Here is a 57,671-nt window from a genome sequence, read left to right as displayed (position 1 = left end):
CTTTGCAGTTTCCTAAGAAGGAATATAGCCAAAAAGAAAGCCTGAATTATTGCTAAGGATTTATAGAAAAATTGAACATCTATAAAATTGGTCAGTTGTAAAATCAAATTAGTCAGCTGCCAATTAGATTGGAGGAATAAAACACCATTCTGTGTGTCATTAAAGCGTCGGATTTTATAATGGCTCACCCGCCAGCCTAGCACAAAACATCGGACTTTTAAACATTTGCATGCCTTTCAGTGGGGACAAATTCAAATGTTTCATTCAGGGACATCGATCTTGAGATTGCCTGTAAAATTGATTGTATCCACCAACACTTTTTTAAAGTAGTTAATGGCAAATTGTCCTAACTTTAGTCAGATCGTCAAAGTGAAAGATTATTCGCCAAAATTTTATTAATAGATACAATTGTGTTGCTGTCGTCTATTCAATTATTGGTAAAATAGAAAGGGGATGAAAGTACAAAAAGGTTCGATTCCCCAAAGACAGGACTGAGCTTTTTTTAGCTGTCCGGTAAGGGAGGCGCTTCTGATTCCCAAAATTTATATGAAGAAAGATGTATTGACTGCGGCTATGGAGAGATTCAACGTAATTTTCTCCAACTTTTCTCATTTTTATCTCTGCATCTCCGGAGGAAAAGATTCATCTGTGATGCTGCAACTTTGCGCGAAAATTGCACGCAGGCGAAAGCGGAAATTCAGCGTCATGTTCATCGACTTAGAGAGCCAGTATCAAGCGACGATCCACCAGGTTAGACAGTTGCGGAAGATGACGAACGACGTGGTGGATCGTTTCTATTGGTGCTGCATGCCCCTCTCGTTACGTAACGCAGTTTCAGTTATCCAGCCGACTTGGATCTGTTGGGATGAAAATGATCAGGACAAATGGGTCCGTTCTATGCCCGCCTATGACTGCGTGATCAATGAACACAATTACCCAAAGGAATGGACATGGTTTCACAAAGGGATGGAATTCGAGGAATTTGACTACAAATTTTGCCAGTGGTTTCAAAGAAAAGCGGGCGTTCCAGTGGCGGTCGGCATCGCCATCCGAAGTGATGAAAGTCTCAATCGTTTCAACACGATCATTAATACAACCAAAAAAACGTTCAAAGGTTATAACTGGACGACGAAGGTACATACCTCGGAGCCAGATTGCAACGTGTACAATTTTTATCCCTTATACGATTGGCGGACTGAGGACATATGGGGAGCCGTGAGTAAATTTGATTTTGCGTTTAACGAAATTTATGAATTGATGTATAAAAACGGCGTGAAAATTTCTCAGCAGCGACTTTGTCAGCCCTATGGGGACGATCAGCGCAAGGGCCTCGATCAGTTCCGTGCACTGGAACCTGAAACGTGGGAAAAAGTGATTCACCGCGTTCACGGCGTCAATTTTGGAAACATTTACGCCAGAACTTCCCTGCTCGGCAACATGAAGTCGGAAAAGCCCTCCGGGATGAACTGGCAGCAGTATGCCGTCTTTCTTCTAGAGAGCTTAGGGCTTTATTCCCCAGAACTTCGCGATCATTACTATCTGAAAATCAAGACCTTTTTCCGATGGTGGGAACGGCACTACGGAATCCGTATCGAAGAAGTTCCGGATGAAGCAGACCGGAAACTGGAGAGCCATGGAAAGGTGCCGAGCTGGCGGAGAGTAGCTCGTGCTGTCGAAAAAAATGATTTCTGGATGCGGCGACTGGGCTTTGCCCAGACCAAGACTGACGTGCAACTTCTTCTGCGTCTGCGGAGAAAATACCGAAGTTTGCTCCGGGTGGAAGATATCAAGGATAAAAAACTGAGGGAGGCCCTACGGGAGGATGAATATGGACAACATTCAGTGTTACGAGGGAAATTATGATCGGTCCCTTTTCTACTCCAAAATGGGACGCTTTTTTGCTGAGGAAAAATATATCCGGCGGATACCCTATCTACGAAACAAGCGAGAAAAGGTCTGGTTCACCATGGAACGAGACAGGCAGGTTATTGCCTTCTCCTCTCTGGAGTTTCCAGGGGAATACGTTCTTTTTACTACAGAATGGGTCGAACCGCGTTATCGGAGAAAAGGACTTTTTAAAGCACTGACGGACATTCGTTTCGAATATTGCCGCGAACTTGGCTGGCCGATTAAGACCTCGACCAATCTTGCGTTTATCAAGAATTATTACATCAAACAAGGATTCAGGATTTATCGGACAACCAAAAATTATTGGTTTCTGTGTGCGAATAAGGAGGTACTCCATGAACGTCCATCACAATACCTGCAGAAAGCTCAATCCGGATCTTGAAAATTGCCTTGGCCAGCTCAAACGGATTTTGGCGCCCATGGGGTTGCATGAGAAAGTACAGGCCCTGAACCGCGTACGAAGAGTTGTGAACGAACTCTCTCCCTTCTCCGAACCGGTCGACTTGGTACAATGGATCCCTGCTGGAAACGTACATGCAAACGATTATAATCCAAACAAAGTTGCATCTGCTGAAATGAATTTGCTGTACACTTCTATCCGGTTAGACGGCTTTACACAGCCGATCGTGTCTTATTATCTCGGTGACGGCCAATATGAAGTCACCGATGGCTTTCACCGCGACCGGATTGGAACGAATTATCCGGATATCGCCAAAAGGATGTTCGGCTATCTTCCCCTTTCCGTCATATCCAAACCACTGGACGAGCGCATCGGTTCGACCATCCGGCATAATCGGGCGAGAGGGACGCACCAAATCCGCTCCATGAGCAACATCGTGATCACTCTCAGTAAAATGGGTTGGAGCGATGAAAAAATCAGTCGGAATTTGGGAATGGAGCTTGACGAGATCATCCGTCTGAAGCAAATTAGCGGGCTGAAGGAAGCGTTCCAGAATCACAAATTCTCCAAATCCTGGACCGAATTTGAACATAAGTATTATAAATAATGTCAGTCAGATACAAGCTGAATCGTTCTTAATACCGATGATTGAAAAAGCAATTCCCCGAAAGGTATCTTTATTTTATGAATACAATAAATCCTATTGGGGAAAAGCATACGGATTAGCCTTTACTCAACATCTTTAGACTCACCCATGAACGTTAATCACGTAGAAAAATCATAAAAATAATTTGTAAAAATACACAAAAAAGGCCCCTACAGGGCAGCCTTAAATGAAGAGTTAAGAGAAACGAAGTGTAGTTTTATAATAGATTCCAATTTTTAAAAATTCTATTATGTTTGTCACACTACTTTATCTAAGCCGTAATTAAACCGCCAATTTTTAAGCAGTTAATAGGCAACTCATGCAATAATTTTAACAATGCCAAGATTTCATAAGGATTATCCAACAGTTCAATTTTCCAAAATCTCATTTTCTTAACGCCTTCAAAAGGTGATGGGAAATACTCTATCACTGCATGCAAAATGAATTTCTCTTGATGTTCGATGCAGTGAAAGTTTCCTAGGCTACTCCACTAAGAGGATGGAAGTCAAAAGTTTCCTCCTGCGCAATCAAAATACGAAAATAGAAAACCATGCAATTTTTTTATGCAAAAATATTTCTATACTGCAACATGAAAAGATGCCGCTTTAAATAAATAATGATCCCCATGCTGAGGCACGGGGATCATACGAGGGGATAAAGAATAGGTTGGGCAATTATAGTATAAGCATGTCCAGCGATTAAGATACCCTTTATTCGCCATCTTGTACAATGACATAGTATTCAAAGAAGAATGATCAATGAAGCGAAAAGAAATGATTGTTCAACGCTTTTTTATGGTTGTTCAATTAAAAATTTACCTTATCCGAATTTCAGCACGGTTACTTGTGGATCCTTGTCATTCAGAACACTCTAGAACAAAATTAGTAAACTCCCATGCAATTCTTCTTTTGAGGAGTAAATTAGTCAATGCAGCTTGAAACATGGATAGGCGCTTGACGATTTATGTTCGACTCCCACCGTCTCAGCAGGCTCATTGGCCCGTAAGCAGAGATACCCCCGGCTGAATTAAGCTTGGAGAGTGAAGTATCTGGCGGCTATTTGTATGGGCCGATCGCATGAATGCCGATATTAATGCCGCATTAACAAAATTTTTAGCAGAGACGGAAACTCGTTTAAAAAATTAATTTGCTGATTGACTTTCTAAATTCAGGTAGTACGTCATGCTGTCACGGCTCGTGGAATTTATCTTAGCCAGAGAACGAAACTATTTAAATTTTAAAAGAGAGGCCGCTTTTGAGCAGTCTCTCTGAATTGTTTTCACATTTTATTTGATATGCAGCGTGACAAGGTCATGTGCGTCGAGCTCTTGCAGAAACTTGAGCAGTCGCGGAACGACAGGTTCGGCTGCTTCGCCGAATGTCTCAGTTAGCTTAGCAGAGATTTCGGACACACGGTAGTTTCCGTCACAGTGCTTCAGTACACATTCTCCGAGAGCATCCAGACGGTAGTGATGTTCCTTAGCTTGTTTAAACCATTTTATCGCAATGCGCTCCAATAGGCTTGTCCGCGGAATGGCAAGGTTTGCCGCTCCATTTTCATGAACAACACGGCATCCGTCCCTCAGAACGGGCACCATTTCGAGAAAATTTATCTGCTTATTCAAATGACGGGCCATGAATCATACCCCCTTTTTGGGACCTCTTGCTACATACCAAAGAATGAGGCAAAGAACAGCAAAAACGATTAAGGTGACCAGGTCGCTTGAGAAGAACGGTGTGGCCGGTGCCGTAATATTTAAAACAGTAAAGACAGCGATAACGACACCAATTAATGATTCGCCGGCAATGAGCCCGGATGCCATTAAAGTGCCGCGTTCCTGCCGGTTTTTCCGGATTTGATCATCTTTACTGAAACGATCGATAAAGTAGCGAACAATACCTCCGCACATGATTGGCGTACTGATGTGAATCGGCAGATAAAGGCCGACGGCAAAGACGAGCGAATTGATACCCATGAATTCCACGCAGACAGCAATAGCGGCGCCAATGAAAATCAGTTCCCATGGCATCTGCTGCTGCATCAGACCTTGGGCGATCAGTTTCATTAAAACGGCTTTGGGTGCCGGGAGTGCGTGCGAACCGAAATGATAGGCACTATTCAAGAGAAACAAGACGGCACCAATGGTAATCGATGAGAAAACGACGCCGATCATCATCGCCACTTGTTGTTTCCAAGGTGTCGCCCCGACGAGAAAACCGGTTTTTAAGTCCTGTGAAATGTCGTTGGAAACAGCTAATGCCGTGCAGATAATCGCGACGGTGCCAATGGAGATAAAAATGCCGGCTGTTCCGGAATACCCGATAAATTTATAGATGATGGTGACGATTAACAGTGTTGCGATGGTCATACCGGACACCGGTGATGACGAACTGCCGACAATTCCAACAATACGCGAGGAGACAGTGACAAAGAGAAAGCCGCAGACAGCAACCAGAACGGCGCCCATCCAGCCGACTTTCACGAATGGATTAAGGGCAACCAAAAGCAACAAAAAAAGAGAACCCAGAATTACCCATCTCATTGATAGATCGCGATCGGTTCTAGCAATAAGATCGTCGGCGTGCTTGTCGGTTGTTTTGAACAGTCCGCTAAGTGTATCACTCAAGCTTCGATATAGCGTGGGCAGGGTTTTGATTAATGTTATAATCCCACCGGCCGCGACGGCACCGGCTCCGATATAACGAATGTAATTATCCCAGATAGCAGCCGTATCCATTGCTTTTAGAGCCGTGACCGCCGGGAAGATGGCGTGGAGGCTGTCTGCGCCAAAGAAGCCGATTAGTGGGGCAAGGACAATCCAGGCAAATAGTCCACCGGCAAGCATTTGTCCGGAAATGCTCGGTCCAATGATGAAGCCGACGCCCAGCAGTGACGGGTAAGCATCCAGCCCGACAACAGCGTATTTAAAATGGGAGATTCCAGTTTGAATTTCATATTTGAAAATGTTAAAACCATCTTCCAATACTTTCACGAGACCGCCGGTGATCAGGCCAAAAAGAACAAGCAGTGCTTTCTTGCCGCCCTCTTCTCCCGTTTTTAGTACTTCGGCGCAGGCGGTACCTTCCGGATAAGGAAGCACGCCGTGTTCCTGCACGATCAGTAACCGTCGAAGCGGTACCATCATCAAGATACCGAGAAAGCCGCCAAGCAGAACGATAGAAAAAATCATAATGTAGCTGATTTTGATATGCAGTAAAAAGAGTGCAGGAAGTGTAAAGACTGCGCCGACACCGATTGCTTCACCTGATGTCGTCATCGTCTGAACAATATTATTCTCCAAAATTGAATCTCTTCGGAATATGCCCCGCAAGATCCCCATCGAAATAACAGAAGCAGGAATTGAGGCAGAGATCGTCATTCCGATAAGCAGGCCTAGGTATGCGTTAGCCGCCCCGAAAATGACAGCAAGAATAATTCCCAGAAGAATCGCCGTAATTGTGAGTTCGGGAAGCGATTTCGAAGCGGGAATATAGGGTATGAATTTTGTCGATTGTTCTGAATTATTTTTCAAAAATGGCACCACCTTGTCTATTTCGACATAAATTGATACAAAGGCTATCTTATCATACTTGAGCACGCAAGTTGCTAGATTAAGAATTGCAATATAAAATGCAATATTTAGACGAGATAAGTGAATTCAGACCTGGCAATTGATTGAGGGTTTGGCATGAGAAATAAGGCCCCCCTTCCAGTTTTTTTACAGGAGGACATACAAAAATAAATTTTGACTTAATTTTTCGTACCGTTGGCAATCGCCCGAGCCAATCTCCGCGGTTTTTCCCAAGCCATGGAGTGTCCGGCGTTTTTAATAAGGGTCTAAATCCACTGGCTTTAAGCCAATTTGCTGATGCTGTTTTCGATATTTAAGGGGTGTTTTTTCATATTTGCTTCTGAATTGTTTCATAAAGTATGAAGAACTAGTATAACCGAGCCTTTCACCAATCTCGTTGACAGATAAATTTGTGCTGGTAATTAGTTCTTTAGCTTTTTCAAGTTTTATTTCTCGATGAATTTGCCCGGGGGTTTGTCCATATCGCTTGGGATCATGGGAGAAGCGCATCTGCAGCTTCGTCTATAATTTTCTCGATATTGGGAAACTGTTTCAAAGAGATAGGTTAAATAGTGGAACGGATCACCCGTTTTCTTTAGCTGTTTCAATCACACTGTAAGTCAAGGACGACATATTCAAGATTGACGACTGAGTTCAGTCAGCATTCAGTGTGCTATGAGCATAAGGTCTTTCAGAAGACTTCAGTCTTGAACGGCGACTTTAAGTCGCAGACATTGATGTCTGAACCCACCTGCTAAAGCAGGTAGTCGTTTAGTCTCAAAAAGTTAAAAACTAGGACCCATACTGTTAAAGAGTAAAAGGCAGCCCATTGAAACAAAAATGGAAGGGTATCTATAATTTGGCAGATGAAACAGCATCATAAAAAATTTTAATAGGTAAATACCCCTGTTTATTGCAATAATCATAAAGACAGTGCTATTGATTTTTAAATCATTAGCTATAAGAGCGCTCAGGTTATGGTTTAAAAGTAAACAGCAGACGGGTACTGCGCAACCGTCGATCGGATTTAGGAGGCTGCACCCAATCAAAAAAGGTAGAGTCGGAACTGAGAAAAACTATCAGTCGCACCGAATCGGGTTTGAGTCGCACCGAAATGTGAGAAAGCCGCACCGAATGCAGCTGAACTTGCACCGAAAAAGAGCGGTTGCTCCGAATTAGGCCTGACTCGCACCGAATCGAGTTTGAGTCGCACCGAAATGTGAGAAAGCCGCACCGAATGCAGCTGAAGTTGCACTGAAAAGAGCGGTTGCTCCGAATTAGGCCTGAGTCGCACCGAAATGTGAGAAAGTCGCACCGAATGCAGCTGAACTTGCACCGAAACGTTAAACAGCCTGTTTCAGGAATGTGTATCGGTCAACATACCCGGTTTATCGGTCGGCGCAGTAACTTTATCGGTCGACATATCCCGTTTATCGGTCTTTACGGCAATTTTATCGGTCAACATACCTCGTTTATCGGTCGGCGTGTCCAAATGGCGCCGGACTCACCCTGAACCCGGCTTAATCAGTCTTCGGTTTTGACTCTTTGTCGAGCATATTAAGCAGCTCCGCTGTCGTCACTAGTTCACCGAGTGTTCCAAGTTCGTTCAACGCCTCGTTATATTCGACCTCAGAACGAGCGTTAGTTGCATCTGTTACGGTGATGACATTAATCTCGTTCTCTGCCAGATTCCGCGCCGTTTTTAGCACACCATTATTGGTGGAAACCCCGGTTAATAAAACCGTTCTAATCTGTTTTTCTTTCAAAAAATCTCGAAATGCGGTAATTGAATAGGCACTGGGCTGATGTTTCTCAAAAATCTTCACATTCGGATTTTCTAAAATTTGAGGATTGATACTAAGCTTTGAAAAGCTTTTGGTAAGGACACTGAGGAAACTGGGGGCAGTTACGTGAACCACAGCCACGGGCCTATTTTTACCGAGAACTGCACGGATTAACTGTTCATTACGTGCAAGTACGTCATGATTATCAAGAAGCGCACCCTTTGATGGCAGACCGAATAGAATCCCGTTTTGCAGATCAATCGTTACTAATGCCGCATTTCCTAAATCCATTTCATCAATCCTCCTCGGATTATAAGTTTTGATGTAAATAGTCATCCTATTCAGCTAGGGTACTTGTAGTAAAAGTATAGAAGTCATGAATTTTGTCCAAACTGTTAATGTATCCCTCTGTTCCGAACTCTCCATTATGGAGAGTTTTTTTTATCGTTCGGAAAGAGATCCGATTTTAGTAACTTGGAAGTTGGATCTTCAACGTTGTGAAGATATGGCATTAGATTTTTGTTTGTGCGATCAGTTCTTCATGTGTCTTGATGTGCTGTAAATTGTCTTTATCCCCCGATAGCAATAACAGGAACAAGGCCTCAATTGCCGCCATTGCGGCAACCCGTGAGAAGTAGTACTCAGATTCAAAGATTTGTTGTCGAATTGCGGTTAATATATGCAAATCGGCATTCAAACCAATAGGCGAATCCGCACGGTTGGTAATCGCAATGACCAGAATCCCGCGACTTTTGGCAACTTCAATCTGGGTGAGTAAATTTCGCGTTTCGCCGGAATTGGAAATAACCAGCAGCACCGCACCTGTCGGCAGATTCATAGTTTGTCCGATCGAGGTCTCCCACAGTTCGTCAGTGACTGCTAAAAGTCCAAGTTGATTGAATTTATAAACAGCATCTGCAGCAACGGGGAAAGTCCCCCCCGATGCTGCAACTTGGATAAGACTTGCTCCTTTTAATGCATTCAATACCTGTCGGATAGTTGCTGTAGAGGCGGAGGTGAGTGTATTGACGATTTCTGCCACCTTATTGTCGCTGATATTTTTCAAAGCTTGGAGAAGGTCGTCAGGGTTCACCTTTTGATAGTAGCTATATCTATCCTCCGCAACTTTTGCTAATTCAATTTTCAACTGATGGAATCCATCAAGATCAAGGTTTTTACAAAAACGTGAAACTGAAGCCTCACTGACACTGGCTTTTCGGGCAAGTGCCGAGATGGTCATATTAACAATACTGGCTGGATCTGCGAGTACAACTTCTGCAATTTTATGATCTGTATCGGACATTTTTGGAAGACTGCCGTATAGCAAGTTTATGATATTTGATCGATTTTCCAACTAATCACCTTCAAATGAATTTCAAAAAAAATAAGTCAATGAAATCCTCTATCACTGAATTCTAACGCGTAATATCCGGTAAAGCAAGAACAACTGACTTGCATTGACAAAAATTAATTTCAGTAATAATATAATCTTGAAATTAATTTTCCAAAACGTGAAAGGAGGTGTCTGGCATGGAAAACCAGCTAACGCTTGCATTAGATTTGATGCATTCTGGTATGACAGTCAGTCTCGGCGGGGGACACCACATGCAATTACTTGCCGAGGCAATCAAGAAAGATAATCTGAGCGACATCCGTATCTGTAGCCCTTCTGAACGATCGCTTTCATATTGCCGAAAATTGGGATTAGATGTCATAGAATCTCCAGAAGCATTGGATATCGCTTTTGATGGCTGTGATAGTCTCGACCAAAACCTGAACCTCTTGAAGAGTAACGGTGGCATTCATACCTTGGAAAAAGTAAACGCGCAGGCAGCCGGTGCGTATGTTATTTTGACAGATGAGTCAAAAATCGGCCAGCAACTTGACCCCTCAGTACCCCTGGCTGTTGAAGTCATTGATGAAGCTATTCCGCAGTTCTTAAGATTAGCGAAAGAACTCGGCTTGCAACCCTGTCGTCGTATTTCAACTTCATACATGGGTTATATCCGTACACGAAATGGTAACCAATTGGTCGACTGTTATACGGATAACTGGGCTCAAATCGACTATATTAACCGTACTGTGTTACTAGTGAACGGTGTTGTTGGAACTTCTTACTTTAAGGGACTCGCATCAACTGTTCTTGCAGAAACCGAAAATGGTTCTGTTCGAACTTTAAGGAAGGATGAATGACATGAAAAAATATAATTGGGGTATGATTGGAACAGGGTGGATTGCACATGAAATGGCAGATGCCTTGAACAGTGTGAATGGGTCCATTTACGCTGTTGCCGACATCAATCCGGATAGGCTCAAAAAGTTTGCGGCTGAAAAGAACATTGCACATACGTATAATAATGCCGATGAAATGATTAACGATCCTAATGTTGATATTATTTATATTGCAACGCCGCATACATTTCACTATTCATACATTAAAAAGGCTCTGAACGCCGGAAAGCATGTTTTTGCAGAAAAGGCGATCACAGTCAATGCGAAGCAATTTGATGAGGTTCAGCAATTAGCGCACGACAAGGGTCTGATTTTGACCGAAGGACTGACACTGCTCCACATGCCAATTTACCAAAAGGTCAAAGACTTAATTGAGCGGAGAAAACTTGGTGACATTCATCTGGTTCAGGTTAATTTTGGTAGCTTAAAGAATTATGACCCGAAAAATCGCTTCTTCAATAAGAGTCTTGCGGGCGGCGCCCTGCTTGATATTGGTGGCTATGCGACCGTATTTGCACGTTCGTTTCTAGCGTCGCAGCCTAACGTAACGTTGACCACTGTAAAATTCTTTGAAACTGGAGTCGATGAACAATCGGGTATTATCCTTAAGAATGCACAGGAACAGTTGGCTGTAATGGCACTCTCTCTGCGGGCTAGGCAGCCAAAGCGCGGCGTTATTTCTGGCACAAAGGGTTATGTGGAAATTGACAATTATCCGCGTGCAACCGAAGCAAAGGTTACCTATACTGAAGATGCCCATCAGTCCGCATCGGAAACAATTACTGTGGGCAATTCTGATGAAGCATTAATATATGAAGTGAGAGATATGCAACGTTACATTGAGGAAGGCCACGATGACGGTCAATTGGAATTATCTCACGACGTCAGCCATATCATGGACGGTGTCCGTAATGCCTGGGGAATGAAGTTCCCATTTGAGTAATGGTATTAAAGTGCCGAAAATTGGTTTGATACATTTCGCCTGAATGGTGAAGCGGGCGTACAAACGATTACATCTGCGATCGAAAGCGGCTACTGGCGGGGTTAATGGACTCGTGTGTGATTGACAATGTTTTGCTGTTTGCTAAAAGCGCGCAGCGATTGGTTACCCAGTCTGTATCGGTTTTTGATATCGAATGTCTCTGCTGCTGAATATCTTGGTAATACTCTCAAAATCCCCCCGTAGACGACAGAAGAATTTTTGATAGTTCATCTGTCAGCCAAAGGGGGATTATTGCAAAACGATTGTGGGGTATTTCTATTGTGTCACGGCAGCTCAAGCTGGAATGGAAATAGTAATTGACAGCTGACAAAATTACGTTTTTATCTAATGGGGGTCCCTTAAAGCGGCCCAGATGGCGTCTCCTATCGTACAATCGGGTTCATTTATATTAAAATGCAATTCACTGAGAGTTTTTGCACCCGGCCTAGATGTACCGAGAAAAATCACTTTGACAAATAAAGATTCAGCTGTGCCGTTATCCGCGCAATTTCTCCGAGTGTTTTATTCAACGTTGTCACCTCAGTCTGCAATTTTGTATGTTATTTTCAGCTTCTCGTTTAAATTCCTTTCTTTTTCTCTAGCGATTGTTATGATCTCTGCGTCGCTCAGCAGTTAAAAATTTACATGATCATAAATAAGATTGAAATATCTGATAAAAATCGCTTGACCAGTCAGCTGGAGACCGCTGGATGATAATTTAGGCCGTTCCGTTTCTTTTTTTCTGTTGGGAATTTTTGATTTCATTGATATATATTATTCCATGGGAAAAATTCATTTTATCTGAATTCCAGCACAGTGAGCAGCGGATCCTTATCATTCAGACTACAAATTAAACAAAGTATTTGAGCAAGATAACACTGAGACTAATCGTTGGCTATCGAAAAATACTTGGATACATGATATAGTTATTTCCAATGATAAAACTGCAAGGGAGGCATAACCCATGATTTATGCACCGGCAACCGAATGTGATGTTCCGGTTCTCCGTTAATTTAGCGGAGAGCCGCTCTCCGTTAAATTCGTAACCATGCATTTATAAATTACGAATACGGAGATAAGAAAAATGAAAAAAAATAAGATTTTTGGTGCGTTATTATTAAGCACTGCCGCCGGCATCTGGGGCGGTATGTTTGTCGTGGTCAAAGTTGTGGTGGAATTTATTCCCCCCATTGAATTAGTCTGGCTACGCTATTTAATCGCAATCGTCGCTTTGTTTATCATTGGTTTCCTGCAACGTGTCGACTGGCGTGTGAAACGAAAAGATTTACCTTTAATCATTCTAATTGGTGTAATTGGTAATGCGCTTTCTATTGTGACGCAGGAAACCGGCACCTGGCTGTCCTCCGCTCAATTAGGGGCCGTCATTACAGCGGCGACCCCGACATTCATGGTTTTATTTGCGTGGTGGCTATTAAAAGAGCGTCTAACTTGGGTTAAAATCGGTTCGGTCGCTCTGGCGACGATTGGGGTACTGATGATTGTCGGTGTTCACGCCATTGGCATAGAAAAATTACTGGGTGCAGTCTCCTTAGTGATTGCCGCGCTGACGTGGGCGTTAATGTCAGTGCTGATTAAATTAGTTCCCGGCAAATATGCACCTGTACAGGTGACAACCCTGGCAACGGCAACCGCTATCGTTTGCCTGTCGCCAATTGTTTTCATTCAACGGTCTGCAGTACATTGGCATTATCTCATGCAACCGGCTGTCATCTTTTGCCTTTTATATTTAGGTGTGATTTCAACGGCAGTTGCTTTTGTGATGTGGAATCGAGGTTTACAATTAATGAATGCCGCCAGCTCGGGATTATTTTTCGTGTTCCAGCCTTTAGTGGGGACGCTGCTGGGCTGGTTGATTTTAGGAGAAGCCATCGGTCTGGGATTCTGGGTAGGTGTGTGCCTGATCTCGGCAAGTATTTGGATAAATATTAGATACTCCGATTGATTTTAACTGTCTGATAACCAGTGGGAAATAATAGTTTGAGCGAAAATATATTTTTATCAAACTATTATTTTTTTGCGTGCGATTTTAAAAGGGAGAATACGAATGAAAAAATATTTGGGTGATGGCATGATGCTCGTCACGGCAAGTATTTGGGGAAGCGGGTTCGTAGTGACGGATATTGCGCTGAAGTTTTTCAATCCCTATCAAACGATGGCCGGAAGATTCGTTTTAGCAACTTTTCTCATCATCATCGCATTTTATCGCAAGGTAAAAAAAATAAGTCGCTCGGTGCTGTGGAAGGGCGCTCTCTTAGGAACCTGCGTCTACACGGGTTTTATTTTGCAAACAGTCGGTCTGCAATATACGACTCCTTCGAAAAATGCTTTTCTAACCGCCGTGAATGTCGTCATTGTTCCCATTATTGCATTTTTGATTTACCGGCGCAGAATCGATCGCTATGAGATGCTCGGCTCGATGATGGCGCTTGTCGGGATTGGCTTTATGTCTCTGCAGAATTCGCTGACAGTGAATATCGGTGATGTGCTGTCGCTTGCCTGTGCAGCAGCCTTTGCTTTTGAAATCTTTTTCACCAATATCTTTGTGCATGAGGAAGATTCAATTACGCTAACCATTGTACAGTTTGTAACAGCTTCTCTGCTCAGTGTTCTGACCATGTTCCTTACAGGAGGCACCCCGACTGTACTTGAGAAAACAGGAATGTTATCCATTTTTTATTTGGCAGTCTTTTCAACGGCCATCGCTTATCTCCTGCAAAACATTGCACAGAGCTACACAACATCGACCAGAGCGGCGATTATTTTATCAATGGAGTCCTTTTTCGGGATGCTGTTTTCGATAATATTTTTGCACGAGTTAGTAACGGCTCGCATGATTCTGGGAGCTGTACTCATTTTGGTATCTGTTTTGCTTTCCGAGATAAAACCGTCTTTTAAGAAAAAAGAGACTTTTAAAAGGGCAGATGACGACATAAGGTAAGCTATCAAATAGCGCTCCCTTTAAAGGTGGGGCCGATACGCTTTATTGATAAAGCAGACCGCTCTTTAAATGCAACAACTGTTCGTTCTATGAAAGTGCGTGACGCTGTTGACACATATAAAAGGCAAATACGCTCGCTACCTGTCTATCTTTACAAAAGTTCCCGGTTTTTTTGCACATCTGAGAGATTTAATCAGCCACGCATACGTATATTCCAGACCGGATAATTTTGACATTGATTCGGGTCAAAAATTTGCAGGTACGTTTCCATTGTTTTTACAAGACTGCTACTTTTCACTTTATCTACCAAATGAACAAGAATGCAGCTCTATGTTCTGCAACAGAGAAGAGCTCTCAACGAAATAGAAAAAGATATTTCCATATTTTTCAACCCTAATCAATATAATTGGGTAGTTGATGAAAATGGGGAAGTAACCGTAACAATTTTTTCTGCTTTTGGGTTGGATCTGTTGGCCAATCTTTTGAAGCCGGATCGAACAATCTCTCCTCAAATCGAGCAATACCAATGGCCTCTACTGATAAAATATGGAAAAACTATTTTTCTTATACGTGGGCTCTTGTCAATCAGAAAGCGGCGCGCAAAAATATCAATAAATGGGCAGAAGAACTCCCCGATAAAGAGAAATAAATGAATTCAGCTATGTTTATGAGTTGATCACATTTTGCGTTACGTGTTCTAAAGGCTTAGGCGATTCGATAAAAAAGCATAAGTACAGTGGTAAAGGTCGGCACGGATATTAAATGATATCCCTTGTTGTGTTCTATTAGCTGGGCTATTTAATACCCCCAATACCCCATCAAAGAATCATTTTCAGACCCGGTCAGGGTCTATTTTTTTTACTTATTCTTCGAGACGGGGAAGCGGAAAAGTATATTGGATAAGCAGCGAGTACAACAATTGGATGAATCAGGATGACTTCGAACAATGCATGACTGATATGTTCATGAGATCAAAGAAAGCATATCCGAGAAAGTTGAAAGTAATGTCAGCGTCAAAACTATACAGAAAAAAAGCACCATCCTTTCACTCCATGTGAAAAATGATGTGCTATATTTTTAAAGGACTTTTTCAGTGGCCCCGTTCCGTACGGAAGTTATCTTTTCAATACAGTGTAAGCCTTTTTTTATCATTGGGGAGGAAAGCCGCGGATTAATACAGAGGAGCTTAAAAGTGAGAATATAGCCGTTCAATCAACATTGTTCATGCCCCGGGATTTGTATGGATCCTGCCGTCTTCCAGCTGAATCACATGATCGCAAAAGTCGAGCATCCGCGAGTCATGAGTGACCATCAGTGCCCCCTTCTCTTGATCTTTAACTTCACGGCTCAGCCAATGAATCACCGCTTTCGCTCGTTTATAATCAAGACTGGCTGTTGGCTCATCGGCGAGAATCAGATCGGGCTGATTAATCATCGCCCGGGCAATGGCTACCCGTTGCTTTTCACCGCCGGAAAGTTGTTCTGGAAAATGGCGTACACGGTCGGCAAGTCCCATTTTTTCTAGCAGTTCATTCGCCAGGCGGACCGACTGATTTTTCGAATTGCCCTGAAGTCTGGAAATGAAGATCAACTGTTCCTGGACGTTAAGATAAGGGACCAGATGGGCGCTCTGGAAGATAAAACCAATTGATTTCAGGCGCAGTGCGGTCCGTTCTTTCGCCTTCATTGAAGCGATCGCCTTCCCGTTAAGAAGAATCTGTCCGCGCGAAGGAGCAATCAGTGCCCCGGCAAGAGACAGAAGAGTACTTTTACCGGCGCCTGAGGGACCGACCAATCCAACAAACTCGCCTTTTTTTATTTCAAGACTGATATCTTTCAGAACATCAAGTGTCGTGTCGCCATCCTTGTAAACCTTGTCTACATGATTAAATGACAGAATGGTCTCCATACACTGATTACCTCCCCTCAATAGCCTTAAGGGCATTGACTTTTATGACTTGCCGGATGGATAATAGGATACTCACAATGCTGATGCCGATAAATCCGGCCAGTCGACCGGTAATGGTGCCGGGGGCAAGTGAGAAGGGCATTCCGGACGGGAGAATGATTGTTGTCAGATAGGTCAGCAGCAGACTGACAGCCAGACTGATCAATAGCATCATCAGTGTTTGAAAAATCAGGCTGCGTACGAGATAGCCCGTATCCGTACCGATCGCTTTCAAAATACCGAACTGAATATCTTTCTGTGCCGTAATAATATAAAAGAAAACGCCGAGAATAAAAACAGAAATGATAAACAGAAAGCTGATCATCATATCCAGTGACCCTTGTTCCTCTGAGTATCCGGGTAAAGATTCAACGACATGCGCTAAAGATACACTTGTGACAGTCTGTTCCAAGTCGATATGATGAATCAGCCGATTTGTTTTCTGAACGGAAAAGGGTGTCATCACGGCGGAATGGACGGCCTGGTCAGCAGAAAAACCATCTTTGTTCATGAGCAATGCCCATTGGTTTTGATTCAGATAGGCGACCGGCATATGCGAAAAAGTCGCATTTTTTGTGAATCCGACGACTTTGAAAGTGAGACCGCTTTGCTGGTCTTTGATGGTATCGTGAAGATGAATGCCGCTTCGCTCAATGGACTGATCTATGATAAGATCAACAGTAGAATGATTTGCCGGATACTTGCCGGCAGTCAGCGATGGCCGGAATGATCGGCCGGCGTCGAGGCTGAATAGCGTCAGATCGATTTTCTCTTGCTTTCCGCTTCGATTGACCGTCGTGTTCAGGATATTCAGGATCGTTGCGTTGCCGCTGCCGAGCTTATCTCTCAGCCGGTCCACTGTGTCTGTTGAAAGTGCGGAACGGCTGATCCTTTGATCGGCGTCTTTTTGCAAGATAAACGTCTCATTGCTGTATTTTTCAATAGCCGAAGCGTTATCTTTTGAGAGACCATTGGCCAATCCGGAGACGAAAAAGACAAGATAAGCGAGCAGTGCAATAATAACCATCATAAAGAAGAACCGGCCCTTGCTGCGCCGGATTTCTTTCCAGGCCAAATACATGAATAAACCACCTCCCCCAACAAAGTTTAAAAGTGACATATATTTTCAATTTATATTTTATGTCACTTTTAAATCTTATCATGAAACAGTAAAGGCGGCAATATATATGTATCATCAACAAATGAGCCAAAGTGACAAACTAATCATGAAACCGATAAAAGACAGAGTTTACTGGTCAATAAAAGCAAATAAACTATTTAAAGAAACGCATCAAAGAATTGGCAGTCTTGAAGAAAATCGGATGCTTTTTTACTTGATTAAATATTGCACCGTTCAAACGGATCATCCTTATGTCCGATTTCAGCCGAAGAGTGTTTCGTTGAAATCGTCCGATCTGCCTGATGACCCTGATCTTCTGAAAGACATCCTGCGGAAGATCAGTAATCATTCATTTTGGATACGGCAGGTAGAGGGGGAGAGCCGGGAATTACTGACAAGCTGGATCGATGACGCAATTTATGATCAGAAAACTGCCGAGTTTGTTGTCATACTGAGCCCGGTGCTTTATCCTTACATCACGAGTCTGCACGATCGATTTCAGACCTCTGACTATGAGAGAGCACAGGGCGATGTGCATCTGAAGAGCAAATACAGTTCACGGCTGTATGAGGTCTTACGAATCCACGAGAAGTTTCATGAGCTGCCGCTGACATTGGAACAGTTGCGCTATCTAATGGATGTGGGTGATGGAAAGCTGGAACGCTGGGTTGACTTAAAGCGCCGTGTCATCGATCCGGCAGTTGATGAGATCAACGAGACCGGTCATTTCAAAATTTCGTATGCACCGGTGAAATCCGGCAGATCCGTCGCAACGGTACGCTTCACAATCGAACAAGCCGTCCGAAAAGGCGGTTAAAAATACAAAATGATTAGCCGCAATACTCGGTATGAGCAATGTGCCATGTCCTGCGATGCTCTTGCAGGACATCGAAGCACCCCAGAAAAACCAAAAATTGTGGTATTGCATGGCTGCCGAAACAAAGACAATGGCACCCATTGAATCATGGGCAAAGTGAAGATGTGCATCCAAATGGGATGCACTTTTTTCTCTAATTAAGTTAGAAGCCAGATAATTGATGCATATTCACTATTTTGGGTATTCTTTACGCTGTTCGATCATCGAATAATCTGCTTTTTATATTTCTATCCCAATTGTGCGTCACGGTGAAATTGACGAAGTGCACGCCCACAAGCCATCAGTTTTAGTCAAAGATGGTGCCGTGCATACTTTTATCGTGCAGTTAGACATCATCATGCTGGCGATTAGTCCGTCAATATCGATCCAACAAAAATTGATCTGGATCCGGAAGAACTTATGAAAACATCCGAATTTAGATCGATATCCGTTGCATCCTCCGAAAAAATTTTTAAATAATTTATAATCTGATAACAGAAATCAATTCATATGATCCTTTTTTGTATTTCTAACTTTTATTTTGGATAAAGAAGTGACTGATAAAAATATCAGGGTATGCCATATTCATTTATTTTTGAATCTTATTTTTCATGTAGTCGATTAATGACTTCTCAATGTATTTTAATCCGTCTTCAGGTAACAGTTTAATCTGCCCTATTAGCCATTCCTTTAGTGTCTTTTCCTGTCTGCACATACCATTTCCTCTTTTCATAATCTAATTCAGTCTAATTTTACCAATTGTGTATTACTTCATTATTACAATATAAATAAAATTATAAAGAAATAAGGTCTTCACAGTATTGACACGCAGATCCTTTTTTGGCGCTGGAAGGGCCTTCGATCTGCTAGGCATCAGTAGTTTTCAATTGTTGTCGTTTTTTAAAATAAATGGTGACTAGAAATAATTTCCAGCTTCAAGGCTTTTGGAGAACTCTGATTTGTCGGGATATCGATTCGGAAGTTCTTTCATGTGAGTGTGATACACTGACATAAAAATGCCTGCCGTTAAAGGATAGGCAGGCAAGATGAGCATTTTATGATTTTAATTTCGTCAAAGGCATGGTCAGATGATTTGGCTGTCCTCTCATCGGCATTTTCCAAAAGCTGTCCGTATAAGTTCTTCAGATGGCTTTTCCGCCGATTTTTTAATATCAGCGTTATCTGAGTCTGAGCCGGTATTTCTTTAGCTTTCGATACAGAGTGGAGCGAGCGATGTTCATTTTTTTAGCGACCGCCGATATGTTCCAGCCGCTCTCTTCTAAAAGCTGAAGCAGTATTTTTTTCTCTTCCGCATCTAACGGAGGCATATTCGCCGCTGCATCGTCCGCAGATAAATGATTCCCGCATTCTATTAAATAACTGGGCAAATGCTCCATTTCTATGAAAGAAGATTCGCTGAAAATAACAGCGTGTTCCAGAACATTTTGCAGCTCTCTAATGTTGCCCGGCCATGAGTAATCTAAAAAAAATGACAACGCATGATCCGAAAGTGACAGGCTGGTTCGTTCATATTTTTCAACGAATTGTTTTAAAAAATAATTTGTGATCGGTAAAATATCATCTTTTCGTTCACGGAGAGGCGGAATGGTTACCGACACGACATTAAGACGATAAAATAAATCTTTACGAAACTCGCCCTTTTTACAAAGGGCGAGCAAGTTTTTGTTCGTTGCGGCGATGATCCTGACATCTACTGGGATAGGTTGAGAAGATCCTAGTCTGGTGACTTCTCTCTCTTGAAGAACTCTGAGCAGGTGAATTTGTGAGTCAAGCGGCATTTCGCCGATTTCATCCAAAAAGAGAGTGCCTCCGTTTGCTTCTTCGAAGATCCCCTTTTTCCCTCCTGCCATGCCGCCGGTGAATGTCCCCCGTTCATACCCGAACAGTTCACTGCTTACTAACTCTTTTGGGATCGCACCGCAGTTAATAGCCAAAAACGGTTTACGGTTTTTGTTGCTTGATCGGTGAATGGTCCGTGCGATTTTTTCCTTCCCGGTGCCGCTTTCGCCTAATACAATAATCGGCACATTCGATGAAGCGGTCTTGCGGCATTTATTTATTGCCGCCGCAAAAGATTTTGAATGCCCAATCACCTCAGCCCAAGGTCCGGCCTGCGCGGGGATTTCTGATGGAGATTCAGATGTTCTTCCGATATCAGCGTCTTTTAATACAATCAAATAACCGGCAAGAACCTTATGAAAATAAATGGGTTCAATATCGACGACCAGAAAATTTTGAATTAAGCATGCATTCGCGACAAGATTTGAGCTGGAATCCGGTGCACGTATATAGTCCTTGATTAAGGACTGAAAATCAGGATGGTTAGATAACTTTGAGGCGGGGGATAGTTTGAAAAAGTGAGCCAGCTTTTCACTGCTTTTAACAACAAAAAAGTCGTGGTTAAGCACTAAAACATGATCGGTTTTCCATTTATCAGCTGAGCGGAAAAAAGTTTCTACAAGATGACAGGTTTTTTCCAGGTAGCTTTCCGCCAGCTTTGTTTCGATCACTTGAGCTATCGATACTGCCAGCCCTAATGTGTGAGGCTGAGCGTGGGCCCAAATTCCTGTGAAATCAATGGTTCCGATGATTTCTTGTGTAACAGGATGAAAGATAGGTGCGGAGGAGCATGACCAGGGATGGCAGCCGTGGCAAAAATGCTCGGCGGAAAAAATCTGAATCGGGCCCTTCGTGACAATACTTGTGCCAATTGCATTTGTGCCCGCAGTACTTTCGCTCCAGTCCATACCGGCAGCAAAATTCATGTTTTCGGCTCTGCGAATTGTCGGCGGATCGCCTTTTAAATAAATAATTCGGCCATTTTGATCAGACAACGTGATCAGATGGCCTGTTCCTGACATTTTATAAAATAATTCATCGATAATCGGCTTTGCAACCCAATAGATCTCCGATGTTTTCAGCAAATGGTTCAACTCTTGATCAGTTAATATCTGCCTTGTTCGCAACTGTGCAGGATCGACGCCTGCATGATGACAACGTCTCCAGGAATGCAAAACACTTTCTCTGATCTTATCCAATATAGCCTCTTCTCGACATTTTACAACATACATATCCCACAAATTTTCTAATTCCCTTGTTTTACTGGGCAAGTCATGTGTTGAGAAAATGGATAGATAAGGATTCCGCATCTCTGTCCTCCCTGCCTGAAAAGTTCAAAACCATTTTAACATTTCATACTGAAGAAAGAAATGAAAATGCTTTCAAATTGTGAACGGCCTTGGGCGACAGCAAGGAGCAAAAAGACGGAGCGGTTGTGCACATGCATAGAACGTGTAGCGATACAGCTGTAGCGATTCGCAACAATTCATTCGGTTTATTAGGCTAAAAAGACGGATGCTTTCATCTTTTGGAAATTGGCACGATCCTTGCATTGAAAATTGCTGAGCACGAAATAAGCTTGAAAGGGGAGATAAAATGAGAAAGGCGCAGATTCTGGCCATCGATGCCGGCGGTACGATGACCGACACATTCATCATTGATGATCACGGTGATTTTGTCGTTGGGAAGGCGCAGTCAACGCCGGAAGATGAATCGATCGGCTTGCTGAACTCCGCAAGAGATGCACTCACATACTGGGGGTCAAGCGTCGAGGATGAATTTCCGAAGCTCCTGGCCGGTGTGTACTCTGGCACAGCGATGCTCAACCGTCTCGTTTCGAGAAACGGGCGTCGTGTCGGTTTGATCGTCAACAAAGGAATGGAAGATTTTCACCGTATGGGCCGGGCGATTCAGTCTTATTTAGGCTATTCCTATTCCGACCGGTTGCATTTAAATACTCACCGCTTTGATCCGCCGCTTGTACCGAGGGAATGGACGAAAGGGATTACCGAAAGAGTGGATCTTTTTGGAAGCGTTATCATTCCGCTCTATGAACAAGAAGTCGAACCGGCTGTTTTGGAATTGCTCAGGCAGGATGTGGAAGCGATTGTGATAAGCTTGCTTCACTCTTATAAGTATCCGGCCCATGAACGCAGGATCAGAGATATCGCCAGAGAAACAATAAAGAAAGCGGGAAAAAACACCCCTGTTTTTGCTTCGGTTGACTACTATCCCGTGAGAAAAGAAACCCATCGGACCAATACCACGATCATTGAAGCCTATGCAGCCGATCCATCCCGTGAGACATTGGCAAAAATCGATCGCATGCTGAAGGCGCATGGGGCAGATTTTGATCTCCGTGTCATGGCGAGCCACGGCGGAACGATTAGCACACAGGCAAATGAATTGGCAAGAACTCTGGTTTCCGGCCCGATCGGCGGTGTCATTGGTGCGAAATATCTTGGCGAACATCTTGGTATCCGTAATATCGCCTGTTCGGATATCGGAGGCACGAGCTTTGATATGGCGCTCATCACTCAAGGCGATTTAAGCATCAATACAAGTCCGGATATGGCAAGATTGGTTCTATCACTGCCGCTGGTCGCGATGGATACAGTTGGAGCGGGGGCCGGCAGTTTTGTCAGAATCGATCCGAATTTCAAATCTCTGACACTGGGGCCGGACAGTGCCGGCTCGAAAGTGGGCGTCTGTTATCCGGAAGGCGGTTTGAATACGGTGACGGTCACCGACTGCCATGTTATTCTCGGGTTAATCAACCCAAATAACTTTCTTGGCGGCGAGATCCAGCTTGATCCCGATCGCGCTTATGCAGCGGTGAAAGAACAGATTGCCGATCCACTGGGACTAACGGTAGAGGATGCGGCCTACGGCGTGATTGACTTGCTTGAGTCGCAGTTGCGCAATTATCTGGAATCAATGATTTTAGGCAAAGGCTATTCACCTTCACAGTATGTCTGCTTTTCATACGGCGGCGGCGGACCGCTTCATACGGCGGGCTATACAAAGAACCTCGGATTCGAGGATGTGCTTGTTCCTGCATGGGCCGCCGGATTTTCCGCGTTTGGCTGCGGAGCAGCGGATTTCGAATACCGCTATGATAAAACACTCGATATCAATGTCGACGCCGATGCTGAGGATGACCAAAAGCTGATCGGCGGCAGAGAATTACAGTACGTCTGGGATGAATTAATGGAAAAGGTTGCCGGGGAATTTGAAAAAAACCAGTTTGCCAAAAAAGATGTGGATTTCCGCCTCTATTTCCGGATGCAGTATCAGGGACAATTAAATGATTTGGAGATTGAAGCGCCGATAAAGGCATTTCGCCGTGTGGATGACTGGGATGCGCTAGTGAAGGCTTTCGAAGCGACTTATACGAGAGTTTACGCAAAGGCGGCCACATCGCCTGAACTGGGTTATAGTATCACAGGCGCAATCATCCGCGGTGTTGTGGAAGTCGCCAAGCCGAGAATTTCGGAGGAGCCGTCCGAAGGTGAAACACCGCCGGCAGACGCTTTTCTTGGCAAACGCAGTGTGTACTGGAAAGGAGAATGGCTAAAAGCGGATATTTGGGAGATGGAAAAATTGAAACCGGGGAATCGTATTCAATCCTTCGCCATTCTTGAATCGCCGGCCACTACCTTTGTTATACCGGCTGGATTTGAAACGTATCTGGATGCTCACCGCATTTTTCACTTGAAAGAACTTTAATTGTAAAAGGAGGTTTGCCGCATGGCGAAAATCGATAAACGATTGAACAGCCGTAAAAGCATCGGCTGGGACGGGAAAACGCTTCAGCAAATGCGCAGGGAGACTGATGATCTCAGCCGTGAAACCGGATATTATGCCGGATTAAAGACACTGCCGTTAAAAGAAGGTGATCCGATCCGCTATGAAAAAATCTTCTCAAAACTGCGCGGAGGCATTGTGCACGCCAGGGAAACAGCCAAAAAAGTTGCCGCTTCACCGATTGTTGAACAAGAAGGAGAATTATGTTTTACACTTTACACCCCGGACGCCGATTCAATTGTGACATCAACCGGTATTATTATTCATGTCGGTACAATGGGTGCCGCTATTAAATATATGATTAAAAATGATTATGAGGTGAACCCGGGTATTGAGGATGGCGATATTTTCTGCAATAATGACTGCCAAATCGGGAATGTTCACCCCTGCGATGTCCATACGATTGTTCCGATTTTTTATCAAAATGAGCTGATAGGCTGGGTCGGCGGTGTCACGCACGTTATTGATGTCGGCGCAACGGCGCCGGGAAGCATGACCGTGGGGCCGGTGACCCGTTATGACGACGGTTATCAAGTGGCCTGCCGGAAAATCGGCAAAGACGATACCTTGCTGAAAGATTGGGTCATCGAAAGCCAGCGCTCGGTACGGACGACAAAATACTGGCTTCTTGATGAGCGGACGCGTATTGCCGGGTGCCACATGATCCGGGATCTTGTTCTCGACATCATCAAAGAAGAGGGCGCGGACACATATAAACATTTTATTCGCGAAGTGATTGAAGATGGGCGGAGAGGCTTTGTCAATCAAGTGAAGACTCTGCTGATTCCGGGGAAATACCGTCAAGTTTCATTCGTTGACGTTCCTTATGAAGGCCTTGATGTCCCTCCATATGCCCGCATCAATACCATTATGCATGCGCCTACCGAACTTACGGTTCACAAGGATGGAAAATTCCAGATCAACTTTGAAGGGGTAAATCGTTGGGGATGGCACAGTTATAATGCAACACCGGTTTCTATTACGAGCGGGATATGGGTCATGATGTCCCAAACGCTCATTCCCAATGATCGTGTCAATGACGGGCCGCTGTATGCGAGCAGCTTTGATCTCCCGTATGGTTCATGGCTCAATCCGGATGATATCCGCACCGCACACAGCTACGCCTGGCATTTCCTTGTTTCTGCATGGAGTCCATTGTGGCGCGCGCTCAGCCGCAACTACTTTGCCCGCGGTTATTTAGAAGAAGTGAATGCCGGGAATGCAAATACGTCCAATTGGCTGCAAGGCGGCGGATATAATCAGTTTAACGAAAATCACGCGGTGAATAGTTTTGAGTCGGCGGCTGAAGGGGTTGGTGCAGGTGCAGTCAAGGACGGCATCAGCCATGCGGCGGCGATTTGGAATCCTGAAGGTGATATGGGTGACATGGAAATTTGGGAACTGGCCGAACCGCTTCTTTATCTAGGACGCAGCGTTAAGCCGAATACGGCCGGTTATGGAAAATACCGCGGCGGCTGCGGTTATGAGACACTGCGAATGGTATACGGGGCGAAGGATTGGACAATGTTTTTTATGGGCAATGGCTATATGTCCAGTGACTGTGGTTTGATGGGCGGCTATCCCGCCGCTTCAGGTTACCGTTTTGAAGCACATGGGACAGATTTAAGGGAACGGATTAAAAAAGGGTTGCCGATTCCGACCGGGGGAGACAGTGATCCGGACTATCCTGAATATGAGAAATTAATGGAAGCAAAAGAAATCATTCGCGATAAGCAATCGATTACGACTGAAACCATTTTTGATAATTATGATCTTTATTTGAACTACCTCCGCGGAGGTCCGGGATTTGGCGATCCGCTTGAGCGTCTGCCGAAAAATATTGAAAACGATTTAAATGAAGGCCTCATTCTGCCGCGTTATGCAGAAAATGTATATGGCGCGAATGTCAGCAAAAATGAGAAAGGAAAGTATGTTGTCGATGAGAAGACGACGGATAAGCGCCGCAAACAAATAAGAAAAGATCGGCTCAGGCGCGGAATCCCGACGGGCGAGTGGATGGAGGCAGAGAAAGGAAACATTTTAAAGAAAGAAGCATCCGTTCAAGTCCAGCATATGTATGCGGGCAGTTTTGCGCTCAGCGAAAACTTTGCAAAAGAATTTAAAACGTTTTGGAATTTGCCGGAAGAGTGGAATCTGACAGAAGATGAGTTGGGCATTCCAGTATTTGGGGCGAAAATAAAAAAGAACAACAAATAATGGCAAATGAGGTGAGAACATGACGCAATATGACCGCAAGACCATTGAGGAATTAATCGATGGGACGATTGATTTTTATAAACTGAAAGAGATGCTTTCCAACTTTAAAGATGCCGATCGATTTGAAAAGTACATCAGTATCCTGCAGGAAAGAGTCAAATGGGAGGATCTGATTCTGCTGCCGGCCGGTCTGCATTTATATTATGTACAGAAACCGGATGGCAGCAGAGTGGTCAAATGTGATTGCGGACATGAATTTTGTGAAGCGGGAGATAACTGGAAGCTCCATGCGCTGATCTATGTTCGGGATACCCCGGAAAAACTGGCGGAACTGTACCCGAACATGTTGGCCCCTGATCCGAAGTGGCAGGTTATTCGCGAATATTACTGTCCATCATGTGCAACGCAGCTCGAAGTGGAAGCTGTCACGCCTTGGTATCCGATATTGCAAGATTTTGAACCCGATATTGATGCCTTTTATACTGAGTGGCTGAATCGGCCGCTCCCTCAGACGAAGTCATGACCAATAAGCCGGCGGCATAGTCCGTCGGCTTATTGTCTTGTGCGTCCGCCATGAGCGGCAGATAGCTGCCCGCTGGAGACAATGCAGGAGTGCTCAGCAACGGAAACACTCGGCGACAGATACGGATTCTTGTATCACTGATAGAAAAAGTTATAGACCTTCGAAACTTATGGAAAGCACTCCAGAAAGTAAAGGCGAATCATGGCGTGCCGGGCATTGACGGCATCACCGTGGGCGAACTGGAAAGTCAGGTTCGGAAATACTGCCGGCCGCTGATTCGGAAACTTAAAACGGGCACCTACAAGCCTCAACCGGTCAAACGAGTATGTCTTCCTAAGCCGGACGGGACCCGGCGCAAACTGGGCATCCCCCTGGAATCGATCCAAAGCAATGGCCAACGACGGGACTGGACCGAATGATCCAACAGGCCATCTGTCAAGTGTTGATGCCGGTGCGCGCTCCTGTTTCCTTCCTGAGATGAATTTACACACAAAAAAAGACCTGATCGGAATTTTTGAAATAACATCGAATATATTTATGTCAATTCTAGAATTAATCTTAAAGAATAAAAAGTGTTTAAACTTGTTTAAAAATAGAATTTAGAACTGTATTCCGGGAGGGAGAGTTTTCATGACAAATGAAAAACCTTTTACTGTTGTATCTCGGATTGAACTTCCGATAATAATCTCACCAATGTTTTTGGTCTCAAGTGTTGAAATGGTCATTGAAGGTTGTAAAGCAGGAGTCATTGGTTCATTTCCTTTGGCTAACGCTCGTACTTTAGAGGATTTAGATAACTGGATGATTCGCATCACAGAAGGTCTTTCTACAGCAAGGAGTAATGAACCAACGAGAAAGATAGCTCCTTGGGCCGTTAATTTGGCTGTTCACCGTACTAATGCAAGATATGAAGTAGAATTAGAGTATATTAGAAAGTACAAGCCTCCTGTTGTCATTACTTCTCTTGGAGATCCAAGCCGGGTTGTCGGCATTGTTCATGAATACGGTGGTCTTGTGTTCTCGGATGTTGTAAATCTTGTTCATGCGAGAAAAGCTGCCGAAAGAGGGACTGATGGTTTAATTCTTGTCTGCAACGGTGGAGGGCATGCCGGAACTTATAATCCATTCGCATTTATCCATGCGGTAAAAGAGTTTTGGGATGGAATCACCATTCTAGCTGGTGGAATTTCAACAGGCAGGGATATTTTGGCTGCAAGAATTCTTGGTGCGGATCTCGTTTATATGGGGACTAGATTCCTTGCATCTAAAGAAAGCCTAGCCAGCAGTGAATATCAAAAAATGCTTCTTGAATCGACTATTGAAGATATTATTTATACCGATGTATTTAGTGGAATCAATGCGAATTATTTAATCCCGAGTCTTCAAAGAGCTGGAATCGATCCAAAGCAATGGCCAACGAAAGGATCTTTTAATTGGTCTAAAGCAAATGATAATGGTCCAAAAGCATGGAAGAATATATGGTCAGCAGGACATGGAGTAGGAGCAATTAAAAAAGAGGAAACCGTAGCAGAAATTATCGATAAATTAAAGCATGAGTATCTTGATTTGAGTACAAATAAGAACATGCAAAATTTGTAGAGAAAAAGTGCAGCATATTATTGAAAAATTCGCTGTTATTGGTGAAGTTGGATAAATAATATAATGCTATAAATAAAGAGGGTTGCCCTTTTGGATAACCCCGCAATATCGATCTCTTATCTCACCGGTGTCATTTTTCCCCGTTGAAAAGAATGATTTCACGCCGTAGTTAATAAATTTCAACTTCGTTCCTGATCAAGATAAGGTAAATAAACTGGATGGACTTTTATTACATGTATTTTTGGTTTACAGGTAACCTTAGGTCAGTTTACAAGGAACTACATGCAGACCGTGAAACGGGCTGCTGACAACAAGCGGCGATATGTTCCCGGAAAGGGTGCATATCGCCGTTTTGTTTTGCGGGTTTCCAAGGGGGGCACCCTTTGGCACACGATTTTGCGAAGCGGCAAGAAAGCGGACAAAAAGTTGTGGCAGGGAGAAGCACAAATGACAATCCGCTTTCGCAGCGGACAGGGTGTATATGAAAATTATACGTTCTGAAAAATTATCCCAATCCACTAAGCGCCATGTTTGTTCAGTTTCAAATTGAAATTTTGCTGGAAAAAGAGATAGGAGACAAAGCAACTAAAATAGTTGACTTTGTCAATTAAATCGTTAAACTAGAAGGTAATAAATTGTCGAAAGAGGTGTCTTTATGGATTCGGAACAATCTTCCCCTATTGTCAGAATGCGAAAGTTCAACCGTTACTACACAAACCTCCTTGGGCTTCTGAATCAACACCTGCTCAATACGGAATTCTCCTTGACTGAAACTCGTATTTTGTATGAAATCGGAGGAACGGATACCTGTTCGGCAAGCAAATTGACTCAGAAGTTAAACATTGATCCCGGCTATTTCAGCAGAATTTTAAAGAAATTTGAAAAAAATGGGCTTACTGTCCGCACTCAATCAAAAGAGGATGGCCGTCTGTATCCCATACGTCTGACGGAAAAAGGGAAAGAAACGCTTTTAGAGATGAACCGTCTGTCGGACGAACAGTCGGAGAGACTGATCAGCAATCTGCCTGAAACGCAACAGAGAGAACTGGCGGACAGCATGGAATTGATTCAACAGTATTTGTCCCATGAACAAGGACAACCGATCCAGATCCGGCATGATCTCAGACCGGGGGACGCGGGAGAACTGATTTATTTGCATGGATGGATTTACGCGAAAGAATGTGGATACAATCATGTGTTTGAAGGTTATGTCTGTGAAACTCTTTTCGACTTCTTAAAAGATTATGACCCTCAAAAAGACCGTCTCTGGTTTGCAGAGGCTGGAGATAAAAAGATCGGTGCGATTGCCATAGCCAAGCATCCGGATCGGATTGCTCAACTGCGTTGGTTTTTGATTCATCCGGATTTCCGAGGACAAGGAATCGGTAAACATCTTTTGGTAGAGGCTCTTGATTTCGCAAGAAAGGCCGGATACCGAAAAATTTATCTTGAGACTATCGACGATCAGAAAACGGCGATTGCGATGTATCAAAAAGTTGGCTTCCAAAAAACAAAAGAGGTGGAAGATGCCTCATGGGGTGTCCGACATATGGAACAGACCTATGAACTGGAACTATAATCTTCTGTTTGCAGGTCTGAATCATAACATATGCTACAGTTCCCATCTCCCATGTAAATCACTCCTCGTTATAGAATAAAAAGCATTTAAATAGAGAGAAGACAAACATGAAGTTTGCTAAAAGAATAGATTGCAATAATAATTTAGCAAAAGTTTTTTTTGCTTTTTTCGTATAAATGATACGGACTCAACTGGTGATTTATCTTCTTTTTTTTCACTATCTTCCACCGGAAATGAGTGGCTAAGTGTGAAAGCCGGTTTTTTCTATGATTCGGGTTGGCTGCCATCTCAGGTATTCAGCTATTATTTATCCCTTCCTGTATTTTCTCTTATTACAGAATCTGAGAATCGTTCGGAAGGTCATTTCAATAAGCAACCTCGAAAAAATAATCCCCGGTAAAGCCTGCTGCTTGGCATGAATAAAAGACCCATTTTCAGGGCCTTTAAATCTGAGAATATGACTTTAATGTTTACACATTAAGCATAATCAATGATTCCAGTTAAAACACCATGCTTTTGGATTTGACACACTGGATAGCCAATTGAGTAACGCACTTATCACAAAATAATTGGGACAGACTGTAAATGTTTTTACATAAAAGTGTGGCTTACTGTAATGAGAAGCTATTCATTACAGCAGCAACGGACGCTCCCAGGATTTATGTTAGAAAATGTCCGTCAGATGTTTTCGAGCTTTAACCGATCTTTTTTACTGGTTTAAAAGCAGGGCATCATCGACGATGTAATCTGCTTCTGTTTTGCTCCGAACCTCTTCAAGTGAGGTGCCTTCCTGGAGCTCCACCAGTTTCATACCTCCGCTTGTAAACTGGAAGACGGCAAGATCGGTAATAAGGCAATGGACAATCTGCCTGCCGGTAAGGGGAAGGGAGCACTCCTTCTTCACTTTGGGTTCACCATGTTTGTTCACATGATCCATAATTACGATAATCCGTTTTGCGCCCTGAACGAGATCCATTGCGCCGCCCATACCTTTGACCAGTTTCCCGGGAATCATCCAGTTGGCCAGATCTCCATTCTCTGAAACTTCCATTCCTCCAAGAATAGCGAGGTCAATATGTCCGCCCCGGATCATGGCAAAGGACTCGGCACTGTCAAAATAACAACCGCCTGGTTTAATGGTTACGGTTTCTTTTCCGGCATTGATTAAATCAGGATCCACTTCATCTTCCTTTGGATAGGCACCGATGCCAAGCAAGCCGTTTTCAGACTGGAGCATCACCTGAATTGAATCAGGAATCAAATCTGCGATTAAGGTCGGCATACCGATGCCAAGATTGACATACATGCCGTCTTTTATTTCCTTCAACGCCCGTTTCAGGATCAGCTGGCGGTTTTCTCGCATAGAAAGTCTCCTCTCTCAAGCTCGCGCAGTGACGAGCCGTTCGATTCTTTTTTGATAATGATTGCCGAGCAGAACATTCTGAACGTATACACCCGGTGTATGGATCTGATCGGGATCAAGCCTGCCCGGACCGACGAGTTCCTCGACTTCGGCAACAGTTATTTTTCCCGCGGCCGCAGCCAGCGGGTTAAAGTTCCGGGCTGTTTTTCTGTAGACGAGATTGCCAAGGGGGTCGGCCTTCCAGGCCTTTACAAGGGCATAATCACCAACAATGGCTTCTTCCAGGATATAGGTTCGACCGTTGAACGTCTGGTGTTCTTTACCCTTTGCTACATCCGTTCCTACGCCTGTTGCTGTATAGAAGGCGGGGATACCTGCTCCGCCCGCTCGGATCCGTTCGGCAAGTGTGCCTTGTGGAACCAGTTCCACCTCTATTTCCTCACGCAGGACCTGCTGCTCAAAAATCTTGTTTTCACCGATGTATGAGGCGATCATCTTCCTGATCTGTCTGTTTTCCAGTAAGAGACCCAGTCCCCAGTCATCCACTCCGCAGTTATTACTGACGATCGTCAGGTCTCGAACGCCTCTATCACGAAGCCCCTGGATCAGGTGTTCCGGAATGCCGCATAAACCAAAACCGCCGACAATCAATGTGTCTCCGTCTTTAATCCCACGGATCGCCTCTTTAATTGACGAAATGACTTTGTTCATTTTCTTCATCTCCATTCTTAAGGCCTGCAGAGAATACCTGGACAGCGCTTACATTTTGGCTGTCACGGCCTTCTGACAATTAATGCCGTTCCCTGGCCGCCGCCGATACAAAGCGAGGCAAGACCTTTTTTTGCACCGGTGCGTTTCATGTTGTAAAGAAGGGTCACCAGAATACGTGCTCCGGAAGCGCCGACAGGATGGCCGAGTGCGATCGCTCCGCCATTAATATTAATTCGGGTTGTATCAATTTTCAGATCATCCGCAACAGCTAGGGACTGTGCGGCAAAAGCTTCGTTAATTTCAAATAGATCAATATCTCCGATGGTCATGTTTGCTTTATTTAAAGCCTTTCGCGAGGCGGGAACAGGACCATAGCCCATGATTTTTGGATCAAGGGCGGTGCTGGCGTATGACTTGACGGTGGCTAAAATGTCAAGATCCATTGATTCCGCTTTCTCCCGGGACATGAGAACAATCATCGCTGCCCCATCGTTGATTCCGGATGAATTGCCGGCCGTGACTGTGCCTTTTTCTTTAAAAACAGGACGGAGCTTGCTCAGCTTATCAAGGGTCATACCGTGACGCGGATGTTCGTCCTGACTGATTATGGTCTTTTTTCGCTTGACCACAAATTCCACAGGAGCTATCTCCTCATCGAAATACTCCAAAAGCTGAGCTCTTTCCGCCTTTTTCTGGCTGTTCAGAGCAAACTCATCCTGTCGTTCGCGGCTGATTTCCCATCGTTCGGCGATATTTTCGGCGGTGACCCCCATATGGTACTGATTGAAAACATCAATCAATGCATCAGTGAGCATTCCATCGACAACTTTTGCATCGCCCATTTTCTTTCCCCAGCGAAAATTGTGAAGCAGGAAAGGAGCCAGGCTCATGTTCTCCGTGCCCCCGGCCAGGATCACATCTGCATCGCCAAGTGCAATCATTTGACTGGCTAAAATCACCGTTTTCAGCCCGGAACCGCAGACCATATTCACAGTGAATGCCGGAACCGACTCCGGGATGCCGGCATAAATGCTAATCTGCCTTGCGACATTCTGCCCCAGTCCGCTAGACAATACATTACCGATCACGACCTCGTCAATCAGATCCGCAGAGATATTGGCACGTCTGATCGCTTCCTTTGCAGCTGTAACCCCGAGACTGACAGCAGGAACTGCGGACAGACTCCCGCCAAAAGAGCCGATGGGTGTTCGTGCCGCCCCAACAATAGCGACCTCTCTCATTGAAATTCCTCCTTTTTCTGAAGAGCGACAGCGGATTGCTTCAAGGATGCTTTAAAAAATATTACGGAACAACTGAAAAAAGCGTGAAAAAAGACAGCAGGCAAGCAAGAAATGATTCAAGATCGTTCACCTGATGTCACAAACCTGGTGGTAATTCATTGTGATCCACATGTTCAATTTTCCGGAATGAAGATAAACCCATACAATAGAAAAATACAAGGTTAATATATTTTAATTCACTCGAAATTAGAATGATTAAAAAATTCTTTGAAACTCAAGGAACCGTAAAAAACGCGTTATCACCGAATTTTTTTCGTTTCTCATCAGTAAGACGATTCACTCTATGAAACAAACGTTATGCCTTATAAATATTTATTCGGATCAACAAATACACCAAATGTGTTGACAAATGAATCCAGAACTTTTAGAATCTCCATACATGCAAAATATTTTTAACGCACATGTCCTTTCTCACCAAGTCGTATGTTTAAGTGCAAAAGAGATTAATACAGTAATCCTTTTGCTCGTATACTGGCCATACCAATTGCCAGATAAGCATCGGCTTTCACGAACAAGATGTCGACCTTCCGGATGTTTATCGGTCTGTCCAGACCGCAGCCCACAGAATGTAAATTTAAGAGCAATGGGGATCTATGTATACTGATCATTGAGAAGTAGAGAGGGATTCTTAAATTCATTGATAATTTTTTTGAAAAACTTTTCATGTGACTTTTTAACATTTTTTCAGCCGTTTTTCATAGAGTGAACGAATAGCAGGTTCCCAGTCCGAATAAGCCGCAAAAGGGATTTTAAATTAAATAAAGCAGCAGGATCTATCTAAACCAGGAGGTGATTCATCAATCATGAAACCGCTTACTTAACGTTTGAAAATAAAAGGAAGCGGGCTCGCCAAGGGCAATGTTCCCGTAAAATAGTCTCAGGATCATTGAAATAACATAGGATTGGGAGATAAAAAGGATAGGCGGAAACCAAAAAGGTAGGAGGCGCACGGCTCTATGCACATCAGACAATTGGCTGTCATTGGTGCAGGGCAAATGGGTTCTGGAATTGCTCAGGTCATGGCACAAGAAGGTAAAACGGTCTTCCTTTATGATATTACAGAGGCCTGTGTTCTAAAAGGCATCGGCCGGATTGAAAAAAATCTCACGAGGGATTTGGCGAAAGGAAGAAAAACGAAAGAGAAAAAGAAACAATACTTTCCCAAATTCACCCGGTGACCGATCTCCATGAAGTCCGGGAAGCGGAGTTTGTCATCGAAGCAGCGACGGAAAACCTGGAAATTAAACTAAATATTTTTAAGCAGCTAGATCAACTGATGGATGGAGGAACGATTTTAGCGACTAACACGTCGTCAATTTCCATAACGAAGATTGCTGCAGCAACCGGCCGACCAGGAAAAGTCATCGGCATGCATTTCTTTAATCCGGTTCCGGTCATGCGACTTGTTGAAGTCATCCAAGGCATGGCAACAGAAGATCAAACCTATCAGGCGGTGAAAGATCTGGCTGAGGAGGTGCATAAAGTGCCGGTCGATGTCCGTGACTTTCCGGGTTTTGCGGCGAACCGAATTCTGATTCCGATGATTAACGAAGCGATTTACTGCGTGTATGAAGGAGTTTCCAGTCCGGAAGATATTGACCAGGTGATGAAGCTTGGTGCAAATCAGCCCATGGGTCCACTCGCTTTGGCCGATTTGATCGGACTGGATACATGTCTGTCCATCATGGAGGTGCTTTACGAAGGATATGGTGATTCAAAGTATCGCCCATGCCCGCTCCTGAGAAAATATGTCGAAGCAAACTGGCTAGGGAGAAAAACAGGACACGGATTTTATATCTATGAATAAGGGATGAGGGCGTGAACCGTCAATATGTTGAGCTGAAAACGGAAGATCATATTGCTTTTCTCACGATCAATCGCCCGGAATCCCCGAATGCACTGAATACGAAGGTATTAAGAGAGCCTGAAGAGGCGGTTTGATACAGAGGAAAAAATTGTTATTGAGAATGGAAAAGTAAATGATGCTGAAGCTAAATATATTATCAGTTCTAGGAGCTGTGCGGGGAAAACATCACAACGTTGGAAAAGTATCACGTCCAAAAGATTGTGACAGCTTGTCCACATACTCTTCATACATTTAGAAATGAATACCGGAGTTCGGCCTGAAAGCAGAGGTTCTGCACCATACGCAATTCCTCGATCAGCTGGTCAGCGAAGCCTCAAACATCCGGTAAATGAGCGGATCACCTACCATGATTCCTGCTATCTCGGCTGCTACAATGGCGTGTTTGATCAGGCCCGGAATGTTTGGAAGGCAATCCCCGGTGTCGAGCTCGTTGAAATGAAGCGTTCCAGGGAAAAAGCCATGTGCTGTGGGGCCGGGGGTGGAAGAATGGATGGAGGAAAATGTCGGAAAAAGGGTCAATATCGCCCGTACGGAACAAGCACTAGAGGCTCATCCGTGGATCATATCCAGTGCCTGCCCTTACTGCCTGACTATGCTGTTCGATGGAACGAAAACGAAGGGCGTCGATGAACTCGTCCGGACGAAGGACATCGCCGAGGTTCTTGCTGAATCCGCTTTTGGCCTGGAATAAACCTTCAATGGTTTGAATGGAAAATCCAGAATCCATCATTTTTTATAAAGGAGAGGATCAACGTGGTACTGAAAAGCGAGAAAACCGGTGGGGGACGTTTCTTAATTGACAGGATTGATAAGGAAACGGTCGTAACCCCGGAAGACTTCACGGAAGAACAGTTAATGTTTGCGGAAACCACAAAAAGTTTTATTGACAAGTCGGTGGTTCCTCATGATCAGCAGATTGAGAGTCTCGACTATGATTTAACGGTGAAACTGCTCCGCGAAGCAGGTGAACTCGGCCTTCTTGGTGCAGATGTACCCGAACCCTTCGGAGGTCTTGGTCTCGATAAAGTGAGTGCCGCTTTAATCACAGAGTCGCTTGCCAAAGGGTCGTCATTTTGCTTGTCGGCGTCAGTTCACACAGGGATTGGAACGCTGCCCATTGTTTTTTTCGGCAATAAAAAGCAGAAGGAAAAATATCTCCCCGACCTAGCGAGCGGACAGAAGATTGCTGCGTACTGCCTGACTGAGCCGGCCTCAGGATCTGATGCCCTCAGCGCGAGAACAACAGCCAGATTGTCAGAAGATGGCAAGTATTATCTTTTAAACGGACAGAAACAATTTATCACGAATGCCGGATTTGCCGATCTTTTTATTGTTTACGCCAAAATCGACGGGAGAAATTTTACCGCTTTCATTGTTGAAAGGACGATGGATGGAGTCAGCCTCGGCCCTGAGGAGAAAAAGATGGGAATTAAAGGATCGTCAACCCGTCCAGTTATTTTCGAAGATGTGAAAGTACCTGTAGAAAATCTACTCGGCGAGGTAGGCAGAGGACACATCATCGCTTTTAACATACTTAATATCGGTCGTTTTAAGCTTGGCATGACTGGGCTCGGCGCAGCAAAAGAAGCGATTGAGCTTGCCACCAAGTTCGCAAATGAAAGAATCCAGTTTGGAAAGCCGGTCTCGTCTTTTCCATTGATCCAGAAGAAACTAGCTGAAATGAATACGAAGATCTACGCGCTGGAAAGCATCGTCTATCGAACGGCCGGTCTCATCGACGAGTCGCTCAAAGGTGTGGATCATACAAGCCCGGAAGCAGGCCATCAGTCGGCTAAGGGTATTGCTGAGTACGCCATCGAGTGCTCCATCAACAAAGTGTTCGGATCCGAGACGCTGCAAGCCGTTGCCGATGAAGGCGTGCAGATTCACGGCGGATACGGGTATACCCAGGAATACAAAATTGAGCGGATATACCGGGATTCACGAATCAACCGGATTTTTGAAGGGACGAACGAAATCAACCGGTTGGTCATTGTCAGCACTTTATTGAAGAAAGACACAAAGGGTGAACTACCCTTATTTGAAAAAATTAAGGCACTCGAAATCGAAAGCCCGGAATCTTCAGCGCCTAGTGGTATTCTGGCTGGAGAAGCCGGCTTGGTCTCTCGCGCAAAGAGGCTCGTGCTGCTTGCTCTTAGAGAGGCGACAAACAGGTACGAGCGAAAGCTGTTGCAGAATCAGCAAGTCATCGGTAATCTTAGTGACATCATCATTCAGATCTTTACAATGGAAAGCGTGCTGCTTCGTTCGATGAAACGTCTAGAAAAACTGGGAAGTGAGAAAGCGGACAACAGCCTGGATATGGCACAGCTGTTTATTCAGAAAGGCTTTGAAAAAGTCGAATCTCTTACGAAAGAAGTTTTGGTTGACGTTACAGAAGATGACGCATTAAAGAATACATTGGCCGTTGCTGGAAAGTTAACGAAAAGAGTACCAGTCAATTTAATGCAAGTGAAAACGAAGATTGCTAGCCATGTCATCAGGACGGGAGGCTATACGGTTTAACCCGTTGATGTGAGAGACAGACTTGGCGGCAGCTCACGATGACAGCTCGTTTGTGTGTCTGTAACGGCAGAGGAGTGTCAATTACAAAGGCTATACAATGGGAAGCATGGAAAACAGAACGGTTGTACCCTTACCAACAATTGAAGCCCTGAAGAAGGAACGCGACGCGCTGAAAAAACAAAACGCCGAACTGACATTGAAGCTGAAATGGTTTTGTAGAAAAATTCCCAGCGCTTGGGGCGCAGGGAATTAGGGGAATAGATTGAACAATCGTGGTATAGTACAGGTCCGAATCAATCGATGTACCGCCGCAATCGCAATCTTCTTGGCACTGGCACCGGGGGGGTGCTTTTTGCGTTGGTAATAGTCATTGATGTGATTCGGGTGATAGCGGGCGGCGGAGGCCATGGCCCCAATCGAACGGTAGAAAAATTTTAAAGAGACATCTCTTTAACGTGATCAGAAACAATTACATCAGCTTCCGTCTTGGCAAGAACTTCATCAACCGTGATTCTGGGGACCGTTTCGGTCAGCAGCAGTTTCTTATCCCGCACTTCGAAAACGGCCAAATCGGTAACAATCAGGTCGACCGCATGCACTGCGGATAGCGGCAATCTGCATTTCTTCAATATTTTTGAATTTCCCTTTTTATCCGTATGTTGAATAGAAGCGACAACCTTTTTTGCACCGACCAGCAAATCCATCGCTCCGCCCATTCCCGGGCTTAAAACGCCCGGGATAAGCCAGTTGGCGATATTTCCTTCCTGGTCGACCTCGAGCGCTCCAAGAACCGTCATATCCACATGACCCCCGCGGATAATAGCGAATGAAGTGGCAATATCAAAAACAGCCGCTCCCAGGCGCAGCGTAATCGGCTGCCCGCCGGAATTATAAACATCGGGATCCAGTGTGCTCCGGGTTGGTTTTCCGCCGAAACGTAATGCACCGTTTTCCGCCTGCAGCACCACCTGTACGCCTTCGGGAATATAATTGGCGGCCATATTCGGGATTCCGAAACCGAGATTTACAACCGCTCCGTCCTTAAATTCCTGACCGACTCTTCTGGCAATAATTTCTTTTGCGTTCATGCCTGCCCCTCCTCTGCGAGCCAACCGAGATCGTTCCAAAGCTGAGTATAATAGGCTCTTACTTCTTCGGATTTTCGTCCTTGAACAATGTAGTCTACTAAAATGCCCGGAACAAGGACATCACTTGGATCGATTTTGCCAGGTGCGACAATCTCATCGACTTCCGCAATCACTGTTTTGCCGGCCAATGCATTGATCAGATTTGTTGATTTTGAACTGCCATTTGCCGTTAGATTTCCGTATTCATCCGCCTTATTGCCCTTCAGGAGAGCAAAATCAGCGCCTAGCGGCTTATAGAGCAGATATTCTTTTTCCGTCAATCTTGATTTTTTCGTGATTCTCTTCCTGCTGCGTGCCCACGCCGACCGGAGTAACGACCGCTCCAAGTCCGGCTCCGAAAGCGCGAATTTGTTCAACAAGCGTGCCCTGGGGAACAAATTCAACTTCCAGTGTCTCATCCAAGTATTGCTGACTTAAATCTTTGTTTGTCCCGATGTGTGAGCCGATAAATTTTTTAATCTGATGATTGGCCGCCAGCTTGCCGATATCATGATTCCGCCCCGGAAGTGCGGAAACCGGACTAATCACCGTTAGATCTTTGACATTTTTTTCGACCAGAGCGTCGATGAGCAGCAAAGGGGACCCGCAGCCTAAAAATCCGGATATTAATATACTGGAACCGCTTTCAATTAAACCTGCCGCATTCTTGATGTCGATTATTTTTGCCATAATGCATCTCCTTCTCCTCTGTGTAGTGTAAGCGTCAAATAACCCCCACCTTGAAAAGTGAGGGTTATTCTTTATACTCTTGATGCTTCTGTGGTCAGCCGACATTCGGGCGGAAGGGTCTTGGACCATGGAAGCAGTGAATCCACTGCTTCTTCTGTGACTTGCTCAAGATTTGGTAGTTGTTCAAAGAGATAGGATAAGTATTGAAAAGGTCGAAGTCCGTTCTCCTTAGCGGTTTCAATGACACTGTATACGATGGCACTTGCCTTGGCACCCTTCGGTGTGTTAGAAAACAGCCAGTTTTTCCTTCCGATTACAAAGGGTTTGATTGAGCGTTCGGCCCGATTATTATCCAATTCCAGTCGGCCATCTTTAAGAAAAGCATTGAGGGATTCCCAGCGTTCTCGACAATATTTGATGGCGATTCCAAGGGCGCTTTTCGGCAGCACCCTGGGTGCCTGCTTTTGAAGCCATGCCGAAAAAGCCTGAAGAATGGGTTGACTTTTTTTCAAGCGAATCCGATAGCGTTCTTCGGCAGAACGTTTTTCCTTTTTCAGTTCACGTTCAATGGTGAAAAGTTGATTACAGTAGTCGAGCCCCTCCTTGGCCGTAACGGATGATTCTTTGGCTGAAGGAGGAAGAGCTTTCAATGCTTCGTCAAATTTGCGTCGGGCATGGGCCCAGCAACAGACGAGCGTGACTTTTTCGACTTTATGATAACCGGCATAACCGTCAACTTGAAGATATCCGTGAAAACCATCCAAAAATTTGGCTGGATGCTTCCCAGCCCGTGTCGTCTGATAATCGTAAAGGACGGTCGGTGGTCCGACTTGTCCGCTGCGATAGAGCCACAAATAGGATTTGGAGGTCGCCGGACGACCGGGTTCACGCAGAACCTGCAGCGTGGTTTCATCTTATGGAAAGTCATTTATTATGTAAAGTTGAGGGGTAAAATGTCGCACGAACGCAGGGTATGCGGCATAACCGCTCAACATAATTATTTAGATGTTTTCCCGGAGCCAGTCAATCAATGCTTCCTTTTCACCATCAGTGTATTCTTCTACAGTGTCTGTAATTAGAGTACCAGCCTGCTCAATATATTTTCTTTTCAGTTCAGGGCTATATCTTGCATAAATTTCCGTTGTGGTGACTGATGAATGTCCAAGAAAATCCCTAATATATATAAGGTTCACTCCATTTTCAAGAAGATGCATTGCTTTGGAATGTCTCAATATATGCGGATGTAGCTTAGACGGAAATAAATCTGATCTTGCTTTGCGTGCTATTTGTCCATATTTATCAAGTACATAGGACACTCCTGACCTTGACAAGGTTTTATTATATCTGTTAACAAATACTGGGTGCCTCGTGTCATTAATACCAGCGGAATTCAAATAAGTTTTTATAATGTTCGCGGCGTTGGTACTTATAGGGACTACTCTTGATTTATTTCCTTTTCCTGTTAGGGGAAGCGTGTTTGGACTTCGAAAGGCAATGTCGCCAACTCTTAAATCGATGAGTTCCTGAACTCTGCAACCCGATTCGTACATTAAAGCAATCATTGCAAGCTCGCGAATACCTTGCATAGAATGGCTGTTAGGTATTTTTAGGAGATATTCAACGGCTGCTTCACTTAGATATTCGACAGATTTCTGTGGTGCTTTCTTTATACGTATTTTTAAGACACCCTGACATAAGGCACTTTCCTCCGGACTTCTGCGTATGACATAGCTACAGAAAGCTTTTAACGCCGCGAGGCGTTGGTTTCTTGAACGAATACTGCAACCTCTTGATTGTTCCAGCCAGTCCAAAAATCCAGTTATATTATCTGCATTCAACATATCCATTTTAAGTTTACTGATCTTGCAGGTGCCAGCTTCTTCAAGGTACTTATAGAAAAGTATGAATGCATCCCGGTATGATTTAATTGTATTGGTTGACAGGCCTGCCTCTCCACCAAGATATTCAGTAAAGAAGTTGGTAACATAATAAGATAATTCCTTTTTACGCATAGTTACACCTCCGGAAAGATCTTTTCTGCATTTTCGAGGCTAAACTGAAGGATATCAATAAAGTACTGTTTAGTTAAACGCAGATATTTTTCTGTCGATTCCACATCTTTGTGCCCAAGATAGGTGCTGAGGATCGGAAGCGAGCAATAAGGATCCATACCTTTACGAATCATTTGTTCTAGGGCATGGACACTGAAGGTATGTCTTAGGTCATGAACACGAGGGTACCTTCCGGTACTTAACTGGGGTATACCTGCTTTCTCCTCCAGCATTTTAAACTGATTCCTGATCGTTATTGGAGCATATCTTTCCAGGTGAAGCGCTGGGAAAAAGTATGGATTTCCCATTCTTACAACCTTTGAATTATAAATAGATAAATACTGTCTTAGTGATTCAGATACTGGAACTAACCGGGAAACATTATTTTTCCCCTTCATAACGACAAGAATTCCGTTATCTAGATCAACGTGTTCACATTTGAGAGCAAGGGCTTCACTCACACGTAAACCACTTCCATATAACATACGGATGACCGCAGGATATATATAGGGGGTATTTATAAACTTATTCTTGTTTGGTTTGATTGCGTCAGCTTCCTGAAAAATCCGGTTCATTTCATCTTTGGTAAAGATATAGGGGACAAAACTTTTTGAAACTTTAACGAGTTCCTTCGGGTAGACAAAGGCGGATATACCTCTCAAGTTTAAGAATAAGGCAAACTGTCTTATATGGGATTGCCTTGTATGGAGGGTTCTGGCACTTTCATTGTCCCTTTTTTTTGCATACGCTTTAACCAGTTCTGGCTGTAAAGCCAGTATAGGATCCGATTTTGAATGAGCATATATAAAACGAAGCATCCTGTTTATTTTTGACTGTTCAGCGTACGAATACTTGAATCCTAAGGACTGTTTATAATCTACATATTCTAAAGCAATGTCACGATAGATCTCAGAAAAACCGAAGGTATCATAGTGTTTCACACGGCACCTCCAAAGCCAATTGTCTTAAGGCGTCAATATCGATATTAAGATACATCCTCGTGGTGTTGATGTTCGAGTGTCCTAACGTCTCCTTAATTACATACATCGGAGTGTTATTATGGAGTATGGCACTTGCCAGAGAATGTCGCATAGCATGTGGACCATGTTTTCGTTCCGAAATATCAATGTTAGCCTTTTTGAAATACTTAGAGACCGCTTGGTGTAAGCAAGAATTAGTCAAGGGTTTCCCCCCATTTTTAATACCAATAAAAATGTAATCTGAGTTTGTTTTGGGACGCTCATTTTTGATGTAATCAATTAATGCATATTTGATATTTTCCAACAGCGGTAACTGATTGAAAGTCTTAGTCTTATACTGAACAAATTCAATGGTATTGCGTTCCCAATGGATATCTGACATTTTTAATCGGATAATGTCACTGGAACGGATACCAAGTTCCGCAGCGAGTAATACAACAACAAAGTCCCTTTTCCCATAAAATGTACTTCTGTCTACGGCATAAATGGTTCGTCTGATTTCTTCAATGGAATAAAATGAAAGGATACGTTCTCGTTTGTTGGTAAATATGACTGGAAATAGTTCATTGCCTGAGAACAGGGTAAGGTTTTTGGCGTGTAAAAAATTAAAGAAGTGACGCAAAATAAATGTGCGTCCACTTATGGTGGAAGAAGATAATTTGGAAAGGGAAGATAGATAACCGGTAACATGACTTTGACTACAGTTCTGAAAATTTCTCACGTTACTATCACCGAGATAATTCATAAAAGAAATAATCGTTATTCTTTTGGATGAAATCGTCAGTGGGGATAGTTTTCTGAATTCCTCTAAGTTCAGATAATCTTCTAAGGTATCTGAATAGTCCTCATACCTAAGGAGAATTTTTGTCGCTTTTGCATGCATTTTGATGCACCTCCCATTCTAAAGATAGCATCAAAATGTTATGTTAAGTTGTACTTCCAGAAACTGCACTCAAATACTAGAAGTACAGCGACCTCTGTAAATTAATCAAGGTTGACTCAACATAATAAATGACTCTCCATAAGATGAATTATGTTGAGCTCAACATAACTCATCCGCATGGAGGATATCGCGTTCTAACAGATGCCTCTTCATGCGATCATAAATTAAGGCGAGCCATTGCCGGGCACCATAGAGAATCCAGTTGCCTAGAGTTTGCCGGGAAAGGGTGACACCGAGCCGTTTGAACTGTTGCTCCTGACGGTAAAGCGGCTGAGCATCCAGATACTTTTGACACATCGTCTGCGCCATCATCGAAGGGGACGCCAAACTTTTGGGAAAAACCGGCTTCGGAGCTGGTGCGGTCACAATCGGTGTTTTCGTTCCCTTATTTTCGCAGTGCCGGCAGGCATAGATATGACGGACATGCCGAACGACTTTGATTTCTGCTGGGATGACCTTCACTTCCTCGCGGACTTCCGTGGTCATTTCATGCAGGATACCGCCACAGCAGGCGCAAACCTGTTCTTCTTCGGGCAGGCGATAATCGATCACCTCAACCGGAAGGTTGTCCAGTTTTTTCTTGCGTTGCCCAGCAGTCTTCTCTCGCTTATAGGTGATGGTTTCAAGCGTAGGTTCGGGTGCTTGTGGATTCGATTCACTCTCTGCCTCGTTGAACAGTTGCAGGGTGAGCTGCTCCGGATGCGTCTTTTCACTTGAAGCGCCAAACTGGCGTTTTTGGCTGAGACGGAGTTGTTCTTCGAACCCTTTCAGCCTCAGTGTCAGTTCGGCGTTTTGTTTTTTCAACGCATCGCGTTCTTTTTGAAGGGCTTCAATTGTAGATAAGGGTGCTTCCGCTCCGTTTTTCATTCTTTCATTATAATGGAAAGTGCGCTCCCTGTCTGCGTTTTGGCCAAAAATCAGATCAGCGTGCGTGCCTTTACGGCCCGGTGGGCCTCGCGTTGTTCGAGGGACAGTCCGTCCAGCAGCCAATTCAATTGGCGCCGACTGATTTTTAAAGACGGGGCATCGTTATGGGCCTTCGGCCACTGGAAAGTTCCCTTTTCCAGACGTTTATAGTAAAGCCAGAATCCGTTGTATTCCCAGTGAAGAATTTTCAGCTTGTCTCGTTTGCGATTACAGAAGACAAACAGGCAGGGTGAAAATGGATCGAGGTGAAAGCTTTCCTGAACCAGGATGGATAACCCGTCAATCGATTTGCGTAGATCGGTGTTCCCCTTGGCCAGGTAGACATTTTCGATCGCTGATTCCCGAATCATAAGCTCCGAAGCACACGGACCGCGTCGGCGAACAGGTCCGGATCGAATCCAGCATGAAGTTCGATTTTCGCCGGGCCCAGGTAGATGAAAAGCATATCTGCTTTCTCCTGTACGGCTAGATCAACGGCCATCCAAGATGGCCTGCTTGAGGATGCGGCATCTCTTGTCGAACGTAACTTACGTCGCCAATATCGGAATTGACTTAATGGGATTTCCTGATCAGCGCACCATTGAGTGCCGGTTAATTTGCTTGCTTCAAAATCGCTCATTCTCTTCTTCCATAATGTATGTAGCTCCGCTCGTGTTATGGATCATCCTCCTGATCAATTCATAGAGGCATTATCGCATGACGCTAGGAGTATGAGAAGGTGTCCATTATTTGACGCTTACTATTATTATATCGAATGTATGTTTCTGTTTCAATTTAAAATGAAACATTAATCTTCTGCGATTGTTGTGATTATTTGTCTATCTACTCCCAAAAACTCAACGTGTAATAGTAATCGACTGCTCTTAGAGTATAAGAAATAAAATTACAACAAGCCGGCGAAAAATTGAAAATTAAAAGATGTCATTACGATTATTGTGATAAAAAAAAGCCGTGCCAATCCTATTTGGATTTTATAACTCGTACAATTATTATTGACTGCTGTGACCAAATCCTTGCAGAGACGATGCAAAGCTATTCTAAAGATGATAAAATTAAAATAATTGCACGTTCTTTGAAGAAGTTTGTACTTGTTTTTATATAGAAGCATATAACAGGGCATTTAATAATAATTAGATTAGAAATCTAATGCTGACAGGATGGGGCGTTTATCACATGGTAACGTTAAAAAAAATAGCAAAATTAACGGGCGTTCATCCTTCCACTGTTTCAAGGACGATCAAAATGACCCTGATTTGAAAATAAGATCAGATACACGAGTTTAAACCCATTCCAGCAGATCCGAAATAGGTTTATCAGGCCAAATGGGATGGTGTAGGCATTCTCATGTACAGCCATGAGAGAGATGTACGCCTGTTCATAACACGACAAATTATGAATTCTCCCTTATTCCTTGTATAAAATTGTTTGCCGCTATCGACAAATGGGCACTTTTCTTCCAAATAATAGAAATACGAGTAAATAATTCTGAATCTTTTATTTCGCAATAATGAATCTGGGGAGCCTTGATCAGTTCTAACCAATCCCTGGGAATGATAGCTATACCGATCCCTTGTTTGGCGAGTAAGAGCAGCGTTGCTGTGTTGTCGACCTTCACAGATATATTTGGCTCAAATCCATATTTTTGACAAAGCTTTTTTACTGTCGCTTCATATCTCTTACATACTAAGATAGGCTTGTTAATAAAAAAGGCCATATTAATTTCTGGCTGATTATTTTGAAACCCGTTCTCACTATGAGTCACGGCGACCATGGGTTCGCTAGGCAGAGAAATCACATGATACCGTTTCGACTGAAAGGGTGTACGAATAATACCAAATTCAATTAAATCATCCTCTAACATCGACACTATTTTTATGATCGGATGTTCCTCGATTGAAAAACTGATTCCAGGATACTTTTCATGGTAGCTGGTAATCCAATTTGGAAGTACACTATTGCCGATTGATGGCGTCACTCCAAGAGATAAAGTCCCCTTTTTCCCCGTTTTAACGGCTGATAACTCCTGCTGGATCACATTACAAAGTTGCAGTAATTGCTTCCCTCTGGTGTATAAAACTTTACCTGACGCAGTCAACTTCATATGACGTGTGTTTCTCTCTAATAGCGTAGTATCGAGATCCGTTTCTAATTTTTTTAACTGTTGGCTCAAAAAAGGTTGAGGAAGTCCTAATCTTTTGGCGGTTGTCGATATATTCATATTATCGGCGATCATTATAAAATGCTCTAATTGTCTGAAATTCAATTGTACCACCTTCTCACTTTCACAATTATATCAATTAAATTATAAGTGATATAAATATATTGGCATTTTTATTATATAATATTTTGGCTTATTATTAATATCGTAAAGCAAGATAAAAGGAGCTGAAAAATAACGTTTGCAATGAAAAATTCAGCTTATCTGATTAAAAAAGGAAGAGGATAGGTGACGTATTATATAAGACTTTAGTAAATGAACAATCTCTATAATAATGCGAGGAGGTAGTGTTATGAGGAGATCAACAGCTGTCATTCTTCTTATTCTTGCTAACCTTTTTTGGGCCGGTAACTATATTTGCGGCAAATATGTGATAGGTGCCATGCAACCTATTCAGATAAACTTTTTGCGCTGGCTGATCGCAGCAATTATTCTTTTCCCGCTCGCGCAAATTATTGAAAAGCCGAAATGGAAGGCGATTTGGAGAGAGTGGAAGGTACTGCTTGTTCTTTCTATACTGGGTATCATCGGCTATAATATTTTATTATATGAGGCCCTGTTTTTTACGTCATCACTGAATGCAGCGTTAATTAATTCGGTCAATCCGGCTATGATCGCGATCTTAGCTGCTTGGTTATTAAAGGAAAAGTTAAGTAAAGTAAATGTTCTGGGATTGATTATATCGTTGATCGGTGTGCTGCTGGTTCTTACCCGTGGCAATCTTTTGCGCGTGTTTGCGATTGATTACAATGCCGGGGATCTCTTCATGCTTATGGTGATCATTTCATGGACCTTTTATACACTGCTCAGTAATAGAATCAAAGATTTACCCCCGATCGGGGCAACTGCTGTTACCGTGGCCCTCAGTTTGCTGCTGATGCTGCCATTTTTCATTTATTCAAATTTCAACTGGTCCTTTACCCCTGCAACAACATTTGGAATTCTTTATCTGGCACTCTTCCCTTCTGTGGGTTCGCTGTTATTCTGGAATATTGGCGTACCCGTAGTGGGATCAGGCCACGCAGGCATCTTTCTGAATCTGATTACGGTTTTTACCGCAATCATCAGTATTTTATTAGGAAATGGTATTAATCTTTTTCAGATTATCGGCGGGATAGTTGTCATTTTCGGCGTCTACTTAACCAATAAAAAATTTGTTAAAAAGTCTGTTAATCATGAAATGAACTGATATCCTAAACAATATGTAATCATTCATTATAATTTATTATGTTTGGAAAGGGATTACGGTAATGAGCTTAGGATAAGAAATTTTACATGGAGTTATTGATCTTCATGTGCATACATTTCCTGATGTTGTTCCAAGAAGAAATACTGATTTGGAATTGTCACGTATATATAGGGCTTGCTTCACTAATAGGCTTTTTGGATTTTCTAGTGAATTTAATCCATAGACCATAGAGAATTTAAGAAAAAAAACACGAGTCCTGCTGACGGTAGCATGGTTTGTACCGGTTCGAAAGACTCTATTGTCCCGGCTGATGCGTAACGAAAAAGATCTTGACTGGACAATAAAGTTATTTGTTGAGAGCTAAAATCCATATTTATCAGAGTTTGAGCCATCGTGAGTAAAGGTCATAAAATTTATAAAGTGCGATGTTAAGAAGCTAAACTGTTTCCCTTTTCAAATTGTTTCTGCTTTGTACAGCAATTGTAAGACTCCTGATGTTTCAGACAACGACATTTTAGTTATCAGTAATCTTTGTATGGAATCAACTGCGAGCTCGCTGGCTCGAATCAAATGCCCATACTTCTCGTCCTATGGATTTGCATCGGTTAATTTTCTGACGACTTCGATTTTCTATTTTGGCAGAGAGGCCAATCTCATGATGCTCAACATCCTTCACTTTGCGGGTCGTCTTTGATCTCGATGAAACTCCGATGCAGCCCAAGTTGGAAACGCAGTAACATCGCCAGGTTAAATCCTACAACTAAAGCGATCATGATCCAGACATCACTGATAATGGCTTGATGTGTTGAAATGAGGCTGCGCAAGGCGTCGATAAGATAGGTCATCGGCAGCCAAATATTAAGCGACCTGGCAAAGCTGTTGAGTAAGTAGGTCGGGTAAAGGCCGCCAGAGGCAGCCAGCTGGATCACGAGAACAATAGAGACCAGCCAGGTTCCAAAACCCCCAAGCAGCAGTCTCAGGAGGAAAATCAGTGACAAGACCAGCCATGAGCCAGGTAACAGGATCAGGAAAAAGGCACCGGGGTCGGCAACGTGTAGATGAGTGCCCTGGGTTAAAGACCAGCAGAGCAGGGCCGTTTGGAGCAAGCCAACTGATCCGACAACGGAGGCCTTGCTCGCCCACCAGGTAATGGCGCGGCGCGGTAAGAAAGCCTCATACATTGTGCCCAGCACGATGCCGCCAACGTACAGGCCGATTGCGATAGCAAAAGGAGCCATCCCGGTCCCATTATTGGGGATCTTAGCGATATCACTGGTGATTTCATGGACAGGATTGGCTAAGGCGGCAGCATTGCGTTCTTGAGTATGGAGCACTTGAAGCTTTTCAACGCCGGTGTTCAAACTGGAAGCCAATGTCTGACTGCCGCTTAACAACTGGTTCGTGCCTTGGAGCAAGCTTGCAGTACCTGAATTTAATTTGCCGGCACCGGCCTGGATTATGGGCAGATTTTGTCGGACAGCGGCGAGTCCGCTGCCGATATGTTGATTCGCGGTAGCTAAGGTGCCAGCCCCTTGGGTATAAACGTTCATACCGGTCGTCAGTTTCTGTGTTCCGTTCAGTAAGGCCCGGGTACCATCACTGCTTGCAGCGCTGCCGGCGGTCATGCCGGCCAGGCCCTTAACAAGAGCCGACGTTTCAGCTTGAATTTGTACCAGACTATTTGTTCCTGAGCTGAGCTGTTTTTTGATATCCTGTGCCAGTTGTGTAAGCTTCGCGGCTCCGGCGGTTAATTGCGGTGATTTCTGCGTGAGCTGTGTCAGGCCGGCTTCAATCTGTTGCAGGCCGCCGGTGAGTGCAGCTGTGTTGCTGGTCAATTTGGCAAAGCCGAAGCTCATGGCCCGGTTGCCAGTGACAAGCTTGCTGTTCCCGCTGATCAGTTGATCGATGCCGCCGCTCATTGAGTTAGTACCCGTGCTCATTTGAGCTTCGCCAAGGATCAGTTGATGTGCCCCGTTTGCGAGCTGCTGACCACCAGCAGCGGCTTTTTTCATACCGGAAGCGGCACTGTTCAGTGCATTAAGTACAGTCGTTGTATAAAGCCTGGTGACCTGGGCCGATACTTTTGCTTTGATTGCGGTCGCGACGCCGCCCGTCATCTTGGAAACGACGAAGCTTTGACCGGAATTGAAACGGAAGTACAGATTCATCTTCTGAGGGCTTGCACTCATGATCGTGGCCGCTTTCTTTGAGAAGTCCTCAGGAATCGTCAGAATCATATAGTACTTCCCGGCCTTCAGCCGCTCCTCGGCAACTTTTTCTGAGACGCGATGAAAACTCAGTACATCCGACTTCACCAAACTGGTTGTTAGGTCGTGGCCAATATTGATGCGCTTGCCGTGGTAGATAACCGCCTTGTCATGATTCACAATAGCCACAGGCAGGTGATCCATCTTGCCATAGGTGTCCCACATTGAAGAAAGATAGATGAAGCAGTAGATCGCAGGGATCAGGGCAATCGCAATCAGAACAACGAACATCCTGTGTCGGATAAGGTATTTCCATTCACTCGTCAGTATTTGATTACCGCCTTTCAAATTAACACTTTGTTCATTGATGATATTAGCTGCTCGATCTAAACCTGACAATACACAATTTCGACCCGAATGTTAAGCTGAATACGTGCCATTTTAGGCGCGCTGCGGTGTTCATCATGTGTGTTCTGCTTTCTTCCGCTACACAAAATCAACAGAAGTGTTCATTGTAATTCTTTTAAATTTGTTGTTAAATGGTTATGAAATTGACGGGCTGTTAATTGGGGGCGAGCCTCATCGAAACGAACACAAAGATGTTAGAGACGGAGATCAAAATTCAAAAAGCCTTTATTAAGTTGGTTCATGAAAACGGCTTTGACAAACTGAGTGTCCAGCAGCTTTCGAAGGCTGCAGGGATCAGCAGGGGTACCTTTTATCTGCACTATGTCGACAAGTATGATCTTTTAGCCCATTACGAAGATGATATCGTAGCCAACATTAGCGGGATTTTCCGGCGTTACCCGAAGCCGGCTTCCGATGCCAAAGCGGGGGAGGTGAATCAGAACAACAACGCATTTTACCAGCTGTTCAGGTATCTGTATCGACAGCGGGATATGGCTGCGCTGCTGTTGAATGAACACGCGGCAGCGATTGCCGGCAAGGTGAAACACTTGATCGGCGAAGTGCTGATGCAGCCGGATCCGAGTTTCCATGGAAAGACGATAAAATTCTCAGCCAACTTTGCGAAGGAAATCGTAATACAGGGAATCATTGATATTATCATCTATTGGCTGAACCAAAAAACGGTTTTGCCTCCGGAAGAAGCTTATCAAATCTTTCTGCAAAGCCGGTCATTGAGCCCACAGCAACTCATAGCAGTTATTGCACGAAGCTAATAGTAGCCCCTTGAAAATAAACCACAGTCTGGACAGACAGGCTTGGCTCTTAAATAGGTGCTCCTCCTTTGCTAATTGTCAATTAGCAAATACAGGGACATAATTGGTATATAGAAAAGGAAACCATAAAGGATGAACATTATTGGAACAAAATTATTCGGTAAAGTAAACGTTCAGCCATGTCTCAGGGAGGCGATGGCCGATGCGCATATATCCCCAAAAGAGTTATCCAGAAGAACAGATATTTCTGCCAGTAGTTTGTCCGGGTTTGACAGTCAGTCTAGCCATAAAGATGAGCACCTATTTCTGATGCGGAAGCTTTGGGTATACCTGTTACTGGTTCTGTTTAAGATTCAGAAAGAGTGATCTAAAGGGGAACCAAGGATGATCAAATGATGCGCATGCCACTCAGGTCAGCAAAGCATTCTTTCTCTCGAAGGGTTTAATGTGACCGCGGCAGAAGAAGCCGACGCTTGTCGAGTGCTGCAGGGGAAGATGAGTATGAATGAACGTGTAAGTAAAGTTAAGGCGGAAAGCATGTATAATGATTGGGTCCATTGTTACCCAGAGAGTAACGGGCTGATTAACAACCTGGATATTCATGGTCAGGGGCAATTGGATAAAATAGGCATGGATAGATTTATTAGCGGCCTCGCCGATAATGCAGATGCAGATCAAAATGTCTACCGGAAAGATATCAAGGATATTTTATCACTGCCCGCTCCACTGCATCAAAGGTGCTCAGACTGATGGGAACAGAAGGGCCTGATCCAAAGACAGTCAGACACCCACGAAGCGCGCCTGAAAAAGCGCGGAAAATCGAAGGACTTATGAGACTGATGCGGAAAGGATGGACCAGGCCTTTATCAGCGATTTACTGATGAAAAAGTAAATACGTTGTATTCCTATATTCAAAGAATGAAAGAAAATATAGCAAATATTAAGCCTGTTCTTTGATAAGGATCAGGCAGACCGCAGGGGGTCGTTTATGATTAAAAAACTCTTATCCAGTATACGGGAATACAAAAAAGATACTATCCTCACCCCGGTATATGTAACATTTGAAGCATTTTTTGAAATTGTTATTCCCACGCTGATGGCCTATCTGATCGATTACGGCATCATTAAGAAAAATATGTCCAATGTTTTATGGATAGGGCTTGCCCTTGTTATCACGGCGATGATTTCGCTGCTGGTCGGCGCTCTCGCAGGACGCAGCGCGGCAACTGCTTCTTCTGGCTATGCAAAGAATCTGCGCCGGGATATGTTCTATAACGTGCAAAAGTTTTCGTTTTCTAATATCGATAAATTTTCGACAGGCAGCATCATCACACGATTGACCACCGACGTTACCAATGTGCAAATGGCGTACCAGATGCTGATCCGCCTTGGGACACGTGCTCCGGTGATGATTGTGTTCGCATTGATCTTCTCTTTTCGTATCGATGTCCATTTATCACTGATTTTTCTTGCAACCATCCCGGTGCTCGGCATCGGCCTGTGGCTGATTATGTCGCACGTACATCCAATCTTCGTGCGGGTTTTCAATACCTATGACCGACTGAACAATGTCGTGCAGGAAAACCTGCTTGGCATCCGGGTGGTCAAATCGTATATCCGGGAGGATTATGAAGAACAGAAGTTTGCGGGCATTTCCCAAACAATCTTTCGGGATTTTTCCAAGGCAGAAAAAAGACTGGCATTCAATATGCCGCTCATGCAGTTCTGTCTTTACGCCAGCATGCTTTTACTTTCCTGGTTCGGCGCAAAAGAGATTGTTGCCAGCGGCAACAATCCGGCTTACGGGCTTTCTGCCGGCGATTTGACGGGCCTCATCACCTATGCGATGCAGATACTCATGAGCCTGATGATGCTTTCGATGGTATTTGTCATGATCATTATTTCCCGCGCGTCGGCCGAGCGCATTGTGGCAATTCTGAATGAGGAAAGCGACCTGAAAAACGGGGAACATCCGGTAACCACGGTAAAGGACGGTTCGATCACTTTTGAGAATGTCACTTTTACATATGCCAGAAAGGCCGACAAGCCGGTTCTTGATGGAATCAGCCTCTTTATCACATCCGGTGAAACGGTCGGCATCCTCGGCGGGACCGGCTCCTCGAAGTCGAGCCTTGTCCAACTGATTCCCCGCCTTTATGATGTCGTGCGCGGAAGGGTAACGGTCGGCGGTGTCGACGTACGGGATTATGATATTGAATCGCTTCGCAATCAGGTAGCGATGGTGCTACAGAAGAATGTACTCTTTTCCGGCACGATCAAAGAAAATCTCCGCTGGGGCAATGAAAACGCGACGAATGAGGAAATGATTCATGCATGCGAGCTTGCCCAGGCCGACGGGTTTATCCGCGAGTTCCCGGATCAGTACGACACCTATATCGAGCAGGGCGGCACCAATGTGTCCGGCGGCCAGAAGCAGCGGCTCTGCATTGCACGGGCGTTGCTGAAGAAGCCCAAAATTCTGATCCTTGATGATTCCACCAGCGCTGTGGACACCAAGACTGATGGAATGATCCGCCAGGCGTTTAAGAATGACATCCCGGATACGACGAAGATCATTATTGCCCAGCGCGTTGCGTCCGTGCAGGACGCCGACAGGATCATCGTGCTCGACGACGGAAAAATCAACGCAGTCGGCACACACGACGAACTGCTTAACACCTGTGCTATTTACAGGGAAATTTACGAGTCGCAGAATGAAGGGGGCGTTCTCCATGAATAAGATACCGCCGAAAGGAAATTCAGGCGGCAAGTCGCCGGTGCAACGCTTCAAACCTGGCACCATCAAAAGACTGTTTTCCTATATGGCTGCTTATAAAATCCAGCTGATTTTCGTTGTCGTCTGTATCTTGATTAGCGCGGCGGCAAACGCGGCATCCGCTTTGTTCCTTCAAACCCTGATCGACAAGTATATCATTCCACTGTTAGGGCAGGTGCATCCCGTATTCATAGGACTGTTCAAGGCGATTCTTCTGATGGGGCTCATCTATATCATCGGAGTGCTTGCCACTTTATTCTACAACAGGGTCATGGTTGTCATCGAGCAGGGTACGCTCAAAAAAGTCCGCGACGAAATGTTCACGCACATGCAGACCTTGCCGATCCGGTACTTCGATACGCATACACACGGAGACGTGATGAGCCGCTATACTAATGATACCGATACGCTGCGCCAGGCTATCTCCCAAAGTTTGCCGCAGATGTTTTCGTCTCTTGTTACAGTGATGGCTTCGTTCTTTGCCATGCTTTATCTCAGCGTCAGCCTAACCGTTTTCGTCGCTCTGTTTGCCTTTGTTCTGCTGAAGGTGATCAAGGCACTGGTGGGCAGAAGCGGGATATTTTTTATGAAGCAGCAGCAATCTCTGGGTGGCGTGGATGGCTATATTGAAGAAATGATCAACGGTCAGAAGGTCATAAAAGTCTTTTGCCACGAGGAAAAGGTCGAGGAAGAGTTTGATAAAAAGAATGATGATCTCTGCTTCAGCTCGACCGAGGCAAACAAGTACGGCAATATCACGATGCCGGTTGTTGGCCATATGGGGTATCTGCTTTATGTGCTTCTTGCCATTATCGGAGGCGCGGCCGGCATTGCGGGTATTCCCAACCTGAGTTTTACCGGCGTCCATGCCCTGACAATCGGCACGATCGTCTCTTTCCTTACCCTGTCCCGCAGCTTTATTAACCCAATCGGCCAGATTTCCATGCAGTTCAACATGGTGGTTATGGCGCTCGCCGGAGCGTCCAGAATCTTTGACTTAATGGATGAAGAAAGCGAACAGGACAGCGGATATGTTATGCTCGTCAATACGAAAATGGAAAATGGCGAAATCAGGGAATGCAAGGAACGGACGGACACATGGGCGTGGAAACATCCGCACAGTGACGGCACGGTAACCTATACTCCATTGCAGGGTGAAATTCGCTTTTTTGATGTGGACTTCGGCTACGCGGAAAACAAAAATGTTCTGCATAACATCACGCTTTACGCCGAACCCGGCCAGAAGGTGGCGCTCGTCGGTGCAACCGGCGCCGGAAAAACGACGATTACCAACTTGATCAACCGTTTCTACGATATTGCCGACGGAAAAATCCGATATGACGGCATCAACATCAATAAGATAAAAAAGGCCGATCTGAGGCGGTCGCTTGGCGTTGTCCTTCAGGATGTGAACTTGTTCACGGGAACGGTCATGGACAATATCCGCTACGGCAAGCTGGATGCGACGGATGAAGAATGTACCATGGCCGCAAAACTTGCGAACGCCGACGGGTTCATCCGCATGCTCCCGCAAGGCTATGATACCTTGCTGGAAGGGGACGGCAGCGGCCTTTCGCAGGGGCAGCGGCAGCTGATTTCAATAGCCCGCGCTGCCGTAGCAGATCCGCCCGTCATGATTCTTGACGAGGCCACTTCCTCAATTGATACCCGGACCGAAGCCATTGTGCAGAAGGGTATGGACGCACTGATGAAGGGCAGGACGGTGTTTGTCATCGCCCACCGGCTATCCACCGTGCAGAACGCCGATGTTATTATGGTGCTTGAGCATGGGCGCATCATCGAACGCGGCAGCCATGGGCAGCTCATTGAGCAAAAGGGCAAATACTATCAGCTCTATACCGGCGCGTTTGAACTGGAGTGAACGACATCCGTTCTGCGTGGAAAGACAGCAGAAAATAATAACGCGGACTCTTCCCCGACCCGCGAAAGGACGAGAAAAATGAAATTATAGAGTGGGTCTATCTAGTCAAGTGAAGCAGTGGACATTCATCCCGTCAATGAATAAACGGAGATTTTGGTCACTACTTCACCAAAACAGCAGATCGTTCAAATGCCGATTGACGCATCTGCATTTTCCATTCCGCGCAACATGCAATGGGGCCATGTGTATTGATGTGCTGGAAAGCGGTGCGAACCCGAATGAAGTCTATCTGAATCACACATTTGAGACCAGATACCCAAACTCTTACAAGTGGGTCTGTCCAGATGGCGGTCTAATCATTCGCTCAACTTGTTTATTCTAATAATTATAAAGACTGTACCCATGATTTTTAAATCAGTTGTTTATAAACTGTTGCGATTATTGGTGGAAAATACTTTAAAATGAACAGTAGACGAATAAATACTGTGTATTAGAAATCCACAATGATATAATGCGCGGGGTCCGGTCTCCCGATTGTTTGCTGAAAAGAAGATGGTTTCGTCAGTCTCATCCCCTTTCTGCCGTGAAAGAGCGTGAGCGACGGCTTTTTTACCCCCTTTCGTACTAAGTCCCGACACGAGAGGGCTGACAGTTGCATGACTGGCTAAAAAAATCTTTTTGGAAGCCAAAAAAACAGACGAACAGGCTGTTGCGGCTGTTCCTGTGTTTTGGGATGATTGTATTGAATTTTAAAAACATTGAGTTTCTTATGGGACCATGATATGATAAAAATAGATTTTTGTCAATAAGAAACCTCCAGTTTTTATAATTTTTACGATAGAGGTCCCTTTAATTTAATTGTTGAGGCTCGGGGGGAATAAAAGATGGACGAACAAAAGAAAGGGAGGCGCCGCCGCGGACAAGTTCTGGAAGAGGCGATCCTGCAGGCCGCGTGGGAGGAACTCTCCAAAACCGGCTATACGCAAATGACGATGGAGAGCGTCGCGACGCGGGCGAGGACAAATAAATCCGTCCTTTATCGCCGCTGGCCCGATAAGTCTGAGCTTGTGATGGCCGCCCTGCGCAAATATTATTTTCCAAAGATTACAAATGAGATCCCCAATACCGGGAACCTGCGCGATGATGTGTATGCCTATCTGCATGCGCGTGTCGCACCGCTGAAAACAATCGGCTCGGAGACGATCAGGGGGCTAATTATGGAACCGGCGGTGTGGCGCAGGATCATCGCATCCATGCCGAAAATATACGAGCGGAAATCAGAGAGCAAACAAATAGCAGCTATGGCAGCGATTTTGAAAAACGCGGAACTTCGCGGAGAAATCCGCCTTGAAAAGCTGACGCCCCGGATCATCTCATTGCCGTTGGATCTGCTGCAGCACGAGCTGATTACAAGGCTGGGACCCGTATCCGACAAAGCCATAGCAGAGATTGTAGACAACATTTTTATACCGCTTATACATGCAACACAGCAATAGCAGAATCTTTCATGAATGATGGGGGAAAAAGGTAAAAGAATCACAGCTTTTGGTCTTATAACATGAACAATCAAATCATAGGTGTGGCCATTGTGGACTTGGAAAGCTGACGCAAGGGAACGGCCACACACGGCAACAATTCTGGGATTGATTATATCGTTGATCGGTGTGCTGCTGGTTCTTACCCATGGAGATCTTTTTCGTGTGTTTGCGATTGATTACAATGCCGGGGATCTCTTCATGCT

Annotated in this window: 50 protein-coding genes and 4 pseudogenes (1 of these 54 only partly in view); 29 read left to right on the top strand and 25 right to left on the bottom strand. The window is 44.4% G+C overall.

All coding sequences use genetic code 11. The annotated features are described in order from the left end of the window. Positions 1-546 precede the first annotated feature (546 nt). From OYT88_RS16965 to OYT88_RS16955, 3 genes are read left to right on the top strand one after another with little or no spacing between them, the layout of a single operon-like run. A complete protein-coding gene (locus OYT88_RS16965) occupies positions 547-1,863 on the top strand; it encodes a DUF3440 domain-containing protein (RefSeq protein WP_338000561.1) in 1,317 nt (438 codons plus the stop codon). After that, positions 1,829-2,290 carry a GNAT family N-acetyltransferase gene (locus OYT88_RS16960; protein WP_274401540.1) on the top strand — a complete coding sequence of 154 codons (462 nt, stop codon included), beginning with the start codon at positions 1,829-1,831 and terminating at the stop codon, positions 2,288-2,290. Before OYT88_RS16965 ends, OYT88_RS16960 begins: the two co-directional genes overlap by 35 nt. Then, the gene (locus OYT88_RS16955; RefSeq protein ID WP_274401539.1) at positions 2,244-2,915 is read left to right on the top strand and encodes an IbrB-like domain-containing protein; all 672 of its coding nucleotides are present in this window, start codon (positions 2,244-2,246) and stop codon (positions 2,913-2,915) included. The genes OYT88_RS16960 and OYT88_RS16955 overlap by 47 nt, the downstream gene beginning before the upstream one ends. A gap of 310 nt (positions 2,916-3,225) precedes the next feature. Here OYT88_RS16955 and OYT88_RS16950 read toward each other — a convergent pair whose 3' ends face one another. Continuing rightward, positions 3,226-3,393 (bottom strand): hypothetical protein, encoded by a 168-nt coding sequence (locus tag OYT88_RS16950; protein ID WP_274401538.1) that lies wholly within the window; start codon positions 3,391-3,393, stop codon positions 3,226-3,228. 319 nt (positions 3,394-3,712) lie between these two features. Between OYT88_RS16950 and OYT88_RS16945 the strand changes: the two genes are divergently transcribed. Then, positions 3,713-3,892, top strand: coding sequence for a hypothetical protein (locus OYT88_RS16945; protein WP_274401537.1), 180 nt, complete (start codon positions 3,713-3,715; stop codon positions 3,890-3,892). Positions 3,893-4,239: 347 nt separating this feature from the next. Here OYT88_RS16945 and OYT88_RS16940 read toward each other — a convergent pair whose 3' ends face one another. From OYT88_RS16940 to OYT88_RS16925, 5 genes are all read right to left on the bottom strand, one after another. After that, complete coding sequence (locus OYT88_RS16940; RefSeq protein WP_274401536.1) at positions 4,240-4,590, bottom strand: PqqD family protein; 351 nt, start codon at positions 4,588-4,590, stop codon at positions 4,240-4,242. Positions 4,591-4,593: 3 nt separating this feature from the next. After that, complete coding sequence (locus tag OYT88_RS16935) at positions 4,594-6,486, bottom strand: OPT family oligopeptide transporter (RefSeq protein WP_274401535.1); 1,893 nt, start codon at positions 6,484-6,486, stop codon at positions 4,594-4,596. Positions 6,487-6,780: 294 nt separating this feature from the next. Continuing rightward, positions 6,781-7,035, bottom strand: a complete 255-nt coding sequence (locus OYT88_RS21010; protein WP_443029689.1) for a helix-turn-helix domain-containing protein — start codon at positions 7,033-7,035, stop codon at positions 6,781-6,783. Positions 7,036-8,045: 1,010 nt separating this feature from the next. Next, entirely contained in the window at positions 8,046-8,600 is a 555-nt protein-coding gene (locus OYT88_RS16930; protein WP_274401534.1) for a cysteine hydrolase family protein, read from the bottom strand. Positions 8,601-8,820: 220 nt separating this feature from the next. After that, the gene (locus tag OYT88_RS16925; protein WP_274401533.1) at positions 8,821-9,663 is read right to left on the bottom strand and encodes a MurR/RpiR family transcriptional regulator; all 843 of its coding nucleotides are present in this window, start codon (positions 9,661-9,663) and stop codon (positions 8,821-8,823) included. Positions 9,664-9,839: 176 nt separating this feature from the next. On the opposite strand from OYT88_RS16925, the gene OYT88_RS16920 reads away from it, so the two are divergent. The 5 genes from OYT88_RS16920 to OYT88_RS16900 all read left to right on the top strand — a co-directional run bounded on the left by OYT88_RS16920 (position 9,840) and on the right by OYT88_RS16900 (position 15,135). Next, positions 9,840-10,502 carry a ribose-5-phosphate isomerase A gene (locus OYT88_RS16920; protein WP_274401532.1) on the top strand — a complete coding sequence of 221 codons (663 nt, stop codon included), beginning with the start codon at positions 9,840-9,842 and terminating at the stop codon, positions 10,500-10,502. A 1-nt stretch (position 10,503) separates the two neighbouring features. Further along, a complete protein-coding gene (locus OYT88_RS16915; RefSeq protein ID WP_274401531.1) occupies positions 10,504-11,484 on the top strand; it encodes a Gfo/Idh/MocA family protein in 981 nt (326 codons plus the stop codon). 1,123 nt (positions 11,485-12,607) lie between these two features. Beyond that, positions 12,608-13,486: a DMT family transporter gene (locus tag OYT88_RS16910; RefSeq protein ID WP_274401530.1), complete on the top strand. Its 879-nt coding sequence runs from the start codon at positions 12,608-12,610 to the stop codon at positions 13,484-13,486. Positions 13,487-13,588: 102 nt separating this feature from the next. Beyond that, positions 13,589-14,482, top strand: a complete 894-nt coding sequence (locus OYT88_RS16905; protein ID WP_274401529.1) for a DMT family transporter — start codon at positions 13,589-13,591, stop codon at positions 14,480-14,482. Positions 14,483-14,802: 320 nt separating this feature from the next. After that, positions 14,803-15,135: a hypothetical protein gene (locus OYT88_RS16900; RefSeq protein WP_274401528.1), complete on the top strand. Its 333-nt coding sequence runs from the start codon at positions 14,803-14,805 to the stop codon at positions 15,133-15,135. Positions 15,136-15,704: 569 nt separating this feature from the next. Here the strand turns inward: OYT88_RS16900 and OYT88_RS16895 are convergent. Continuing rightward, positions 15,705-16,391: an ABC transporter ATP-binding protein gene (locus OYT88_RS16895; protein WP_274401527.1), complete on the bottom strand. Its 687-nt coding sequence runs from the start codon at positions 16,389-16,391 to the stop codon at positions 15,705-15,707. Positions 16,392-16,398: 7 nt separating this feature from the next. Beyond that, entirely contained in the window at positions 16,399-17,511 is a 1,113-nt protein-coding gene (locus tag OYT88_RS16890; protein WP_274401526.1) for an FtsX-like permease family protein, read from the bottom strand. 106 nt (positions 17,512-17,617) lie between these two features. Here OYT88_RS16890 and OYT88_RS16885 point away from each other — a divergent pair, with 106 nt between their 5' ends. Further along, complete coding sequence (locus tag OYT88_RS16885; RefSeq protein ID WP_274401525.1) at positions 17,618-18,367, top strand: replication initiation protein; 750 nt, start codon at positions 17,618-17,620, stop codon at positions 18,365-18,367. A gap of 628 nt (positions 18,368-18,995) precedes the next feature. Here the strand turns inward: OYT88_RS16885 and OYT88_RS16880 are convergent. Then, complete coding sequence (locus OYT88_RS16880) at positions 18,996-19,121, bottom strand: hypothetical protein (protein WP_274401524.1); 126 nt, start codon at positions 19,119-19,121, stop codon at positions 18,996-18,998. Positions 19,122-19,584: 463 nt separating this feature from the next. Beyond that, positions 19,585-21,576 (bottom strand): sigma-54-dependent Fis family transcriptional regulator, encoded by a 1,992-nt coding sequence (locus OYT88_RS16875; protein ID WP_274401523.1) that lies wholly within the window; start codon positions 21,574-21,576, stop codon positions 19,585-19,587. Positions 21,577-21,862: 286 nt separating this feature from the next. On the opposite strand from OYT88_RS16875, the gene OYT88_RS16870 reads away from it, so the two are divergent. The 5 genes from OYT88_RS16870 (at position 21,863) to OYT88_RS16850 (ending at position 29,991) form a co-directional block, all read left to right on the top strand. Then, complete coding sequence (locus OYT88_RS16870; RefSeq protein ID WP_274401522.1) at positions 21,863-23,995, top strand: hydantoinase/oxoprolinase family protein; 2,133 nt, start codon at positions 21,863-21,865, stop codon at positions 23,993-23,995. A gap of 21 nt (positions 23,996-24,016) precedes the next feature. Then, on the top strand, positions 24,017-26,290 hold the full coding sequence (locus OYT88_RS16865) for a hydantoinase B/oxoprolinase family protein (RefSeq protein ID WP_274401521.1): 2,274 nt from the start codon (positions 24,017-24,019) through the stop codon (positions 26,288-26,290). Positions 26,291-26,309: 19 nt separating this feature from the next. Next, a complete protein-coding gene (locus OYT88_RS16860) occupies positions 26,310-26,813 on the top strand; it encodes an acetone carboxylase subunit gamma (RefSeq protein ID WP_274401520.1) in 504 nt (167 codons plus the stop codon). 630 nt (positions 26,814-27,443) lie between these two features. Next, positions 27,444-28,412, top strand: coding sequence for an NAD(P)H-dependent flavin oxidoreductase (locus tag OYT88_RS16855; protein WP_274401519.1), 969 nt, complete (start codon positions 27,444-27,446; stop codon positions 28,410-28,412). 655 nt (positions 28,413-29,067) lie between these two features. Continuing rightward, positions 29,068-29,991 (top strand): bifunctional helix-turn-helix transcriptional regulator/GNAT family N-acetyltransferase, encoded by a 924-nt coding sequence (locus OYT88_RS16850; RefSeq protein WP_274401518.1) that lies wholly within the window; start codon positions 29,068-29,070, stop codon positions 29,989-29,991. A 709-nt stretch (positions 29,992-30,700) separates the two neighbouring features. Here the strand turns inward: OYT88_RS16850 and OYT88_RS16845 are convergent. The 3 genes from OYT88_RS16845 to OYT88_RS16835 all read right to left on the bottom strand — a co-directional run bounded on the left by OYT88_RS16845 (position 30,701) and on the right by OYT88_RS16835 (position 33,306). Beyond that, the gene (locus OYT88_RS16845) at positions 30,701-31,354 is read right to left on the bottom strand and encodes a 3-oxoacid CoA-transferase subunit B (protein WP_274401517.1); all 654 of its coding nucleotides are present in this window, start codon (positions 31,352-31,354) and stop codon (positions 30,701-30,703) included. A gap of 15 nt (positions 31,355-31,369) precedes the next feature. Next, the gene (locus tag OYT88_RS16840; protein ID WP_274401516.1) at positions 31,370-32,065 is read right to left on the bottom strand and encodes a CoA transferase subunit A; all 696 of its coding nucleotides are present in this window, start codon (positions 32,063-32,065) and stop codon (positions 31,370-31,372) included. 62 nt (positions 32,066-32,127) lie between these two features. Next, positions 32,128-33,306, bottom strand: a complete 1,179-nt coding sequence (locus tag OYT88_RS16835) for an acetyl-CoA C-acetyltransferase (RefSeq protein WP_274401515.1) — start codon at positions 33,304-33,306, stop codon at positions 32,128-32,130. Positions 33,307-34,322: 1,016 nt separating this feature from the next. Between OYT88_RS16835 and OYT88_RS16830 the strand changes: the two are divergent. The 5 genes and pseudogenes from OYT88_RS16830 (at position 34,323) to OYT88_RS16810 (ending at position 38,012) form a co-directional block, all read left to right on the top strand. Next, a pseudogene (locus OYT88_RS16830) lies at positions 34,323-35,173 on the top strand (3-hydroxyacyl-CoA dehydrogenase family protein). 11 nt (positions 35,174-35,184) lie between these two features. Beyond that, the gene (locus OYT88_RS16825) at positions 35,185-35,307 is read left to right on the top strand and encodes a hypothetical protein (RefSeq protein ID WP_274401514.1); all 123 of its coding nucleotides are present in this window, start codon (positions 35,185-35,187) and stop codon (positions 35,305-35,307) included. Positions 35,308-35,379: 72 nt separating this feature from the next. Continuing rightward, positions 35,380-35,924, top strand: a pseudogene (locus tag OYT88_RS16820) ((Fe-S)-binding protein); the annotation flags it as partial. Between the two features lie 62 nt (positions 35,925-35,986). After that, complete coding sequence (locus OYT88_RS16815; RefSeq protein ID WP_274401513.1) at positions 35,987-37,759, top strand: acyl-CoA dehydrogenase FadE; 1,773 nt, start codon at positions 35,987-35,989, stop codon at positions 37,757-37,759. A gap of 97 nt (positions 37,760-37,856) precedes the next feature. Then, positions 37,857-38,012 (top strand): hypothetical protein, encoded by a 156-nt coding sequence (locus OYT88_RS16810; RefSeq protein ID WP_274401511.1) that lies wholly within the window; start codon positions 37,857-37,859, stop codon positions 38,010-38,012. Positions 38,013-38,193: 181 nt separating this feature from the next. Here OYT88_RS16810 and OYT88_RS16805 read toward each other — a convergent pair whose 3' ends face one another. The 11 genes and pseudogenes from OYT88_RS16805 to OYT88_RS16755 form a co-directional block, all read right to left on the bottom strand. Further along, positions 38,194-38,847, bottom strand: a complete 654-nt coding sequence (locus OYT88_RS16805; RefSeq protein WP_274401510.1) for a 3-oxoacid CoA-transferase subunit B — start codon at positions 38,845-38,847, stop codon at positions 38,194-38,196. After that, a complete protein-coding gene (locus tag OYT88_RS16800; RefSeq protein WP_274401509.1) occupies positions 38,844-39,167 on the bottom strand; it encodes a CoA-transferase in 324 nt (107 codons plus the stop codon). Before OYT88_RS16800 ends, OYT88_RS16805 begins: the two co-directional genes overlap by 4 nt. Next, positions 39,139-39,576 (bottom strand): CoA transferase subunit A, encoded by a 438-nt coding sequence (locus OYT88_RS16795; protein ID WP_274401508.1) that lies wholly within the window; start codon positions 39,574-39,576, stop codon positions 39,139-39,141. Before OYT88_RS16795 ends, OYT88_RS16800 begins: the two co-directional genes overlap by 29 nt. Before the next feature lie 71 nt (positions 39,577-39,647). Beyond that, positions 39,648-40,490 (bottom strand): annotated as a pseudogene (gene tnpC / locus OYT88_RS16790) (IS66 family transposase); the annotation flags it as partial. An 87-nt stretch (positions 40,491-40,577) separates the two neighbouring features. After that, a complete protein-coding gene (locus OYT88_RS16785; protein ID WP_274401507.1) occupies positions 40,578-41,588 on the bottom strand; it encodes a tyrosine-type recombinase/integrase in 1,011 nt (336 codons plus the stop codon). A gap of 2 nt (positions 41,589-41,590) precedes the next feature. Further along, positions 41,591-42,568: a tyrosine-type recombinase/integrase gene (locus OYT88_RS16780; RefSeq protein ID WP_274401506.1), complete on the bottom strand. Its 978-nt coding sequence runs from the start codon at positions 42,566-42,568 to the stop codon at positions 41,591-41,593. After that, a complete protein-coding gene (locus OYT88_RS16775) occupies positions 42,555-43,490 on the bottom strand; it encodes a site-specific integrase (RefSeq protein WP_274401505.1) in 936 nt (311 codons plus the stop codon). Before OYT88_RS16775 ends, OYT88_RS16780 begins: the two co-directional genes overlap by 14 nt. Before the next feature lie 168 nt (positions 43,491-43,658). Continuing rightward, a pseudogene (locus tag OYT88_RS16770) lies at positions 43,659-44,417 on the bottom strand (IS66 family transposase); the annotation flags it as partial. A gap of 50 nt (positions 44,418-44,467) precedes the next feature. Next, positions 44,468-44,827 carry an IS66 family insertion sequence element accessory protein TnpB gene (tnpB, locus tag OYT88_RS16765; RefSeq protein ID WP_274401504.1) on the bottom strand — a complete coding sequence of 120 codons (360 nt, stop codon included), beginning with the start codon at positions 44,825-44,827 and terminating at the stop codon, positions 44,468-44,470. Further along, on the bottom strand, positions 44,824-45,135 hold the full coding sequence (tnpA, locus tag OYT88_RS21005) for an IS66 family insertion sequence element accessory protein TnpA (protein ID WP_443217540.1): 312 nt from the start codon (positions 45,133-45,135) through the stop codon (positions 44,824-44,826). Before tnpA ends, tnpB begins: the two co-directional genes overlap by 4 nt. A 732-nt stretch (positions 45,136-45,867) precedes the next feature. Beyond that, entirely contained in the window at positions 45,868-46,740 is an 873-nt protein-coding gene (locus tag OYT88_RS16755; protein WP_274401502.1) for a LysR family transcriptional regulator, read from the bottom strand. 247 nt (positions 46,741-46,987) lie between these two features. On the opposite strand from OYT88_RS16755, the gene OYT88_RS16750 reads away from it, so the two are divergent. Both OYT88_RS16750 and OYT88_RS21000 read left to right on the top strand, forming a co-directional pair. After that, positions 46,988-47,884 carry a DMT family transporter gene (locus OYT88_RS16750; protein WP_274401501.1) on the top strand — a complete coding sequence of 299 codons (897 nt, stop codon included), beginning with the start codon at positions 46,988-46,990 and terminating at the stop codon, positions 47,882-47,884. A gap of 79 nt (positions 47,885-47,963) precedes the next feature. Then, positions 47,964-48,107 (top strand): DUF6282 family protein, encoded by a 144-nt coding sequence (locus OYT88_RS21000; RefSeq protein WP_443217539.1) that lies wholly within the window; start codon positions 47,964-47,966, stop codon positions 48,105-48,107. A gap of 439 nt (positions 48,108-48,546) precedes the next feature. Here the strand turns inward: OYT88_RS21000 and OYT88_RS16745 are convergent, their stop codons facing one another. Continuing rightward, positions 48,547-50,490, bottom strand: coding sequence for a YhgE/Pip family protein (locus OYT88_RS16745; protein WP_274401500.1), 1,944 nt, complete (start codon positions 50,488-50,490; stop codon positions 48,547-48,549). Positions 50,491-50,657: 167 nt separating this feature from the next. Here OYT88_RS16745 and OYT88_RS16740 point away from each other — a divergent pair, with 167 nt between their 5' ends. The 7 genes from OYT88_RS16740 to OYT88_RS16715 form a co-directional block, all read left to right on the top strand. Beyond that, complete coding sequence (locus OYT88_RS16740) at positions 50,658-51,272, top strand: TetR/AcrR family transcriptional regulator (protein ID WP_274401499.1); 615 nt, start codon at positions 50,658-50,660, stop codon at positions 51,270-51,272. 132 nt (positions 51,273-51,404) lie between these two features. After that, positions 51,405-51,638: a helix-turn-helix domain-containing protein gene (locus OYT88_RS20995; protein ID WP_443217534.1), complete on the top strand. Its 234-nt coding sequence runs from the start codon at positions 51,405-51,407 to the stop codon at positions 51,636-51,638. Between the two features lie 135 nt (positions 51,639-51,773). After that, positions 51,774-52,022 (top strand): hypothetical protein, encoded by a 249-nt coding sequence (locus OYT88_RS16735; RefSeq protein ID WP_274401498.1) that lies wholly within the window; start codon positions 51,774-51,776, stop codon positions 52,020-52,022. A gap of 238 nt (positions 52,023-52,260) precedes the next feature. Beyond that, the gene (locus tag OYT88_RS16730; protein WP_274401497.1) at positions 52,261-54,012 is read left to right on the top strand and encodes an ABC transporter ATP-binding protein; all 1,752 of its coding nucleotides are present in this window, start codon (positions 52,261-52,263) and stop codon (positions 54,010-54,012) included. Continuing rightward, positions 54,005-55,930: an ABC transporter ATP-binding protein gene (locus tag OYT88_RS16725; protein WP_274401496.1), complete on the top strand. Its 1,926-nt coding sequence runs from the start codon at positions 54,005-54,007 to the stop codon at positions 55,928-55,930. Before OYT88_RS16730 ends, OYT88_RS16725 begins: the two co-directional genes overlap by 8 nt. Positions 55,931-56,814: 884 nt before the next feature. Then, positions 56,815-57,426, top strand: coding sequence for a TetR/AcrR family transcriptional regulator (locus OYT88_RS16720; protein WP_274401495.1), 612 nt, complete (start codon positions 56,815-56,817; stop codon positions 57,424-57,426). 90 nt (positions 57,427-57,516) lie between these two features. Further along, positions 57,517-57,671 carry the start of a DMT family transporter gene (locus OYT88_RS16715; RefSeq protein ID WP_274401494.1) on the top strand. The gene runs 418 nt beyond the window's last position, so only the first 155 of its 573 coding nucleotides appear in the window; the start codon lies at positions 57,517-57,519; its stop codon lies off the right edge, out of view.

Source organism: Sporolactobacillus sp. CQH2019 (assembly GCF_028765345.1).
Taxonomy (GTDB): Bacteria; Bacillota; Bacilli; order Bacillales; family Sporolactobacillaceae; genus Sporolactobacillus.
Note: the sequence above shows the minus strand (reverse complement) of the source record. Positions and strands in the feature narration are given on the sequence as shown.

Coding starts and splice junctions, on each gene's coding strand:
- OYT88_RS16895 (WP_274401527.1), bottom strand. CDS start 16,391: ATGGAGACCATTCTGTCATTTAATCATGTAGACAAGGTTTACAAGGAT.
- OYT88_RS16885 (WP_274401525.1), top strand. CDS start 17,618: ATGTATCATCAACAAATGAGCCAAAGTGACAAACTAATCATGAAACCG.
- OYT88_RS16960 (WP_274401540.1), top strand. CDS start 1,829: ATGGACAACATTCAGTGTTACGAGGGAAATTATGATCGGTCCCTTTTC.
- OYT88_RS16865 (WP_274401521.1), top strand. CDS start 24,017: ATGGCGAAAATCGATAAACGATTGAACAGCCGTAAAAGCATCGGCTGG.
- OYT88_RS16915 (WP_274401531.1), top strand. CDS start 10,504: ATGAAAAAATATAATTGGGGTATGATTGGAACAGGGTGGATTGCACAT.
- OYT88_RS16840 (WP_274401516.1), bottom strand. CDS start 32,065: ATGAACAAAGTCATTTCGTCAATTAAAGAGGCGATCCGTGGGATTAAA.
- OYT88_RS16835 (WP_274401515.1), bottom strand. CDS start 33,306: ATGAGAGAGGTCGCTATTGTTGGGGCGGCACGAACACCCATCGGCTCT.
- OYT88_RS16855 (WP_274401519.1), top strand. CDS start 27,444: ATGACAAATGAAAAACCTTTTACTGTTGTATCTCGGATTGAACTTCCG.
- OYT88_RS16750 (WP_274401501.1), top strand. CDS start 46,988: ATGAGGAGATCAACAGCTGTCATTCTTCTTATTCTTGCTAACCTTTTT.
- OYT88_RS16805 (WP_274401510.1), bottom strand. CDS start 38,847: ATGAACGCAAAAGAAATTATTGCCAGAAGAGTCGGTCAGGAATTTAAG.
- tnpB (WP_274401504.1), bottom strand. CDS start 44,827: ATGATTCGGGAATCAGCGATCGAAAATGTCTACCTGGCCAAGGGGAAC.
- OYT88_RS16845 (WP_274401517.1), bottom strand. CDS start 31,354: ATGCGAGAAAACCGCCAGCTGATCCTGAAACGGGCGTTGAAGGAAATA.
- OYT88_RS16940 (WP_274401536.1), bottom strand. CDS start 4,590: ATGGCCCGTCATTTGAATAAGCAGATAAATTTTCTCGAAATGGTGCCC.
- OYT88_RS16850 (WP_274401518.1), top strand. CDS start 29,068: ATGGATTCGGAACAATCTTCCCCTATTGTCAGAATGCGAAAGTTCAAC.
- OYT88_RS16775 (WP_274401505.1), bottom strand. CDS start 43,490: ATGCATGCAAAAGCGACAAAAATTCTCCTTAGGTATGAGGACTATTCA.
- OYT88_RS16930 (WP_274401534.1), bottom strand. CDS start 8,600: ATGGATTTAGGAAATGCGGCATTAGTAACGATTGATCTGCAAAACGGG.
- OYT88_RS16875 (WP_274401523.1), bottom strand. CDS start 21,576: ATGCGGAATCCTTATCTATCCATTTTCTCAACACATGACTTGCCCAGT.
- OYT88_RS21010 (WP_443029689.1), bottom strand. CDS start 7,035: ATGCGCTTCTCCCATGATCCCAAGCGATATGGACAAACCCCCGGGCAA.
- OYT88_RS16725 (WP_274401496.1), top strand. CDS start 54,005: ATGAATAAGATACCGCCGAAAGGAAATTCAGGCGGCAAGTCGCCGGTG.
- OYT88_RS20995 (WP_443217534.1), top strand. CDS start 51,405: ATGAACATTATTGGAACAAAATTATTCGGTAAAGTAAACGTTCAGCCA.
- OYT88_RS16880 (WP_274401524.1), bottom strand. CDS start 19,121: ATGTGCAGACAGGAAAAGACACTAAAGGAATGGCTAATAGGGCAGATT.
- OYT88_RS16735 (WP_274401498.1), top strand. CDS start 51,774: ATGAATGAACGTGTAAGTAAAGTTAAGGCGGAAAGCATGTATAATGAT.
- OYT88_RS16900 (WP_274401528.1), top strand. CDS start 14,803: ATGCAGCTCTATGTTCTGCAACAGAGAAGAGCTCTCAACGAAATAGAA.
- OYT88_RS16870 (WP_274401522.1), top strand. CDS start 21,863: ATGAGAAAGGCGCAGATTCTGGCCATCGATGCCGGCGGTACGATGACC.
- OYT88_RS16730 (WP_274401497.1), top strand. CDS start 52,261: ATGATTAAAAAACTCTTATCCAGTATACGGGAATACAAAAAAGATACT.
- OYT88_RS16945 (WP_274401537.1), top strand. CDS start 3,713: ATGAAGCGAAAAGAAATGATTGTTCAACGCTTTTTTATGGTTGTTCAA.
- OYT88_RS16720 (WP_274401495.1), top strand. CDS start 56,815: ATGGACGAACAAAAGAAAGGGAGGCGCCGCCGCGGACAAGTTCTGGAA.
- OYT88_RS16920 (WP_274401532.1), top strand. CDS start 9,840: ATGGAAAACCAGCTAACGCTTGCATTAGATTTGATGCATTCTGGTATG.
- OYT88_RS16905 (WP_274401529.1), top strand. CDS start 13,589: ATGAAAAAATATTTGGGTGATGGCATGATGCTCGTCACGGCAAGTATT.
- OYT88_RS16795 (WP_274401508.1), bottom strand. CDS start 39,576: ATGGCAAAAATAATCGACATCAAGAATGCGGCAGGTTTAATTGAAAGC.
- OYT88_RS16910 (WP_274401530.1), top strand. CDS start 12,608: ATGAAAAAAAATAAGATTTTTGGTGCGTTATTATTAAGCACTGCCGCC.
- OYT88_RS16785 (WP_274401507.1), bottom strand. CDS start 41,588: ATGCGTAAAAAGGAATTATCTTATTATGTTACCAACTTCTTTACTGAA.
- OYT88_RS16965 (WP_338000561.1), top strand. CDS start 547: ATGAAGAAAGATGTATTGACTGCGGCTATGGAGAGATTCAACGTAATT.
- OYT88_RS16955 (WP_274401539.1), top strand. CDS start 2,244: ATGAACGTCCATCACAATACCTGCAGAAAGCTCAATCCGGATCTTGAA.
- OYT88_RS16860 (WP_274401520.1), top strand. CDS start 26,310: ATGACGCAATATGACCGCAAGACCATTGAGGAATTAATCGATGGGACG.
- OYT88_RS16890 (WP_274401526.1), bottom strand. CDS start 17,511: ATGTATTTGGCCTGGAAAGAAATCCGGCGCAGCAAGGGCCGGTTCTTC.
- OYT88_RS16810 (WP_274401511.1), top strand. CDS start 37,857: ATGGGAAGCATGGAAAACAGAACGGTTGTACCCTTACCAACAATTGAA.